Source organism: Dyella marensis (assembly GCF_900112865.1).
Classification (GTDB): domain Bacteria; phylum Pseudomonadota; class Gammaproteobacteria; order Xanthomonadales; family Rhodanobacteraceae; genus Dyella_D; species Dyella_D marensis_A.
The window spans coordinates 512,592-566,722 of record NZ_FONH01000001.1; the positions used below are offsets into that span (position 1 = coordinate 512,592).

A 54,131-nucleotide genomic window follows, 5' to 3' on the forward strand; every position below is an offset into this window, starting at 1 on the left:
CCGCCGACCCCTGGGCGCAGGAGCCAAAGGATGCAGTGTCGCCCTTCTCGCCGTGATGGCGGCGTTACATGGTGTGGGTGGGGCGTTCGGAGCCGCTCATGCCGGCCAGGATGGCCTCGATGCGGGAACGCGCGACCTCGCCGTCCGAGGAATCGTTGAACTGCACGCCGATGCCGGCCGTGCGGTTGCCCTGGGCGCCGACGGGGGTGACCCACACGACCTTGCCGGCGACCGACAGGCGCTCGCCTTCGTCGGCGAGGTTGACCAGCAGCACCACCTCGTCGCCGAGCGAATAGCCCTGGGCGGTGGGGGCGAACAGGCCGCCATGCTTGAGGAACGGCATGTACGCGTTGTAGAGCGCGGCCGTGTCCTTGATCTTCAGTGAAATGATGCCCTGGCGGGCCGCGATGGCCGGATTCATGCTGCGTCCCCGCGGGCCGTGGACGGTGGCGGCCCGATGCCGCGCATCGTAGCGAGCGGCACGCCCGGGCGTAAAGCGCAGGCCTTGCGCCATGGGAGGCGGTTCACACCAGCAGGCTACAGCTCGCACCAGCCCCAGCGGTCGAAGATCCACGGCGACGGCAGCTCCGCATGCAGCTTGACGAAGCGCGGCCCGGCGGCCGGTTCGAGCCGCAGGCGCCAGCGGCCCGAAGCGTCGCGCTCCAGCGGCGCCTTCGACCATGGCCAGCTGCGCGCGCCTTCGCGGTCGGCCAGGGTCAGCTTCAGCCACGGCCGCTGGGCGGCGGACGGCTGCCAGGGCAGCCAGCCTTCCCCGGCCATGGGCTCCACCGTGCGGAACACTTCGGGCCGGTCGGCCAGCCCGCGCATGCGTCCGCCGCTCAGCGCCACCTGGCTGCGGTGTTCGTCCAGCGCCGCCAGCTTGGTGGCGTGGATGTCGGCGCGGGACGGCAGCGCGACGGACTCGCCGCGTTCGCCGGCCCGGCCATGCACCAGGTAACTGAGCATCGGTGGCGGCGCGCCCTGCCCCGCGGCCACGGCCAGCCGCATCAGCACATGCGCGGCGCTGTGATCCGGATGACCGTCGCCCAGCGCCGGCAAGGCGATCAAGGTCGGCCGGATCCGTTCGAGCCAGCCGGCCCACTCGCGCACACGGCCGCGCAAGTCCTCGCGCAGACACGCGGTCAGGCCCATGTCCGGCATACCGAGCGGATGCAGCGATTCCAGCGCCAGCCCCAGGCGGGCGAGCGCGGCGGCCACTTCCTGCCGGCGGCGCTGGCCCCAGCGGCGGCGATCTTCCGCACCGATGCGCCAGCGGCGCTCCAGCCAGCGCTGCGGCCAGGGATTGTTGTCGCCGGCGGTCAGCAACAGGATCTCGACCGTGCCGCCGGCGGCGCGCACATGCTGGATCAGTTCGCCGGTGGCGATGGATTCGTCATCGGGATGCGGCGCGACGACCAGCAGGCGGGTGCGCGCATCGATCGTCACTGGCATGCGTCGGCCCCCGCTTCTTCCTCGGTCGGCGGCGGCAACGCCGCCGGACGCCAGCCGCGCTCCCAGGCGCGTCGCCATACCAGCACGAGGGCGCGATCCGTGGCTGCGTCGATGGAGTGTCGTCCCACGCCAAGTGTCCACTGTCTATCGCTTGCCGCGCCGTCGATCGAGGCCGGCACCAGGTTCCTGCCATCGCTCAATACATACTCGCCCGCCAAGGCGAGGTCGACGGAACGTGTGCGCTGCCCGGGCGGCAGGTACTGGCCGGCCATCCACACTTCCGCCTGCCCTGGCTGGTCCGACACGGGCAGGTAGTTGCGCTGCACGAACTCGTCGCTGGCCGGCGGCAGGCGCCGCCGCAGCACCAGCATGGTGCGCTCGCGCTGCATGCCTTCGGCGATGGTGTCGGCCATGTGGCCGCGGCGCAGGCGGATCATCGCCATGCTTTCGATCACCGGGAAATACGGCCGCGGCCGGAAGATCGCATCGCCCTTCGGATCCATCACCGTCTCGCCCGGATCGGTGTAATGCAGCACCGCGGCCAGCTCGGTGCGTTGCGGCGCGAGGCGGTCCAGCCATGGTGGCGCGGTCAGCAGCAGCGCGGCCAGCTCCAGGCCGATCACCGCCTTGCCGAGCGCGCGGCGGCGCATCGCGCTCTCGCGCAGCCACGGCAGCCGCGCGATGGCGCCGGCAAGCACCAGCACCAGCGGCGGGATCGCCGGCAGGAAATCCTGCGCGGTGATCAATGGCCACACGAACCACACCAGGAACAGGAACAGCCCCGCCTGCAGCGCGAGGAATACCGGCCAGTCGAATACCTCCCGCGCGACGCGCCGCACATGCCCATAGGCCAGTCGCACGCACACGCCCGACAGCAGCAGGAACACCGCCAGCTTCGGCAGCGCATACGCCTTGCGCGCGCCGCCGACGTTATAGCCGACCAAGCCGTACCAGGCCGGCCCGAGATCGCCGCGCCAGGCCAGCCACAAGGCGAACAGCGCGGGCACCAGCAGCAGGCCGGCGATGCCGCAGAGGATCGAGCGAGCGCGCGGCGCGCGCTTGCCCGGCGGCCGCGCCAGCGACACCACCAGACCGGCGAACGCGGCCACGCCGAGCAGCACCATGGTCTTCTGCGAGACCGACAAGGCCGCGCCCGTCAACAGACCGGCGACGAACCAGCGCCACGCGCGCGGCGGCGCGCCGACCACCATCGCCAGCGCCGCCAGCCACAGCGCCATCCACATGTCGTCGGTGCGGAACTGGCCGCTGACCAGGAAGAAGCGCGGCACGAAGGCGACGATCAGCATCGCGTAGAAAGCGAGGTTCGGCGTATACAGCCGGCGCCCCATCCGCCACACCGCAAACAGCGCCAGCGCGAACCAGGCCTGCATGGACAGGCGCAGCCAGGTCAGCGCATCGGCACGTTCGCCGATCAGGTTCAGCACCAGGGAGTGCAAGCCGCTGAACAGCGGACCGTGGTTGTCGAACACATCGCGGTAGAGCCGCAGCCCCTGCGTCCAGCCCCAGGCCACGTGCGCGTGCTGCGCTTCGTCGGAATTGAGCGGATAGGCGTTCAACCACGCCAGCCGCAGCACCGCCAGCAAGGCTAGCGCCAGCCATGGCCACCTGACCGTGAAGGTTTTTTCCTTGGCGAAACTCATCCGCCCAGCTTAGGAAAGCGGGCTGTCTGCGGGCTTTCCAGGCACACATCGCGCGTAGGTTGGGGTGAGCGCAGCGAACCCCAACGTTGCGAAGGTGTTGGGGTTCGCCTTCAGCTCACCCCAACCTACGATGCCGGGCAGGATCGCGGCTTAGCGCCAGCGCGACAGCAATTCCAGCAACAGCAGGTCGCCGCGCAACGGACCGCGCAATGCATCGCGCGCATGGTTGGCGGCGCGGTACCAGTCGTCGAGCGCCTCGGCATCGAGATGACTGGCTAGCGGACCGTTATTCGCGCCCGCACGCCCGCGCGCTTCGTCGGCCGCGGCCTGGGCGGCGAACCACAGGCGCTGCGCGGGTTCGTTGTCCAGCCAGCGACGCACCACTTCCATGGTCTCGCCGCGGCCGGCCGCCAGCGCGGCCAGGTCCTTGCGCACTTCCTGGCGGCGCGCCAGCGCGCCCTCTTCCGCCCAGGCCCTGGCCAGGCCGGGATTGCCGCCGGCTGCATCGAGCGCGGCGACAGGATCCTTCACCCCTTCGCCCTGCAGCCAGGCCAGCGCCTCTTCGCGCGCCGGCACCTGGAACTCGATGCGCTGGCAGCGGCTGCGGATGGTCTGCGGCATGCGCCACGGCGCGTCGGCGACCAGCAGCAGCAAGGTGTTCTGCGAAGGTTCTTCCAGTGTCTTCAGCAGCGCGTTCGCCGCCGCCGTATTCATCGCATCGGCCGGGTCGATGGTGGCGATCTGCCAGCCGCCGAACTGGCTGGCCATGGCCAGGCGCGAGGACAGCTCGCGGATCTGGTCGACCACGATGTCGCTGCGCTGCACGCCGTCCTTGCGCAGGCCGAAGCTCAGCGTGACCAGGTCCGGATGCGTGCCGGCGTCCAGCAGCAGGCAGCTGCGGCAGCGGCCGCAGGCCTCGCCGTCGACGGCCTGCTGGCACAACAGTCCGCGCGCGAAGCGGCGCATGAAGTCGCGCTTGCCCAGCCCGGCCGGCCCGCACAGCAGCAGCGCGTGCGGCATGGCATCGCGACGGCGGCGCGCCTGCAGCCGCTCCCACAGTTCCGCATGCCAGGGCATCGCGCTCATGGCGCGGCCTCGAACAAAGCTGCGATGGCCTGCTCGGCCGCGCGCAGCACGTCGTCGGGCGAATGGCTCGCATCGATCACGCGGAAGCGCTGCGGCTGCGCGGCGGCGCGCGCGCGATACGCGGCGCGCACGCGCTCGAAGAACGCATCCGCCTCCACTTCGATGCGGTCGGCCTCGCCACGGCCTGCGGCGCGTGCGCGACCGGTGGCGACCGGCAGATCCAGCAGCAAGGTGATATCGGGCGCCAGGCCGCCGGTGGCCCACTGCTCCAGCGCCTGGATGCGCTCGACCGGCTGCCCGCGCCCGCCGCCCTGGTAGGCATAGCTGGCATCGGTGAAGCGATCGCACAGCACCCAGCGGCCGGCGGCCAGCGCCGGCTCGATCAGTTCGCGCACCAGCTGCGCGCGCGAGGCGAACATCAGCAGCAGTTCGGTTTCCGCCGCCATGCCGCGCAGGGCGGGATCCAGCACGATGCCGCGCACCGCCTCGCCCAGCGCCGTGCCGCCCGGCTCGCGGGTCAGCAGCAGATCGACGCCGCGCGCCTCGATGCAGGCGCGCAGGCCGGCCAGCAAGGTGCTCTTGCCCGCGCCTTCGCCGCCTTCGAGGCTGATGAATTTTCCGCGTGTCTGGCTCATTGGCAGCGCTTCAGCTGGTAACAGGCGACGTTGCGATTGTGTTCTTCCAGCGTGCTGGAGAACACATGGCTGCCGTCGCCGCGCGCCACGAAGTACAGCTCGCTGCCGCCGGACGGATGCAGCGCCGCTTCCAGTGCGGGCTTGCCGGGCAGCGCGATCGGCGTCGGCGGCAGGCCGGCGCGGGTGTAGGTGTTGTACGGCGTGTCGGTGGTGAGATCGCTGCGATGGATATTGCCGGCATAGCTCTCGCCCATGCCGTAGATCACGGTGGGATCGGTCTGCAGCAGCATATGCGTACGCAGGCGGCGCACGAACACGCCGGCGATGCGCGGACGCTCGTCAGCGCGCCCGGTTTCCTTCTCCACGATGGAGGCGAGGATCAGCGCCTCGTACGGCGAGGCCAGCGGCAGGTCCTTGTCGCGCTGTGCCCACAGCGCGTCGAGCGTCTTGCTCATCGCGGCATGGGCGCGCTTGAGGATGTCCAGGTCGCTGTCGCCCTTCACGTAGGCGTAGGTCTCGGGCAGGAAGCGGCCTTCCGGCGCTTCGCCGGCCGCGCCGAGCTTGTCCATCAGCTGCGCCTCGTCCAGCGCGGCGCTGTCCTGGCGCAGCTTGTCGGCCTTGCCCAGGGCCTGGCGCAATTCGCGGAAGCTCCAGCCGTCGACGATGGTGAAGTTGCGCTGCATGACCTTGCCCGCGGCCATGTTGGACAGCAGGTCGCGCGGCGTCATGCCGGCGCTGAGCGCGTATTCGCCGGCATGCAGGCGGCCGGCCACGCGCAGTTGCTCGGCCAGCAGGCGCCAGTACAGCGGATGCGCGGCGGTGATGCCCTGCGCGCGCAGCTGGGCGACGATTTCCTTCAGGCTGCTGCCGCGGCCGACATCGATGCTCTGCCCTTGCGCCTGCACGTTCAGCGGCGCCTCGCTGAAGCTCGAGAACTCGCGCCAGCCGTAGGCGAGCGCGCCGGCGAGCGCCAGCAGCAGCAGGAGAACCAGGCCGCGCGCCAGCGCGCGGCCCTTGGTCTTGCGTCGACTCATATGTGCTCCGTCGGAAAGCCCAGCCCGCGCCAGTGCGACTGCAAGTCGCGGGTGACCGGTCCGGGAACATACACGGTCTCGGCCATGCTTCGCACCGGCACGATGCCGCGGACGCTGGAACTGAGGAACAGCTCGCTGGCGTGCGCCAGTTCGCCCAGGGCCAGGTCGCGCACTTCGGCATCCCGCGTGGCCAGCACTTGCGCGCGCGCCACGCCGGCGACGCCGCAGCGCTCCAGCGAGGGCGTCACCAGGCGGCCGCCGATCACCGCGAACAGGTTGGCCATGGTGGTGCAGACGACGCGGCCGGCGGCATCGAGCAGCACGCCGTCGGCGATGGACGGATCGTCCCACTCCGCGCGCGCCAGCACCTGCTCCAGCCGGTTGAGATGTTTCATGCCCGCCAGCAGCGGCTGCTCGGCGAGACGCAGCCGGCACAGGCGCAGGCGCACGCCCTCGCCGCTGTACGGCGCGGGCGCCGGGAAAGCGGCGACGATGCGCGTGGGCTGCGGCGACGCGGGCATGGCATAGCCGCGCTCGCCCACGCCGCGGGTCAGGGTGATGCGCACCACGGCATCCGCCAGGCCGCTCGATACGGCAGCGGCTTCGCGCGCGAGCAGCGCTTCGTCCGGCATCGGCAGGCGCAGGCGTACGCAGCTCTCGCGCAGGCGCTGCATGTGCCGCGGCCACAGCGGCGCGGCGGCGCCGACCAAGCGGATCGTTTCAAACAGGCCGTCGCCATAGGCCAGCCCGCGGTCCAGCGGCGACAGCGCACCCGCCGCCATGCCGTCGACCAGCAGGCGCGCCGGGGGCGGCATCAGTCCGCCACGCCCAGCGCGCGCAGCAGGCCGCGTGCCTTGGCGCGCGTCTCGTCCAGCTCCTTCTCCGCCACCGAGTCGGCCACGATGCCGGCGCCCGCGCGCAGGCTCACCTGCGTGCCGGCGAGGGTGAGCGTGCGGATCAGGATGTTGAGGTCCAGGTCGCCGTTGCGGTCCAGGTAACCCAGCGCGCCGGTGTAGGCGCCGCGCGGGGCGTCTTCCAGTGCATGGATGATCTCCATGCAGCGCACCTTGGGGCAGCCGGTGATGGTGCCGCCGGGGAAGGTCGCGGCGATCACCTGCCCCGGCGTCACGCCGGGCCGCAGCTTGCCGCGCACGTTGGACACGATGTGGTGCACGTGCGCATAGCTCTCCACCACCATCAGCTCGTCGACCTGCACGCTGCCCGGCACGCAGACGCGGCCGAGATCATTGCGCTCCAGGTCGATCAGCATCACGTGCTCGGCACGCTCCTTCGGATGCGTGCGCAATTCGCGGATGCGCGCCAGCTCGTCGTCCGCCGGCGTGCGTGGACGCGTGCCGGCGATCGGGCGCGTCTGCGCCACGCCGCCGCGCGCCTCGACCAGGCGCTCGGGCGAGGAACTCACCACCGCCCAGTCCGGCTGCTGCAGCAGGCCGGCGAATGGCGCCGGATTGGCCATGCGCAACGAGGCGTACAGCGAAGCCGGCGTCGGCGCGTCGGCGAAGCGCGCGCGCCAGGCGCGCGACAGGTTCACCTGGAAGATATCGCCCGCATGCAGATGCTCGTGGATGCGCGCCACGCCATCGCGGAAAAGTTGCGGATCGTCTTCGTCGCGTTCGAGCGGCGCCGGCAGCGGCGCGATCGGCGGCTGCGCCTCGAGGTCGGCCGCCATCTGCTCGAGCAGGTCTTCGCAGCCCGGTTCGGCGATCAACACGGTGCGCTCGCGTTCGTGATCGACGATCGCCGCCGCGGGGCAGCGCAGTGCGAGCGCCACCGGCAGCACCTCGTGCGGCGCCAGGCGCAGGCGCGGCTCGATCTCGCCGGCCAGTTCATAGGCCAGGAACAGCACCCAGCCGCCGTGGAACGGCAGGCCGTCGTCCGCGTCGCGCGGCAGGCGCTCGGCCTGCCAGGCGGCATCCAGCGCATGCAGGAAACCACCCGCGTGCTCGGCACCCTGCCCGTCCAGCACGCGGCCGTCGGCGTGCAGGGTCAGGCGGTCGCGCGGGAACGCGAACAACAGGTCGAAGCGCGCCTGCGGGGTGCCGCGCACCACGCTCTGCAGCAGGCAGGGATAGCGCTCGGGAAATGCAGCGGCCGGCGCGAGCAGGTCGCGCCGGCCGTGCAGGGTGCGGCGGATGGACGTCACGCGCCGGTCAGAGGCGGCGGAACGCCAGCGTGCCGTTGGTGCCGCCGAAGCCGAAGGAGTTGGACAGGACCACGTCGAGCTTCGCCTCGCGCGCGATGTTCGGCACGAAGTCGAGATCGCAGCCTTCGCCCGGCTCGTCCAGGTTGACGGTCGGCGGCAGCACCTGGTCGCGCAGCGCCAGGATCGAGAAGATCGCCTCCACGCCGCCCGCGGCGCCCAGCAGATGACCGGTGACCGACTTGGTCGAGCTCATCGCCAGCTTGTAGGCGTGCTCGCCGAACACCTTCTTCGCGGCCAGCACTTCGCCCAGGTCGCCCAGCGGCGTCGAGGTGCCGTGCGCGTTGACGTACTGCACGTCGCCCGGGTTGAGGCCGGCGTCCTTCAGCGTGTTGTCCATGCAGCGCGCCGCACCCTCGCCGCCCTCGCTGGGCGCGGTGATGTGGTAGGCGTCGCCGCTCATGCCGAAGCCGACCAGCTCGGCGTAGATCTTCGCGCCGCGCGCCTTGGCATGTTCGTACTCTTCCAGCACCAGCACGCCGGCACCGTCGGACAGCACGAAGCCGTCGCGGTCCTTGTCCCACGGACGGCTGGCCTTGGTCGGCTCGTCGTTGCGGGTGGACATGGCCTTGGCCGAGCAGAAGCCGGCCATCGCCGTGCCGGTGGTGGCGAACTCGGCGCCGCCGGCGATCATCGCGTCGGCATCGCCGTACTGGATCATGCGCGCGGCCAGGCCGATGTTGTGGGTGGCCGTGGTGCACGCGGTCACGCAGGCGATGTTCGGGCCCTTCAGGCCGTACATGATCGACAGGTGGCCGGAGACCATGTTGATGATCGAGCTGGGCACGAAGAACGGCGACACGCGGCGCGGGCCCTTCTCATGCAGCTCGATCGAGGTGTGCTCGATGGTATGCAGGCCGCCGATGCCGGCGGCGACCGCCACGCCGATGCGCGGCGCGTTGGCTTCCGTCACTTCCAGCCCGGAATCGCGCAGGGCCTGCGTGCCCGCGGCGATGCCGTAGTGGATGAAGGGATCCATCTTCTTGATGTCTTTCGGTGCGATCCACTGCGCCGGATCGAAGTCACGCACTTGGCCGGCGATGCGCGTGGCGTAGTTCGTGGCGTCGAAATGGGTCACCTCCCCGATGCCGCTCACGCCCTTGAGGACATTGTCCCAGGCCGTGGCGATATCGTTGCCGACCGGCGAAATGATGCCGAGGCCGGTAACCACCACACGTCGTTTGCTCATGCTGATCTTCCTTCATGGTTCCGTGTGCCTGCCGCAAGGGCAGCCATCCCGCGGAAGCCGCGTGGATGCCGTCCCTCGCCCTATGGTGCGCGAGACGCGAACCATACGGGTTAGGACGTTGCAAAATGCAGAAACGAAAACTGCGCCAATGTGGCGCAGCTTTCTGGTGTCGCGTCGTGAGGCGGGCAGCGCATGTGGCGCCGGCCGCCGCGCACGATCACTCCTTGGTGTGGGCCTTGATGTAGTCGACGGCCTGCTGCACCGTGGTGATCTTCTCGGCCTCTTCGTCCGGGATCTCGGTCTCGAACTCTTCCTCGAGCGCCATCACCAGTTCGACGGTGTCCAGCGAATCCGCGCCCAGATCGTCAACGAACGACGAGCTCGGCTGAACCTCATCTTCCTTCACGCCCAGCTGCTCAACAACGATCTTTTTGACGCGCTCTTCGATGGTGCTCATGTTGCCAATACCTCCCAAGGACAAAAATGCCGGCGGATTGTAGTGGCTAAGCCTTGCTCCCGCCACGGTCCACCAACGTTGGTAAGGCGCTGGCCCTGACGACCGGCGCGAAAGACCAATTGTCGCCTAAAAACGATCCGATGGCGACAACCCCGATGGCCCCCTTCCGGCAGGGTCGCCGCCCCGACCCTCCCGGACGAAACCGCGCCACGGGGCGGCCTGGCCGGCTGGACCGGGGCGCTTGCGGCGGCGGCCACGTGCGCTGCAACACATACCCCGGCGGATGTTCCTGCACGCCTGGCGCAAGCTTTCGCGCAGCGCTGCCGGGCGCGCCGGCCGGAAACGAGGAGAGCCGCCCTGAGGCGGCTCCCGTTGCAGCGCCGATGACGACCGACCGCCTTACGGCATGTACATGCCGCCGTTGACGTGCAGCGTCTCGCCGGTGATGTACGCAGCCGCCGGCGAGGCCAGGAAGGCCACCGCCTTGGCGATGTCCTGCGCTTCGCCGAGACGGCCGAGCGCGATCTGCCCCAGCAGCGCCTGCTTCGATTCCTCCGGCAGCGCGCGCGTCATGTCGGTGTCGATGAAACCAGGCGCGACCACATTCACCGTGATGCCGCGGCTGCCGATCTCGCGCGCCAGCGACTTGGAGAACGCGATGATGCCGGCCTTCGCCGCCGCGTAGTTGGACTGGCCCGGATTGCCGGTCAGGCCGATGACCGAGGCGATCGACACGATGCGGCCCTTGCGCGCCTTCATCATGCCGCGCATCACCGCCTTGGAGGCGCGGTAGACCGACGTGAGATTGGTGTCGAGGATGGCCTGCCAGTCCTCGTCGCGCATGCGCATCAGCAGTTGGTCGCGGGTGATGCCGGCGTTGTTGACCAGGATGGAGAGCGCGCCGACGTCCTTGCCAATCGCATCGACCAGCGCTTCGATCGCACCGGGCTCGGTGACGTTGAGCACGCGGCCCTGGCCGCCGTGCGGCGCCAGGCGTTCGCCGATCGCGGCGGCGCCGCTTTCGCTGGTGGCGGTGCCGATCACCGTGGCGCCCTGGGCGGCCAGTTCGTCGGCGATCGCCGCGCCGATGCCGCGGCTGGCGCCGGTGACGAGGGCGATTTCACCTTGCAGAGTCTTGCTCATCGTTGTGCTTCCTGAGGTCGATGTGATGAGTCGTGATGCGCTGTGTCGCGGCCGCTCAGGCCCACTCGGCGCGCACCGCGTCGAGCTCGGCCGGCGCACCGATGGCACGCGCGTCTAGGCTCTTGTCGATGCGCTTGATCAGGCCGGCCAGCACCTTGCCCGGGCCGCATTCGGCCACGCGGGTGGCGCCGCCGGCGGCCAGCGCCTGCACGCATTCGGTCCAGCGCACCGGCAGGTAGAGCTGGCGCTGCAGCGCGCCGCGGATGTCCTCGATCTTGGCGTAGGCGCGCGCCTCGGCGTTCTGGATCACCGGAATGGAAGGCTGCTGCCAGTTCAACGTGGCCATGCGCTCGCCGAGCCTGTCCGCCGCCTCGCTCATCAGCGCGCAATGCGAAGGCACCGATACGGCGAGCTTGATCGCCTTCTTCACGCCCAGTTCCGCCAGCCGCGCCAGCGCGCGGTCGACTGCCTCGGCATGGCCGGCGATCACCAGCTGGCCCGGCGAATTGAAGTTGGCCGGCGACACCACCTGGCCCTGCGCGACTTCCGCGCACACGGCGGCGATCTGCGCGTCGTCGCCGCCCAGGATGGCGGCCATCGCGCCCACGCCGGCGGGCACCGCGGCCTGCATCAGGCGGCCGCGCTCGGCGACCAGGGCGGCCGCATCGTGCAGCGACAGCGCGTCGGCGCAGACCAGCGCGCTGTACTCGCCCAGGCTATGGCCGGACAGCTGCGCCGGCAGCGCGCCGCCCAGCTTCCGCCACACGCGCCACGTCGCCACGCTGGCGGCCAGCAGCGCGGGCTGGGTGTTCTCGGTGCGGTTCAGCGCGTCTTCCGGCCCCTGCTGGCTGAGCGCCCACAGGTCGACGCCGGCACCCTGCGAGGCCTCGTCGAAAGCGGCCTGCACCTCGGCATGGGCGGCGGCCAGTTCCGCCAGCATGCCCACGGATTGCGAGCCCTGGCCGGGAAAGACGAATGCGAGCGAAGCGGCGTGCTGAGTCATGCAGGCGGGAATTCCATCGAGGAAAAGCGGAATGGTGCCAGCAACGCGGGCCATGCGCAGCCGTATTCGCGTCGACGGCACCTGCGCAAACGAACATGCCGCCCGAAGGCGGCATGGCGTTTGAAACGTCAGGCGAGGCTCAGTAGCGCAGCAGCGCCGAGGCCCAGGTGAAGCCGCCGCCGAACGCCTCCAGCAGCAGGTTCTGGCCACGCTGCACCTTGCCCGAGCGCACCGCGTAGTCCAGCGCCAGCGGCACCGAGCCGGCCGAGGTGTTGGCGTGCTTGTCGACCGTGACGATGACCTTGTCCATCGGCATGGACAGGCGCTTGGCGGTGGCTTCGATGATGCGCAGGTTGGCCTGGTGCGGGATCAGCCAGTCCAGCTGGTCGGCGTGCATGCCGGCGGCAGTGAGGGTTTCCTCGACCAGCGCGTCCAGCGTCTTCACCGCGACCTTGAACACTTCGCGGCCGGCCATGCGCACGAGCACGCCATGGTTCTTCTCGTTGTCCTTGAAGCCGACCGACACGCCGACCGGGTTGTACAGCAGTTCCTTGTGGCCGCCGTCGGCATGCAGGCAGGTGGCGTAGATGCCGGGCTCCGAGGAAGCCTCCAGCACCACGGCGCCGGCGCCGTCGCCGAACAGCACGCAGGTGGTGCGGTCGTCCCAGTCCAGCATGCGAGTCAGCGTCTCCGCGCCGATCACCAGCACTTTCTTGGACTGGCCGCTGCGGATGAACTTGTCGGCCACGCCCAGCGCGTAGACGAAGCCCGAGCAGGCCGCGTTGACGTCGAATGCCGCGCAGCCGTTGGCGCCCAGGCGGTGCTGCACCAGGCAGGCGGTGGACGGGAAGATGATGTCGGGCGTGGTGGTGCCCATCACGATCAGGTCGAGCTCGGAGGCCTTCACGCCGGCCGCTTCCAGCGCGCGCTGCGCCGCCTGGGTGGCCAGGTCGCCGGTGGTCTCGCCGTCGGCGGCGATATGGCGCTGGCGGATGCCGGTGCGCTCGCGGATCCATTCGTCGCTGGTATCGACGAACTTCTCCAGGTCGGCATTGGTGACGACGCGCTCCGGCAGCGCGCTGCCGGTGGCGATGATGCGGGAATAGATCTGGGCCATGGACTGTCCGTCGGCGGATACGGCGCGCGACGTCACCCAGGCCTGGGAGAACGTCCGCACCGAGACCGCAAAGTTACGTTCGTGAGCGCCTAAACGCAAAGCGGCGCGTCACCGCGCCGCTTCGTGGAAGCGAATCCTCGCGAGGGGCAAACCCTCGCGCGAACGCTCAGTCCTCTTCGACCACCGAGGTGTTGGTGTCGATGACCTTCTTGCCGCGGTAGTAGCCATCCTTGGTGACGTGGTGGCGGCGATGCACTTCGCCACTGGTCGGATCGGTGGCCAGCTGCACGGTCTTCAGCGCATCGTGCGAACGACGCATGCCGCGGGTGGACGGGGTTTTGCGGCTCTTGGCAACGGCCATGGCGAGTCTCCAGCTAAGCGTTATTTCTTGAGTTCGCGCAGGATCGCGAACGGGTTGTCGGAACGTCCCTCGCCCGAATCCGCTTCGGGCGATGGGGGCACTACATCGTCGGGCAGCGTGCTGTCCGGATTGACCGGGACCAGCGGCAGCGCCAACAGCAATTCGTCTTCGATCACGTCCGCGAGGGCCAGCTTGCCGTCCTCGGCGACCAGGAGCGGCTCGCTGCCCGGGGGCAAGGCTGCTTCTTCGCGCTCGAAACGGATCAGGCCGAGCCGGGTGTCGACGTGCACGGGGAGCACGAACGGCTCCAGCGAACGTTGACAGATCACCGTGAGCGGCGCTTCGACGCGTACGTCGAGGTACGCGTTGTCGAACCCGTCACGACCGAAATCCAGCTCGAACCGGACCTCGCCTTCGGTACCGGCGAGGGCTTCGCTCAGGCGCCGCATGGCGGCGATGGGCAAGGCTCCCTGGAACGAACGCCGCGCCGAGACCATGCGCCAAGCGTCCACGGACTCTGGCAGTGTCACGGACATAATCGAGAAATCATAGGTTTGCGCCGGGCCCAAGTCAACATCTTGTTTACCTGGCCGGATCCGGCAGCCACATATGCTATCCGGCTTCATCCATGCCGTCTCGATCTATCCCCGTCCAGGAACGTGACTCGCGTCGATCCGGGCCTTTTGCCTGAACGGCCCCCATGCGGCAGACTGCGCCCTCCTCGTTGCCGAGCCGCTCCGTCTCACGTGAACGACCTCCTGACGTACGGCCTGGCCACCTTTTGCGTTTTCGCGGTCATCGTCGCGGCCGGCGGCGTCTGGCTGCGCCGCAAAGGCAATCAACGCTCGAACAGCCTGCACCAGCTGCTGGAGCTGGCCGACCGGCTGGAAGCGGACCTCAAGACTTGCCGCGCCGGCCTGCAGCAGGCCCATGCGGTGATGTCGCTCAATCCCGACAAGCCCGCCGCCAGCGAACAGGAAGCCCGCCAGGCGATCGAGGCCGGCCTGCGCTCCCTGCTGCAGCAGCGCATCTGGATCCGCGACCAGGCACCGCACGCCAGCCAGGACCAGCTCGACCAGGCCGTCACCGCGATGGCCGAGACGCGCAGCCGCCTGGCCCCCCTGCTGGAAGCGCTGAACGACGCCCAGCACGCGCTGGACGACGCCATGCGCGAGCACATCCAGCGCGACTCCAACGCATGAGTCCGCCCCGCCTGGTGCTGGGCTCCACCTCCCGCTACCGCGCCGAGCTGCTGCGCCGGCTCTGTCCCGAGTTCGAACAGCGCGCCCCCGGCACCGACGAAACCGCCCTGCCCGGCGAAGCTCCGGCCGCGCGGGCGCTGCGCCTGGCCGTGGCCAAGGCCGAGGCGGCCGCGCAGGGACTGGACGATGCATTGGTGATCGGCTCCGACCAGGTCGCCGAACTCGACGGGCGAATGCTGGACAAGCCCGGCACGCCCGGGCTCGCCCGCGAGCAGCTGGCCGCCAGCTCCGGCCGCGTGGTGCATTTCCACACCGCGCTGTGCCTGTTCGATACGCGCAGCGGCCAGGGGCAGGTGCATATGGATCACACCCGCGTGCAGTTCCGCGCGCTGGACGCGGCGGAAATAGCCCGCTACGTGGAACGCGAACAGCCGCTGGACTGCGCCGGCAGCTTCAAGTGCGAAGGCCTGGGGATCAGCCTGTTCGAACGCATCGACAACGAAGACCCTTCCGCGCTGATCGGCCTGCCGCTGATCGCGCTGGCCCGCCTGCTGCGCGCGGCGGGCGTGGCGCTGCCCTAGCGGAACGCCGCGGCGCCTTCGCGCCAGATTACGCACTGCGCCGGCGCGATCGCCGGCTGGCCGGCCATCGGCACGCGCCCCTCGTAGAACGCGATGCGCTTGCGGCCGTCGAACAGATCCAGCCGGCGCAGCGCCTGCGCAGCGGCGATCCGGTCGCACAGCGAACCCAGCCAGTCGGAGCGCTCGCGGATGCGCAGCGATGTCTCGTCCACCGCCAGCAGCATCGGCGCGCCGGCATGCGCCTGGCGCAAGGCGGCTTCGTCGCGCTGCCACACGGCCAGCTGCGGCGCGCGGCCGTGCTTGGTGTTGAGCGGACTGTCCAGCGCGTAGACGGGCACGGCGCCATCGAGCTGGAAATCGATCTCCGCGGCGAGCATGAAATTGTCGGCCACCAGCGCGCCCGGATGGGCCGCCAGCAACTCGCGCGCGGCGGCGCCGCTTTCGCGCCAGCCCACGAAGCGCGCCGGAAAGGCCTTCCATCCCGCCAGCGCGTCCGCGCCGGCGGGGCTCGCGGCCAGGCCCAGGTACGCCAGCCCGCACAGATGCCCGAAGAAGGCCATGCCCACGGCGGCGATGATGGTCCGCCGGATCCAGCGCCGTCCCCACAACGGACGCAACAGCACCGGCAATGCGCCAAGCAAGGGCAGATACCCCGGCAGCGGCCAGTGCGCGCGGAAACGCACGTCATCGGCGAACAGCCCAAGCACGAAATACAACACGACGAAGCACAGCGAAGCGATCGCAATCAGATCCCACGGCGCGCCTTCGCCGCGCCGCCGCCAGCTGCGCCACGCGGCCCACAGCAGCAGGCCGTACAACAGCGGCGTGCATGCCGCCGCCTGCTCCAGCGGCTGCACCAGCGCATCCGCATGGAAGCTCCACGGATTGCGTTCGACCAGCTGGAACGCCACGCCCGCACCGCGCTGCTGCCAGTTGGCAATCAGCAGCGGAACCAGGCCCGCCAGCGAGACAGCCAGCGCCATCCAGAATCCCGGCCGGCGCCATTGCACGCGCCCGCGCGGCGTCAGCACGAACAGCAGCAGGCCGGCCAGCATCGGCATCACCGCGCGGTAATGCGTGAGCCAGCACACCGCCAGCGCGACGCCGAGCAGCAGCCAGTCGAGCAGGCGGTCGTCCTGCATCGCGCGCAGCAGCGCATACAGCGCGAGCATGCTCGCCACCGTCAGCGGCACATCCGGCACCGCCATCACGCCGAGCGTGCCGGCCAGCGGCAGCGCCAGGCACAGCAGCCCGGCCTGCCAGCCGGCGCGCGCATCGAAGGCGCGGCGGGCGAACGCGACCACCAGCCACGGCAGCGCGCTGCCGAGCAGCAGGAACGGCCAGCGCATGCCGAGCACGCCGTGGCCGGCCAGCACTTCGCCGAGGCGGATCATCCACGCGGTCAGCGGCGGCAGGTCGCTGTAGCCCCAGGCCGGATGCCGGCTCTCCTGCCAGTAGAAGGCCTCGTCGCCGAACGGCGCCAGCTGCGCGGCGACCGCCACGCGCGCCGCCAGCAGCACGAGAAAGGCAATGAGAAACGCGCCTCGCCAGCGTGCGAGGCCGGGGGCTACACTGCCGCGATCACGCATGGTCATGCCCTTGCCCTTCTTCACTCCACGTTTCCTTCTCCCACGCGAGCCCATGTCCGCGATCACTCCGCTCCACGATGACGCCCTGCACTCCCGCCTCGACGCCGCCATGGCGCAGGTCAACCAGGTCCTGCTGGGCAAGCCGCGCCAGGTGAAACTCGCCTTCACCTGCCTGATCGCCGGCGGGCACCTGCTGCTGGAGGACGTGCCCGGCGTGGGCAAGACCACGCTGGCGCATGCGCTCGCCGCGAGCTTTGCGCTGGAGTTCCAGCGCGTGCAGTTCACCAGCGACCTGTTGCCGTCGGACATTATCGGGGTGAGCGTCTACGAGCGCGAGACCGGGCAGTTCCGCTTCCATCCCGGCCCGATCTTCACCGGCCTGCTGCTGGCGGACGAGATCAACCGCGCCACGCCGAAGACGCAGAGCGCGCTGCTGGAGGCGATGGCCGAGGGCCAGGTCACCGTGGACGGGCAGACGCATGCGCTGCCGCAGCCGTTCTTCGTGGTCGCCACGCAGAATCCGCTGGACCTGGCCGGCACCTTCCCGCTGCCGGATTCGCAGCTGGACCGCTTCATGCTGCGCGTTTCGCTGGACTATCCGGACGCCGCCGCGGAACGCGCCCTGCTCACCGGCAGCGACCGCCGCGACCTGCTCGCGCAGATGAGCCCGCAGCTGGACGGCCCCGCGTTGTCGATGCTGCATCGGCAGGCGCAGGCGATCACCGCCAGCCCGGCCCTGCTCGATTACCTGCAGGCCCTGCTCGCCGGCAGCCGCCGCCATGCGGACATCCGCGTCGGCCTGTCGCCGCGCGCCGGCCTGGCCCTGCTCAATGCCGCGCGCACCTGGGCCATGCTGTCCGGCCGCGGGCATGTGCTGCCGGAAGATATCCAGGCGCTGTTCGTGCCGCTGGCCGGGCATCGCCTGGTGCCGGCGCGCGGCGCCAACGGGGACGCGCTCGCGCGCCAGCTGCTCGCCGAGGTGGCGGTGGATTGATGGCCATGGCCGTGGCCGAGACCTACCGTCGCGTGCAGCAATGGGCCGAGCGGCGCCTGCCCGCGCTCACCCGCTACCGGCGACTGGAAAGCCTGCCGATCGAACTGCACCGGCGCCGCATTTACATCGTGCCCAGCGGCTTCGGCGCGGCGTTCGGCGTGCTGCTGCTGATCATGCTGGCCGGCGCGCTCAACTACGCCAACAACGCGGCGCTGCTGCTCACCTGCCTGCTGGCGGCAGCTTGTGTGTCGAGCATGCTGGTGGCGTTCCGCACGCTGGACGGACTGCGCCTGAGCGCGATCCAGGCCGGCCATGCGATCGCCGGCGAACCGCTCGCGCTGCAGCTGCACGTGGAAGCGGGCGTGCGCCTGCGGCAGGCGATCCGCGTCGAGCTGGACGGCCAGACCCATGCCTTCGCCATCCCCGTGCACGAAACGCTGGCGGTGGAAGTGCCGCTGCCGACCGAGCACCGCGGCTGGCAGCCGCTGCCGCGCATCCAGCTGTGGACCAGCTGGCCGCTCGGGCTGTTCCGCGCCTGGAGCTGGCTGTATCCGGAGATGTCGGTGCTGGTGTGGCCACGGCCGGAAGCCGCCGGGCCGCCGCCGCGCTCGCCCACCGACGATCCGATCCACCAGCGCCTGCATCACGGCGACGACCTGGCGGCGCTGCGCGATTACCGCGCGGGCGATCCGCAGCGGCGCATCGCGTGGAAGGCCAGCGCGCGGCATGAAGGCCTGCTGGTGAAGGATTTCGAGCAGCCGCGCCCGCGCCTGGAATGGCGCCTGGACTGGCGCGACCTGCGTCATCTGGACAGCGAATCGCGCATCGCCCGCCTGGCCCGCTGGCTGGGCGAGGCCGAGGCCCGCGGCGTGCCGTCGAGCCTGTGGCTGCCGGGCGAGGAGATCGCCCATGGCGCCGGTCCCGCGCATTACGCGCGCTGCATGAACGCGCTGGCGAAACTGCCGTGAGCTCGATCGTGAGCCGCCTGCGGCGCAAGCGCGAAGAGGCGCCGCTGGAGGCGCGCCCGTTCGACCTGCTCTGCCTCACCGCCGCGGTGGTGCTGGTGCTGCACGCCATGCAGCTGCCGCCGTGGCTGGACGCGCCGCTGGCTGTCGTGCTCGCGCTGCGCTGGTGGCAGCGCCGGCGCAAGCCGGGGCGCGCGCCGGTCTATCTGAAGCTGCCGCTGGTGGTGCTGCTGGCCGCCACGGTGATCTTCCACTACGGCAACATTTTCGGCCGCGAGCCCGGCTCCGCGCTGGCGGTGGGCCTGCTGGTGCTGAAGCTGCTGGAAACCGAGACGCCGCGCGATGCCAAGGTCGCGGTGGCGTTCGCCTGCTTCACCCTGATGGCCGCGCTGCTCTCGGACCAGGGCATGGTCGCCACCTTCGTGGTGAGCCTCGGCCTGCTCCCGGCGGTCGCCAGCATGCGCGCGCTGCAGCCGGCGCGGCTGCCCACCAGCCTGCGGCGCGAACTGCTGCCGGCGTTCGGCCTGCTGCTTGCCGCCTTGCCGCTGTCGCTGCTGGCCTTCGTGCTGGTGCCGCGGCTCGATTCGCCGCTGTGGGGCGCACCGCCGTCGGGACAGGCGCGCACTGGACTGAGCGAGGGAATGTCCCCGGGCGATTTCGTCGACCTGCTCACCGACAACCACCCTGCCCTGCGCGCCAGCTTCGACAGCGAACCGCCGGCGCCGGCGCAGCGCTATTTCCGCGCCTACGTGATGTGGCATTACGACGGCCGCCGCTGGAGCACGCTGCCGACCGGACGCCAGCCGGTGCCGGTGGAATACCGGGACAGCATCGGCTACCGGATCTCGCTGGAGCCGACCAACCAGCGCATCCTGCCGGCGCTCGACGTGCCGCTGTCGGCACCGGGCAACGCGATCCTCGGCACCGATCGCGCGATCACCAGCACCAAGCCCGTGCAGGATCCGCTGACCTACGAGCTGCGTTCGGCCCTGAGCTACCGCCTGCAGCCGGAGCTCGACGAAAGTTCGCGCCGGCGCGCCCTGCAATTGCCGGCCGAGTTCAATCCGCGCACGCTGGAACTGGCCGGGCAATGGCGGCGCACCTTCGCCGGGCGCGACGACCTCATCGTCAAGGCGGCGCTGGCGCTGTTCCACGAAGGCGGCTTCAGCTACACGCTGGCCCCCGCGCCGCTGGGCCGCGACGCGGTGGACGATTTCCTGTTCTCCACCCACGAAGGCTTCTGCGAACACTACGCCTCGGCCTTCACCGTGCTGATGCGCGCCGCCGGCGTGCCGGCCCGCGTGGTCACCGGCTACCAGGGCGGCTACTGGAACAAGCTCGGCCAGTACCTGCTGGTGCGCCAGTCCGATGCCCACGCCTGGAGCGAGGTATGGCTGGACGGGCGCGGCTGGATCCGCGTCGATCCCACCGCCGCGGTGCGCCCGGAACGGGTCAGCCTGGGCGCCGCGGCGGCCGCGGCGGCCGGCCAGTCCGAATGGCAGGGCATCGCCTGGCTGCGCGAGATGCGCAACCGCTGGGACGTGGTCAACCGTTGGTGGAACGAAGGCGTTATCGGCTTCGATGCACTCAGGCAACGCGGGCTCCTCACGCCATTCGGCGTCCGCAACACGGATACGACCACCCTGAGCGTGCTGCTGGCGGCCAGCAGCGTGGCGTTCGCGGTCATCGGCCTGATCTGGGCCCTGTGGCGGCGACGCGACGAAGACCCCCTGCGGGCCGCGCTGCGCACGCTGGAACGCAGGCTGGCCAAGGCCGGCGTGGCGCGCAGGAGCAGCGAGGGCCCGCAGCATTACCTGCAGCGCGCGGCCAGGGCCCTGCCCGGGCAGCGCGAGCAGCTGGACCAACTGATGAGGAGCTACCTGGACCTGCGCTACGCCCACCAGACCCCGCCGCCTGAACCCCTGCGACGGTTCCGCCGGGCGGTGCGGGATTTCAGACCTCGACACGTGGTCAAATGAACCGAACGAATTGAACTCTTCGGATAAAGGAATATCCGCCCGATCATGGAGAAAGCGGTCATGTCCATTCGCAAACACCTCGCCATCGCGGCCGTGACGGCCACCCTGGCGGCCTGCGCCACGGTTCCCCAGCCGTTGCAGGGCACCTATACCGAGATCAGCACGGCCCAGGCGCAGCAAGGCGGCGCCGGCGGCAGCAAGGTCCGCTGGGGCGGCGAGATCATCAAGACCGAACCCGGTCCGCAGGAAACCTGCTTCTTCCTGCTGTCGCGCCCGCTGGACAGCGAGGCGCGCCCGAAGATGGCCACCGACAACGACAGCCAGGGCCGCTTCGTGGCCTGCCGCGCCGGCTTCTACGATCCGGAAGTGTTCGCGCGCGGCCGCGAGCTGACCGTCACCGGCACCCTGCACGGCACCGTGTCGCAGAAGGTCGGCGAATACGACTACGCCTATCCGCGGGTCGAGGCCGACGTGGTCTACCTGTGGCCCAAGCGCGTCGCCGTGCGCTACCCGCCGGGCTACTACGACCCGTTCTGGGGTCCGGGCTTCGGTCCGTACTGGGGCCCGGGCTGGGGTCCGTGGGGCGACCCGTTCTGGTACCAGCCGCGGGTGATCGTGGTGCCGCGGCCGGTGCATAAGTAAGCCGCTTGCACGGACAAAAAAACGCCGGCCTGAGGCCGGCGTTTTTTTGTCCTGACGTAGGTTGGGGTGAGCACAGCGAACCCCAACGAACCTCCCAGCGCCACCGCCACGTTGGGGTTCGCTGCGCTCACCCCAACCTACGCCGTGGCAAGGCTCAGCCCGGCGGCCAATGCATCCGACGCCCGGCCAGCAGATGCACATGCAGGTGAAACACCGTCTGGCCACCGTGCTCGTTGCAATTGATCACCGTGCGATAACCATCTTTCGCCAGACCCTGCTCGCGTGCATACGCCGCCGTGGCCAGCAGCAGCTTACCCAGCAGCTCGGCATCCCCGGGCCCGGCTTCGTCCAGCGTGGCGATCGCGCGCTTGGGCACGAACAGCACATGCACCGGCGCCTGCGGGTTGAGGTCGCGGAAGGCCAGCACGTCGTCGTCCTCGTAGACGATGTCGGCGGGAATCTCGCGGCGGATGATCTTTCCGAAAATGGTGTCGGCCATGCGTCGGCTTCCTTCGGTCTATGACTCAACCCAGCGGCTGGCGGCTGCCGAAGGCGTGCGCCAGCGTGCTGCGGTCGACGTATTCCAGCTCGCCGCCCAGCGGCACGCCATGCGCGAGCCGGGTCGGCTTCACCTTGGCCGCGCGCGCCAACTGCGCGAGATAGTGCGCGGTGGCCTCGCCTTCCACGGTGGGATTAGTGGCGATCACCATTTCCTCGATCTCGCCCTCGGCCAGGCGCTCGGTGAGCAGGTCCAGGCCCAGCTCTTCCGGCCCCAGTCCGTCCAGCGGCGACAGGCGTCCCAGCAGCACGAAGTACTGCCCGCGATAGCCGGTGGCCTGCTCGATCGCCGCCAGCTCGGTCGGCGACTCCACCACGCACAGCACCTGCCGGTCGCGGCTGCTGCTGGCGCAGATCGGGCACACCGGTTCCTCGCTGAAATTGCGGCAGCGCGTGCAGTTGCCGATGCGCTGCATGGCCTGCTCCAGCACTTGGGCCAGGCGCAGGCCGCGCTCGCGTTCGCGCTCCAGCAGATGGAAGGCCATGCGCTGCGCGCTCTTGCCACCCACGCCGGGCAGGCAGCGCAGGGCTTCGATCAGGTCGGTGAGAAGCTTGCTCACGCGCTTAGAACGGCATCTTGAAGCCGGGCGGCAGGTTCATGCCGGAGGTCACGCCGCCGAGTTTGTTCTTGCTGGCCTCGCCGACCTTGTTGACCGCGTCGTTGATCGCCGCGGCGACCAGGTCCTCGGCCATCTCCGGATCGTCCGCGAACAGCTTGCGGTCGATCTGCACGCGGCGCACTTCGTGGGCGCCGCTCATCACCACCGTGACCAGGCCGCCGCCGGACGTGCCGGTGACTTCCAGCTTGGCGATCTCTTCCTGCGCGCGCTTCATTTCTTCCTGCATGCGCTGCGCCTGCTGCATCAGCTGGCCGATCTGTCCTCTCATGACGCGTACTCCGAAGGCTTGAGGTTTTCAGGGTTCAAACGGCTTGACCGACTGCGGCAGCACGCGCGCGCCGAATTCGCGACGCAGCGACTGCACCAGCGGGTCTTCCTCGATCGATTGCTCGGCGGCCGACTGCGCGACCGAACGCGCATTGGCCGCGCGCGCGGCGGGCGTCTCGCCGCCGCCGGAGCGGTCGTCCACGAAACGCAGGCGGATGCGCTCGCCCAGCGCCTGGCTGATGCGCTCTTCCATCTGCCCGACCATCGGTTCCACCGCCAGGTGCATGTACATCGGCTGCAACGCCAGCACCAGGGTCGAACCCTCGCGCTCGCGCAGCACGGCGTTCTGCGCCAGCTGGCCCATCGGTCCGCGCAGGCTGGCCTGTTCGATCAGGCTGTCCCAGTGCGGCAGGCCGCGCGAGTCGAGCGCCGGCGCGGCGCGCGGCGCCGGCACCGGGGCAGGTTCCATGCGCGGCGGCAGCGTTTCCGCCTGGCGCGGCGCCGGGCGTTCCATCGCAGGAGCGGGAGCAGATGCCGGCATCGGCGGCGCGCTGCGTGCCGGTGCCGGCGCGGGCGCAGCCGCCGGGCGCGGCGCGGCAGCAGGGCGCTCGGCACGCGTCGGCTCGCCCTCGCCCGCCGGGCGGAACGCCAGCATGCGCAGCAGCGCCATCTCGAAACCGGTGCGCGCATCGGGCGCCAGCGCGAGGTCGCGGCGGCCACCGATGGCGATCTGGTAATACAGCTGCACGTCTTCCGGGCCGAGCCGCTCGGCCAGCGCGGCGAGCGCTGCCTCGTCGCCGCCGTCGCCTTCGGGGCGATAGCCCGGCACCAGCTGGAACAGCTGCAGGCGATGCAGCACGGCGGCCAGGTCGTCCAGCACGCCGCCGAAGTCCGGCGAGAACGAGGCGATCCGCGCGCACTCAGCCATCAGCTGGTCGCCGTCGCCGGCGGCCAGCGCATCGAGCACGCCCAGCACCTGGCCGCGCGCGACGCTGCCCAGCATGGCGCGCACGTCGTCGACCTTGAGCGCGCCGCCGCCGTAGGCGATCGCCTGGTCCAGCAGCGACAGGCCGTCGCGCAGCGAGCCGTCGGCGGCGCGCGCCAGCTCGACGATGGCGCCGTCCTCGTAGGCGATGCTCTCGGCGCCCAGGATGTGGCGCATCTGCCCGGAGATCTGCTCCGGCAGCAGGCGCTTGAGATTGAACTTGAGGCAGCGCGACAGCACCGTCACCGGCAGCTTCTGCGGGTCGGTGGTGGCGAGCAGGAATTTCACGTGCGGCGGCGGCTCTTCCAGCGTCTTCAGCAGCGCATTGAAGGCCGGCTTGGACAGCATGTGCACCTCGTCGACCAGGTACACCTTGAAGCGGCCGCGCGCCGGCGCGTACTGCGCGTTCTCGATCACTTCGCGCACGTCGTCCACGCCGGTGTTGCTGGCCGCGTCGATCTCCAGCAGGTCGACGAAGCGGCCGGCATCCACCGCCGTGCAGACCGCGCACTCGCCACAGGGATCGGCCGACTCGCCGCGCTCGCAGTTGAGCGACTTGGCGAAGATGCGCGCGATGGTGGTCTTGCCCACGCCGCGCGTGCCCGTGAACAGGTAGGCATGGTGCATGCGGCCGGTGTCGAGCGCATTGGTGAGCGCGCGCACCACATGCTCCTGCCCGACCAGTTCGGCGAACTTGCGGGGGCGCCATTTGCGCGCGAGTACCTGATAGGACATGCGTTGAAAGCCTGCTGGACGCCGGAGCCGCCGATGCCGTTCCGGCAACGCGGCGAGGACGGGAATGAAGTGGCGGGATACTAACTTGGGGCGACGCCCGATTGTGCCAAGTCGGCTGCGGCAAGTCAGTACGAACGGCGGCGCGAGCGCGCGGTGGCGAGGCTTGAAAATGCAGGCCCGAAAAGGCGGCGACCCCGCCAGCCACACCCCGGCACCCGAATCGTTCGCTACCGTTGCTCCCTTCCGGGCCTGGCGGAATTTACGAACTATCGTCGCGGGGGGACCGACGGGGTCACCATAGACGTCGGGCTTCAAGCCCTTGGCGACGTTCCGCCGGGCGGAACGTCATGCGATTTCACTGGCGGAGAGGGCGGGATTCGAACCCGCGATACGGGTATAAGCCGTATACACACTTTCCAGGCGTGCTCCTTCAACCACTCGGACACCTCTCCGCGATGGTGAAATCGCCCTGTCGGGCCATCGGGCCCGGCAAAGAGGGGGAATCATAGCGGCAGCCCGGAGCCCAAACAAGCCGGCTCAGCCGGCATCCGGCCGCGGCGGCGTGGGCGACGGCAGTGCGATCCGCTCGCCGGTCGAGGCCATGACGTAGCCGCGAGCCGCCAGGGCCGCGCCGTCGTCCGCGCTGCCGTAGTGGTACAGGCGCAGGCGCTGGCGCAACGGGTGCGGATATTCGCGCTCGATATCGTCGATGCCGGTATGCGAGGGATTGCCCACCAGGCCGCAATCGTGCGCGATCAACTCGGTGCCGGCCGCGTAGCGCGCCAGCATCTCCGGCACCGGCCGGGTGTCGCCGGTGTAGGCGAAGCTGCCGCCCAGGGCCAGGCCGAACGAGGTCTGCGGCAGATGGTGCCGGGTGGGAAATACGTCGAACCACAGCCCGTCCAGCCAGAAGCCGCGGTGGCAGGGCACCAGTTGGAATGCCTCCCAGAAGTTCACCCCGCCTTCGGCCAGCACGCCGGGATAATCCGCCACCCGCGCCTGCAGCCAGCTCATCAGCGCCGCGTGCACGAACAGCCTGGTGCGCCCGCGCCGCGCCTCGTCGAACCACAGCCGGAAGAACAGCCGCTCCATGCCGCCGACGTGGTCCATGTGGGTGTGCGTGATGAACAGCGCGGGCGGCACATCGCCGTAGGCGGCGACGTAGCGGTCCAGCGTGTCGGGCCCGCAGTCGATCAGCAGCAGCGGCTTGCCGTCGCGCTCCAGCACCGCGGCCGAAGAGCCGAGCTCCACCGCATGCGCGGCGCCGACGCCGAGGAAATGCAGGCTCCAGGTCATGCGGCCGCTCCCATACGTGTGCGCTGCCTGCTCATGGCTCGTCGCCGCCGACGCCGAAGGTCGCGGTGTAGCCCTGTTCCAGCGGTTGCCACAAGGTCTTCTCGAATACCGCCTCGCTCTCGGCCATCGCGCCCAGTTTCACCAGCGAGCGGCGCAGGCGCTGCAGGTTGGCGGTGCGCCAGGCTTCGGCGGGCGGGCGGCGTTCGCCGCGGTCGAAATCGATCAGGTACAGCTGCGACTCCGCCACCAGGATGTTGTGCGCATTGAGATCGGCATGCCACACGCCGGCGCGGTGGAAGCGCGCGACCAGCTCGCCGGTGCGCTGCGCCAGTTCGGCGTCCAGGCGGCCCCAGGCCAGGCATTCGGCCAGGGTGCGTGCCGAGGCGACGTGCCGGGTGATCAGGTCGGCGGTATAGAACGGCCCCTGCCGCCGATAACGCGCGGCGATCGGCGCCGGCACCGGCAGGCCTTCGCGCGCCATCGAGGCGAGCAGGCGGAATTCGGCGAAGCTGCGCGTGCGCTCGGCGCCGGTCCACAGGTAACGGTCGCCCATCAAGCGCGCCACCATGCCGCCGCGGCGATAGTGGCGCAGCACGCCCTCGCCGGCCGGCGTGCCGACCAGCGCGACGCCGCCGCGCCCGCCGGTCTGCATGCGCAAGGCGCCCAGTTCGCGCCAGTGGCTGGGCATGAACCAGTCGTCGTCGACTTGTGACGAAGCGGCGGAGTCGAACAGAATCGCCCCGCCCGCATTCGTCCGGACCTGCTCTTGCGCCATCATGTCCGACCCGGCACCCCATCCAGTGATCCACTGGATTCTAGCCCAGCGCGTACTACCGACCCCAAGCCCTCATGCCCGCTCCCTCATCGATCTGCCTCCTGCGCACCTCCGCCATCGGCGACGTCACCCACGTGGTGCCGCTGGTGCACACCTTGCGCGCGGCCTGGCCGCAGGCCGAGCTGACCTGGATCGTCGGCAAGCTCGAACGCAAGCTGGTCGGCGACCTGCCCGGCGTCGAGTTCGTCACCTTCGACAAGGGCGCCGGCTGGGCCGGCATGCGCGCGGTGCGCGATGCGCTGCGCGGGCGGCGCTTCGATGCGCTGCTGCAGATGCAGGTGGCGCTGCGCTCCAACCTGCTCAGCCTGGGCGTCAAGGCACGGCGGCGCATCGGCTACGACCAGGCGCGCTCCAAGGATTTGCATGGCCTGGTGATCGGCGAGCGCATTCCCGCCCGCACCGGCGAGCACGTGCTGGATGCGATCGGCAGCTTCTGCGAGCCGCTGGGCCTCAAGCAGACCGAGGTGCGCTGGGATATCCCGCTGCCCGATGAGGCGCAGGCCTGGGCCGCCGGACAGCTGCCGCCGGGTGCGCCGGTGCTGCTGGTCAGCCCTACCTCAAGCCACAGCCTGCGCAACTGGCGTCCGGAGCGCTATGCGGCGGTGATGGACCATGCCGCGCAGCGTGGCTGGCGCGTGCTGCTGGTCGGCGGCCCTTCGCCGGGCGAGCGCAGCATGGCCGATGCGGTGCTGGCGGCCTGCCGCCTGCCGCACACCGACCTCACCGGCAAGGACACGCTCAAGCGCCTGCTGGCGATGCTGTCGCGCGCCTCGCTGCTGCTCACGCCGGATTCCGGCCCGATGCACATGGCCAACGCGGTGGGCTGCAAGGTGCTGGGCCTGCACGCGGCAAGCAATCCGGACCGCTCGGGCCCCTACTCCGACCGCCGCTGGTGCGTGAACAAGTACGACGAGGCGGCGCGCAGGTATCTCGGCAAGCCGGCCAGCGAGATTGCGTGGGGCAGCAAGATCGAGCGCGAGGGTGTGATGGATCTGATCGGAGTCGACGATGTGGTCGAGCGCTTCGAGGCCTTTGCGGCGACGCTATGACGTAGGTTGGGGTGAGCCGCAGGCGAACCCCAACATCGGCAGCACCATGCGCCTCGCATCGTTGGGGTTCGCCTGCGGCTCACCCCAACCTACGCCGATGCCATGCAGTTTCAGACAGCCTTGTAGTCCTGGTACGACTTCTCTTCCACCAGCTGCGAACCCAGCTTGAGGTTGATCTCGCGCTTCACCGCCGCGCGCTCGTCGTTGCGGAAATACACCGCGCGCGCCAGCTCGATGAACTCCTGGTCGAAGGCCTGGGCCTTCTCCTTCAGGCGGATGCGGTCCTCGATGTCCCACAGCGTCTCGTTCACCCCCAGCAGGCGGGCGCGCTCGTCGGCGATGTCGGTGGCGGCGGCCGGATGGGCGGCCCAGGTAGCGTTGAGCTGATCCAGCTCGTTGCGCACATTGGCCAGCTTGGCCGGGTCGGTCATCTGCTTGGACTTGATCTCCAGGATGGTGATCTTGTCGATCAGCTCACCGTAGGACACCGGAACTTGGATCAGGCTCATGGAAACTCCCTTCGAAAACGGGTGGAGCGGACGGGCGGCTCCGGCAGGCGCACATGATAAAGACATTGCGCCGATGGTTCAGCTGATCCGAATAGACTGTGCACGCCTCACTACACCGGGAGAATCCATGAACACCAAGCAGTTCCTCGTCCTGCCCCTGGCAGCGGCGCTCGCCTTCGCCTCCATGGCCGCCACCGCGCAGTCCTCCGCCCCCCGCCGCCCGGCGGTCGATGCCGGCGGCACGCTCAACGGCAACGTGCTGATCCGCCGCGACGGCATCTTCCTGCGCTGCACCCAGTGCGGCACGGTGGAATCGATCGAGCGCAACGTGACCCAGGGCGCCGACCACGGCACCGCCGGCGCGATCATCGGCGCGGTCGCCGGCGGCGTGCTGGGCAACCAGGTCGGCAAGGGCAACGGCCGCAAGGCGGCGACCGTGCTGGGCGCGGTGGGCGGCGGCTTCGCCGGCAACCGCATCGGCCGCGGCGGCACCAACGAAAGCTTCCTGTTGCGCCTGCGCATGGGCGACGGCAGCTACAGCAACGTCACCGTGCCGGATGCCAGCGCGATCCGCGAGGGCGATATCGTGCAGGTGGATCCGGACGGTAACGTCGTGCGCATTCAGTAAGCCTGAAAGCATGGTTTGAATGGCGCGGCCGGTGGCGACACCGGCCGCGCTTTTTTGTGTCCATGGTGTCGAAGGCCCGCCTGCGCACCGGCCGTCATCCTGGCGCAGGCCGGGATTCAGTAGCGACACGGCCGCGATTCTGGCGTGGAACTCAAAGGGTGTTGCTGTTGAGCCTTTTCGCAAAAACCGATCAATGACGCTACTGGATCCCGGCCTGCGCCGGGATGACGCTGGGTGCGAGGACGCAGCAACCGTCGTTTCGTTCGCGTCACTCAGGACGCGCGGCGTGCCTGCACCAGCTTCGCGGCCACGGCGTCGAAGAAAGCCTCCGGCAATACCGCGCGCACCGGCACGGCCCAGGCCTGTGGCGGCGCGAAGGCGGCGCATTTCACGGCGTCCTTCTCGGTCATCAGCACCGGCAGGCTGTCGCCGAAATCCAGTTCGCCGGGCGCATAGGCATGGTGATCGGGAAATGGATGCGCCAGCACTTCGATGCCGCGCGCGCGCAGGTCGTCGAAGAAGCGCTCCGGGTGGCCGATGCCGGCCAGCGCGTGCACGGGCTGGCCGCGAAACGCGTCGAGCGTCTGCACGGTGGCGCCGTGCAGTGCGCGCGCCATGCCGCCCTCGAGACGCATCGGCACTTCATCCGCTGTTGCATCGCCGCCGTTGCAGACACGGAAATCCACTTCGTCAAGGCGCGCCAGCGGCTCGCGCAATGGGCCAGCCGGGAGCAGCCGGCCGTTGCCGAAACGCCGTGCGCCGTCGATCACGCAGATCTCCACGTCGCGGCGCAGGCGGTAGTGCTGCAGGCCATCGTCGGCCAGGATCACATCGCAGCCGGCCTCGATCAGCAGGCGCGCGGCCGCAGGACGGTCGCGCCCTACCGCCACCGGCGTGCCGGCGGCATGGATCAGGCAGGGCTCGTCGCCGAAACGCGCGGGATCGGGGCGCTCGCCGAGCAGCGCGGGGCTCGTTTCCGTGCCGCCATAGCCGCGACTCACGACGCCGGGCCGGAAGCCGCGCGCGCGCAGGGCCTCGACCAGAGCGATGGTCAGCGGCGTCTTGCCGGTGCCGCCCACGCTGACGTTGCCGACCACCACCACGGGCACCGGCAGGCGCACGCTGGACAACCAACCCATGCGGTACTGGCGGCGGCGTAGCCGCGTCACCCCGCCGTACAGCGCCGCCAGCGGCGCGGTCCACCAGGGCGCCGCGCGCTTGCCGTACCAGGCCTCCGCCAGCGTGTCGGCCAGCGCCATGGCGGCTTCAGTCGCTCGCCGCGTCGTGGAACTGCATGCGGTGCAGCGCGGCGTAGTGGCCGCCCTCGGCGAGCAGTTCCGCGTGCGTGCCGCGCTCGACGATGCGGCCCTGGTCCATCACCGCGATCTGGTCGGCATGCTCGATGGTGGACAGGCGATGCGCGATCACCAGGGTGGTGCGGTCGCGCATCAGGCGCTGCAGCGCCTGCTGGATCAGGCGCTCGGATTCGGTATCCAGCGCGCTGGTCGCTTCGTCCAGCACCAGGATCGGCGCGTTCTTGAGGATGGCGCGCGCGATCGCGATGCGCTGGCGCTGGCCGCCGGACAGCATGTTGCCGCCCTGGCCGATCTGGCTGTGGATGCCCTTGGGCAGGCGCTGGATGAATTCCATCGCATTGGCCGCTTCGGCCGCCGCGACGATGTCCTTCTCGCTGGCGCCTTCCAGCTCGCCATAGGCGATGTTTTCCGCCACCGTGCCGTCGAACAGCACCACGCTCTGCCCCACCCAGGCGATCTGCCTGCGCAGCGAGGCCAGGGTGTAGCCGGCGTAGTCGAGGCCGTCCAGCGCGATGGCGCCCGCGGTGGGTTCGTAGAAGCGCGGCAGCAGGCTGACCAGGCTGCTCTTGCCGCTGCCGGAGCGGCCCACCAGGGCGGTGACCGTGCCCGGGCGGCAATACAGATCGACCCCGCGCAGCGCCTCGAAATCGTTGCGCGGATAGGTCAGGCGCACGTCCTCGAACACGATGTCGCCGCGGGTGCGCTCGAGCACGCGGGTACCGGTGTCGACTTCCGGCGGCATGTCGATGATGCCGAACAGGTCCTCGCAGGCGGCCACGCCGCGCTGCACGCTGGCCTGCACGCCGGTGAGGCGCTTGAGCGAAGGCAGCATGCCGCCCATCGAGGTGAGCACGGTGATGAACACGCCGGGCGAGATGCTGTCGATCACGTCCGGCCGCGTGCCCAGGTACACCAGCAGGGCCAGCGCGAACGCGGCCGCGGTCTGGATGGTGGCGCTGGAGAACGCGCTGGTCACCGACACTTTCAGGTTCAGCCGCTTGGAATGCTCGGTGACCTGCTCGAAGCGTTCCGCCTCGCGCTTCTGGCCGCCATAGATGCGCACCTCGCGATTGGCACCGACCGATTCCTCGACCGCGCCGGTCACCGAACCCATGGTGCCCTGGATGCGCTTGCTGATGGTGCGGTAGCGCCGGCTGACCACGGTGACGATCAGCACCACTGCCGGCACCATGATCAGCAAGGCCATGGTGAGGTAGGCGCTGGTCGAGAGCATCACGTACATCATGCCCACGATCATCAGGCCCTCGGTGACCGCCACCTTCAGCGCGTCGGTGGAGGCCTGCGCGACCTGTTCGCTGGTGTAGGTGATGCGCGACACCTGCTGGCCGGAATGCTCGCTGCCGAAGAACGCCGCGGGCAGGCGCAAGTAGGCGTCGAATACGTCGCGGCGGATGTTCTGCACCACGTTGCGCCCGATATAGGCGATGCCGTAGTCGTTGAGCACGATGGCGATGCCGCGCAGCACGAACAGCCCGATGATCCAGATCGGCATCCAGAAGATCAGGTAGGCGTCCTTGTGCGCGAACAGCTCGTCGATCATCGGCCGCAGCAGCTTGGTGAACGCCGCCAGGCAGCCGCTCTCCAGCGCCATGCCGAGGATCGAGACCATGCCCACCACCCAGTAGCGGCGGGTATAGCCGAGCAGGCGCTTGTAGGTCCGCCAGGTCGCGGCGTCCCATACGGAGGCTTTCTTGGCGCTCACTTGCCTACGCTCACTTACCTGGGCCCGCCTGGGTCGGCGTGGTGGCGATGGAGAGCTTGGTGAAACCGAGCTGGCCCAGTGCATCCATCGCGGTGACCACGTTCTGGTGCGGGGTCATGGCGTCGGCGCGGATGGTCACCTGGCGCTCGCGGTCGTCGCCGGCGATGTTGGCGATGGCCTGCTTCAGCGGCTCGATGCCCTGCCCCAGCACCTCGTCGGTGCCGACGTAGTAGTGGCCGTCGCGATCGACCACGATGGTCAGCGCGGGGGCCTGCATATCGCGCTCATCGGCGCTTGCCTTGGGCAGGGTCACCTGCATCCGCGTGTGCTGGACGAAGGTGGTGGTGAGCACGAAGAACATCAGCAGGGTGAGCAGGACGTCGATCAGGGAGATCACGTTGATCTCGAAGTCGTCCTGCCGGCGGTCGTTGCCGATACGCATGCCGGATCAGCCCGCGGTCGACTCGGCGGCGCGGCGCGGACGCGACGGCGCCGGTGCGGCGACGGTCAGCTCGTCCAGCAGCGCGGTGGCCTGCTTTTCCATTTCCACGCAGTAGCCGGCGACCCTGGAACGGAAATAGCGGTGCAGCACGTAGGCGGGAATCGCCACCACCAGGCCGGTGGCGGTGCAGATCAGTGCCTCGCCGATGCCGCCGGCCATTTTCAGCGGATCGCCCACGCCGCCCTTCATCACGTCCAGGAACATGCGGATCAGGCCGACCACGGTGCCCAGCAGGCCGAGCAGCGGGCCGATCAGCGCGATGGTGCCGAGCGTGTTGAGGTAGCGCTCCATGTTGTGCACCACGTGGCGACCGGTGTCCTCGATGCGCTCCTTGATCAGCTCGCGCGGACGGTTGCGCACGGCCAGCGCGGCGGCCAGCAGTTCGCCCAGCGGCGAGCCGTTGGCCAGGGTGGCCAGATGACCCGGATCGAGCTGGCCCGAGCGCGCCCAGTTGCGCACTTCGTCGCCCAGGCCGGGCGGCAGGACCGACTTGCGGCGCAGGGTCCAGCAGCGCTCCAGCACGATCGCCAGCGCGATCGCCGAACAGATCAGGATGGGCAGCATTGCCCAACCGCCAGCCATCAGGATATCCAGCACGATTAACCCACCCATGCGATCGAATTGCAGGCGCGCATCATAGCAGTCCCTTTCCGCGGTTCCGCGGCGCCCGTGGTAATTACGCGACGCGTCGCACATGGCGCGAGAACGGCGCCGCGGCGGACCTATTCACGCCAGTAGCGGAACCGGTGCCGGCGCCATGCACGGACCATGTGCGGCGGCGCATCGGCCGGAAAATCCACCTCGATCGCGCCCTGCTCCGCCGTGTTCAGCATCGGCACCCGGAATGCCGCATAGCGCTGTGCCACCAGCGGATGCGGATGACCGAAGCGGTTGCGCCAGCCGGACGAGACCAGGGCGAGGACCGGCGCGAGCCCGCGGACCAGGTCGGGGCCTGACGAGGTGCGGCTGCCGTGGTGCGGCACCTGCAGCACCAGCGGAGGCCCGGTGCCCACGGCGGCGGGCAGGCCACGCTCCGCCGGCAGGCCGATGTCGCCGGTCAGCAGCACGCGTCCGCCCGTGCCTTCCGCCAGCAACACACAGGAACGGTCGTTGCCGCGCGCCGCCGCTGCGCGCGCCGCCGGGCCGAGCATGCGGAAGCGCACGCCGTCCCAGTTCCAGGACTGCCCCGCCGCGCAGGGGACCGTGGCGATCGGCATGCGCTCCGGTTCGCCGCCCAGCCGCGCCGCCGCCGGATGAGCTTGCGCGACGGCGGGCGCGCCGCCGGCGTGGTCGTTGTCGGCGTGGCTCACCACCAGCAGGTCCAGTCGCGCGATGCCCAGCGCGCGCAGCGACGGCAGCACCGCCGCCTCGCCGAGGTCGAAATCGGAAGGAAAGCGCGCGCCGGCATCGAACACCAGAGCGTGCTCGCGTGTGCGCAGCACCACCGCCAGGCCTTGCCCGACGTCCAGCATCCACAGCCGGAACGCGCCGGGTTGCGGGCGTTGCACCGGTGGCCAGGCCAGGGGCAGGAACAGCAGCGCGCCCAGCCAGCGCATCGGCGTGCCACGCGGAAGCAGCATCCAGCCGGCGCCGAGCAGGGCCAGGCCCAGTGCCCACGGCCTTGCCGCCGGCACGTAGACCTGCGCGCCGGGCCACCCGGCCATCCGTTCGAACAGCCACCACAGTCCCGCGCACAACCAGCCGGCCGCGACCAGCACCGGCCCGGCCAGCGGTGGCGCCATCAGCAGCAGCGCCGTGCCGAACAGGGTCAGCGGCACCACCAGGAAGCTCACCAGGGGTACCGCGAGCAGGTTGGACAGGGCGCCGACCAGGCAAGCCCCGCCGAAGAACCACAGGCTCAACGGCAACAGCGCCACCGCCATCACCGCCTGCGCCAGCGTCAGTTCGCGCAGTGCGCCGCGCCAGCCCTGCGCGCGTGGCGACAGGCTGTAGATCAGGAAGGCCACGCCCGCGAAGGACAGCCAGAAACCGGCGCTCAGCACGGCCAGCGGGTCGGCGGCGAGCATGGCCAGCAAGGCCAGCGCCAAGGCCTGTGCGGACGACACATGGCGCCGCGAACAGCGCGCGAGCGCGACCACCGCGATCATCAGCAGCGTGCGCACGGTGGGCAGGCCGAAACCGGCCAGCGCGCTGTACAGCGCGGCGCACAGCAGCGCCGCCAGGGCCTGGACCTGCCGCCGCGGCACGCGCAGGCCGAACCCGGGCCAGCACGCATACGCCAGCCGCGCCAGCCAGACGCCCGCCACCGCCGCCACGCCGACATGGAAGCCGGAGATGGCGATGAGATGCGAGGCGCCATTGGCGCGCGCCAGCTCCCAGTCGCGCTGGGTCAGGCCACGCGTATCGCCTATCGCGAAGGCGCGCAGCAAGGCGGCCGAACGCACATCGGCGACGCGGCGCTCGATACCGTCGGCGATCGCCGCGCGCCAGCCGTCGACGCAGAACATCCGTACGCCCGTGCTGCGATTGGACGCATCGTCACGCACATAACCCGTGGCGACGATGCCCCGCTCCAGCGCGCTGCGCTCGCCATCGCCGCCGCCGGGATTGACCAGGCCGCGCGGCCGCTTGAGGCGCAGCGTCAGATGCCAGCGTGCGCACGGAACGATCGCGGGAACGGCCTTGCCGCCGGCGGCGTACCAGGCCAGGCGCAGGCGGCCGTCCAGCGCGACGGGTTCATCGCCCACGGCGGCCCGCTCGACGGTGAGCACGAAGCGCGTCGCTTCGGCGCGCACCTGCGGCAGGCCGCTCACCGTGCCCGTCACGCTCAGATCGCGTCCTTCCAGTTCGCGCGGCAGGCGCGATTCCATCGCCCGCACGCCGCACCAGGCGGCCCAGGCCGCGCCAAGCAGCAGGAAGGCCACGCCGCGCGCTTGCGCCGACGACCACGCAAGCCATGCCGACAGGACGAGCACCGGCAGCAGCCATCCCTGCGTCGGCAGTACCGGCATCCATTGCACCGCCAGTACGCCGGCAAGAAACGCGGGCGCCAGCCAGATCGCTGCTTGTTCGCGCACCGTCGCCGTCCATCCGTGGGGATGGCTCAAGTTAACCGGGCGAAGTACGAAGCGAATCCGAAAACGATGTAGGCATCGACCGATGCAGCGCGTCGGCCGATGCCCGGATCAGACAGCCCCGATCAATGCGCGGGACGTTCCCGCAGCACGCCGTTATGCAGCTCCAGCGTGCGATCCATGCGCGCGGCCAGGCGGGTGTCGTGGGTGACCAGCACGAAGCTGGTGCCGATCTCGCGATTGAGCTCCAGCATCAGCTCGTACACGTGATCCGCATTGCCTTCGTCGAGATTGCCGGTGGGCTCGTCGCCCAGCACGCAGGCCGGCCGCGTCACCAGCGCGCGCGCCACCGCGCAGCGCTGGCGTTCGCCGCCGGACAGCTCCGCCGGCTTGTGCGCCAGGCGCTGGCCCAGGCCCACGCGGCCGAGCAGGTCGGAGGCCTGCTTCTGCGCCTGCGGAATCGGCGTGCCGCGGATCAGCAGCGGCATGCACACGTTCTCCAGCGCGGTGAACTCGGGCAGCAGGTGGTGGAACTGGTAGATGAAACCCAGCGAGCGGTTGCGCACACGCCCGCGCTCGGCGTCGGACAGCGCGGACAGCAGCTGCCCTTCCACTTCCACCTCGCCCTTGGTCAGCGTGTCCAGCCCGCCCAGGATGTGCAGCAGCGTGCTCTTGCCGGAGCCGGAGGCGCCGACGATGGCCAGCGTCTCGCCGCGCTTCAGCGCGAAGCTCACGTCGCTGAGCACGTCGGTGTGCAGGCCGCCTTCCTCGTAGGTCTTGGCGATGTGGCTGGCGCGCAGCACGATGTTGTCAGTCATGGATTTACTCATAGCGCAAGGCCTGCGCAGGCTGCGTGCGCGAGGCCCGCCACGCCGGATAGAGCGTGGCAAGCAGCGAGAACAGGAAGGTCACCAGCGCGACCTTGGCCACGTCGTCCATCTGCAGCTTGCTGGGCAGCTCGCTGATGTAATAGACGTCCGGCGACAGGAACGTGGTGTGGAAAGTGCGCTCGATCCACTTGACGATCTGCGGCAGCCGCCACGACAGCAGCGAACCGAGCGTCACGCCGAAGCCGATGCCGACGAAGCCCACCAGCACGCCCTGCACCATGAACATGCCCATGATGCTGCGCGGCGTGGAGCCGAGCGTGCGCAGGATGGCGATGTCGGCCTGCTTGTCGGTGACCAGCATCATCAGCATCGAGATCAGGTTGATCACCGCGACCAGGATGATCAGCGAGAGGATGATGAACATCACCTTCTTCTCCATCGAGATGGCGGAGAAGAAATTCGCGTGGCTGTCCATCCAGGTATCCATGCGGTAGACCTGGCCCAGGTGATTGGCCAACTCTTTCGCCACGGGCCGCGCGTTGAACATGTCGTCCAGGCGCAGGCGGATGCCGGTGGGGCCGTCGATGCTGTTGAGGCGCGCGGCGTCCTGCATGCTGACCAGGGCCAGGTTCGAATCGAACTCCTGCATGCCCAGCTCGAAGATGCCCGCCACGGTGAAGCTGCGCAGGCGCGGCACGCTGCCCATCGGCGTGGCGCGGAATTCGGGCACCGCCATGGTCACGTGGTCGCCCATCGCCACGCCCAGCGACATGGCCAGCTCGCGGCCCAGCACAATGTTCCACTTGCCCGGCTGCAGCGCGTCGAGCTTGCCGTCGATCATGTGCTTGTCGATGTCGGAGACTTTCGGCTCCTGCGCCGGATCGATGCCGCGCACCAGCGCACCGCTGGAACGGCGCGCCTGCAGGAAGGCCTGCGCCTCGACGTAGGGCGCCGCGCCACGCACGTGCGGGTTGGCTTCGGCGATCTGGATCGCGCGCTGCCAGTCCTGCACGCTCTCGCCGGCCAGGCCCGACACCGTGGCATGCGAGATGGCGCCGAGGATGCGCGTGCGCAGTTCGTTGTCGAAGCCGTTCATCACCGACATCACGGTGATCAGCGCGGTGACGCTGATCGCGATGCACACGATGGAGACGGTCGAGATGAACGAGATGAACTGGTTGCGTCGCTTGGCGCGCGTGTAGCGCAGGCCGATGAAAAGCTCTAGCGGTCGGAACATGGACGGGTCGCTCGTGGGATTCGTTGGGCTGGCCGCCCAGGCATCGCGGAGGGCGCGATCGATAGTGCCGTAGTCGGCTGGATCAGACCGCGACGCCGCGGCAGAGTGCCCCAAGCCCTGCGGTTCGGCAAGCTGGCACTCAGCACGCGGCGGCCAGGCGCATGCGCAGGCGGCGGCGCAGGTCGGCGTCGCTGTTGTCCGGCGCCAGCAGCAGGTTCACCGCAGCGCCCGATGTGGGCTGCAGGCGCAGCCACAGGCAGTCGCCGAGCGCGCGGGAGGACAGCAGCGTGGCCGGCGTGTCGGCGCAATGGGCGTCCCGCAGCGTCCAGCCGCCATCCGCGGCCCATCCGGCCGAGCGGATCGGCGGTTGCCGCCAAGCGCGCCATGTCGGCGGCAGGGCCACCGCCAGCGCGGCGGTCAGCGCAAGCGCGCACCACCACGGCAGGGCCGACAGCCAGCCGGCCGCCGCGGCCAGCAGCGTCATCCCGGCGCAGGCCCTGCCCCAGCCGCGCGATGGCGCGTATTCAAAGCCGATGGCGGGCGCGGATGTCATCGATGATCGCCTGCCAGTCCTCGCGCGGGGCCGTGGCATGGCCCATCACCCAGTCCCACAGGTCCGGGTCCTGCACGTCGAGCAGTTCGTCGAAGGCGGTGCGCGTGGCTTCGTCGGCCTGGGCGAAGCGCTCGTCCAGCCAGCCGCCGAACAGGGCGTCGAGCTCGCGCGTGCCGCGGCGGGTGCGCCAGCGCAGGCGCTTGATGCGGGCTTCGTCCATGGCGGTCATCGCAGCAGGGGTCGAAAACGACATGGCCCGCGGCGAGCCGCGGGCCATGTGGACGGGACGGAACTCGCCGTCAGGGCGAGCGGCGCTCCACGATCAGCTTCTTGATCTCCGCGATCGCCTTGGCCGGGTTCAGACCCTTCGGGCAGGTGCGCGCGCAGTTCATGATGGTGTGGCAGCGGTACAGCTTGAACGGGTCTTCCAGGTCGTCCAGGCGGGCGCCGGTGTCTTCGTCGCGCGAGTCGACGATCCAGCGGTAGGCCTGCAGCAGGATGGCCGGACCCAGGTACTTGTCGCCGTTCCACCAGTAGCTCGGGCAGCTGGTCGAGCAGCAGGCGCACAGGATGCACTCGTACAGGCCGTCGAGCTTCTTGCGGTCCTCCGGCGACTGCAGGCGCTCCTTGTCGGCCGGGGCCGGGCTCTGCGTGCGCAGCCAGGGCTTGATCGAGGCGAACTGCGCGTAGAAGTGCGTGAGATCCGGCACCAGGTCCTTCACCACCGGCATGTGCGGCAGCGGGTAGATCTTGACGTCGCCGGAGGCGCAGTCGGAGATCGCCTTGGTGCAGGCCAGCGTATTGGTGCCGTCGATGTTCATCGCGCAGGAACCGCAGATGCCTTCGCGGCACGAACGGCGCAGCGTGAGCGTCGGATCGATCTCGTTCTTGATCTTCAGCAGGGCGTCCAGAACCATCGGGCCGCACGCGGCCAGGTCGACCTCGTAGGTATCGATGCGCGGGTTCTGCCCGTCTTCCGGCGTCCAGCGATAGATGCGGAAGGTGCGGGACTTCTTCGCGTCCTTGGCCGGATAGTGCTTGCCCGGCTGGACCTTGGAATTTTTAGGTAGCGAAAATTCTGCCACGATCTTGTCTCCAGTCCGGTATCAGTAAACGCGCTTCTTCGGCGGCACCACTTCGACGTCCGAGGTCATGGTGTACATGTGCACCGGACGGAAATCGAAGTTCGCCTTGCCGTGGTCGTCCACCGACACCAGCGTGTGCTTCTGCCAGTTGGCGTCGTCGCGCTCCGGGAAGTCCTCGCGGGCATGCGCGCCGCGGCTCTCGGGGCGCTGCTCGGCCGAGTACATGGTGGCCACCGCCTGGCCCAGCAGGTTGGACAGTTCCAGGGTTTCGATCAGGTCGGAGTTCCACACCAGCGAGCGGTCGCTGACGCCGACATCCTTGAACGAGTCGTAGACCTTGGAGATCTTGTCGCAGCCTTCCTTCAGCGATTCGCCGGTGCGGAACACCGCCGCGTCGCTCTGCATGGTGCGCTGCATTTCGGCGCGGATCTTTGCGGTCGGCAGGCTGCCCTTGGCGTAGCGCAGGCTGTCGAAGCGGCCCAGCGCCTGGTCCAGCGCGCTGGCCGGCAGATCCTTGTGCGGCGCGCCCGGCTTGACGATCTCGGCGCAGCGATGCGCCACCGCGCGGCCGAACACCACCAGGTCGAGCAGCGAGTTGGAGCCCAGGCGGTTGGCGCCGTGCACCGACACGCAGGCCGCCTCGCCGATGGCGAACAGGCCCGGCACCACCGCGTCGACGTTGTCGCCGCGCTTCTGCACCACTTCGCCGTGGTAGTTGGTGGGGATGCCGCCCATGTTGTAGTGCACGGTCGGGATGACCGGGATCGGTTCCTTGGTCACGTCCACGCCGGCGAAGATGCGCGCCGACTCGGCGATCCCCGGCAGACGCTCGTGGATCACGCCGGCACCCAGGTGCATCAGGTTGATGTGGATGTGGTCCTTGTGCTCGCCGACGCCGCGGCCTTCGCGGATTTCCATGGTCATGGCGCGGCTGACCACGTCGCGCGAGGCCAGGTCCTTGGCGTTGGGCGCATAGCGCTCCATGAAGCGCTCGCCGTTGGAGTTGGTGAGATAGCCGCCCTCGCCACGCACGCCCTCGGTGATCAGGCAGCCGGAGCCGTAGATGCCGGTCGGGTGGAACTGCACGAACTCCATGTCCTGCAGGGCCAGGCCGGCGCGCAGCACCATGCCGCCGCCGTCGCCGGTGCAGGTATGCGCCGAGGTGGCGCTGAAGTAGGCGCGGCCGTAGCCGCCGGTGGCCAGCACGACCGCGTGGCCGCGGAACACGTGCAGGGTGCCTTCGTTCATGTCCAGCGCGAGCACGCCGCGGCACACGCCTTCTTCGTCGAAGATCAGGTCGGTGGCGAAGTACTCGATGAAGAACGTGGCGTCATGCGCCAACGCCTGCTGGTACAGCGTATGCAGGATGGCGTGGCCGGTACGGTCGGCCGCGGCGCAGGTGCGCTGCGCGGTGCCCTTGCCGTAGTGCGTGGTCATGCCGCCGAACGGACGCTGGTAGATCTTGCCTTCCTCGGTACGCGAGAACGGCACGCCGTAGTGTTCCAGCTCGATGATCGAGGGGATGGCCTCGCGGCACATGTACTCGATCGCATCCTGGTCGCCGAGCCAGTCGGAACCCTTGATGGTGTCGTAGAAGTGGAAGCGCCAGTCGTCCTCGCCCATGTTGCCGAGCGCGGCCGAGATGCCGCCCTGGGCAGCCACGGTGTGCGAGCGGGTCGGGAACACCTTGGTGATGCAGGCGGCCTTGAGCCCCTTCTCGGCCAGGCCGAACGTGGCACGCAGGCCCGCGCCGCCGGCGCCGACCACGATCACGTCGTACTTATGCTGTTGAACCTTGTAGGCTTCCATCGAACTCACACTCCCAGAGCCACGCGCACCACGGCCAGCACGCAGGCCAGCGCGCCCAGCACGGCGACGAACTTGATCAACACCAGCGACACCACTTCGAGCCAGCGGGTGTGCACGTAGTCCTCGATCACCACCTGCAGGCCGAGCACGGCATGCCAGAACGCGGTGACGGTGAAGGCGATCAGCAGCAAGGCGTTCCACGGCCTGGCCACGGCCGCCTTGGCGGTGGCGTAATCGGCGTGCAGCGAGCACAGCACGAAGGCCACGAACCAGATGCCGAGGAAGACCAGGCCGGCGGCGGTGAGGCGCTGGGTCCACCAGTGGCCCACGCCCGACTGGGCCGAGCCCAGGCCGCGTGCGCGCTTGAGCGGATTGCGCAGATCCTTGGGGTCGGCGCTCATGCGGCACCTCCGACCAGCACGTAGGCCCAGACCAGCACCGTAAGCAGCAGGCTGCCGATCACCGACAGCCAGCTGGAACGCACGAACTGGGCGATGGCATAGCCGGCGCCGGCGTCCTGCACCAGGTGGCGGATGCCGTTGCACAGGTGGAAGAACAGCGCCCAGCTCCAGCCGAACATCAGCACCAGCCCGATCGGGCTGCCGATGCAGGTCTTGAATTGGTTAAAGCTGCTCTCGCCGCCGGCGAGGGCGAGCAGGCCCCACATGATCAGCAAGGTGCCGACCGCCAGGGCGATGCCGGTGGCGCGATGCAGGATGGAGGTCACCATCTGCACTTGCCACTTATATATCTGCAGGTGGGGAGAGAGCGGTCGTCGCGTGTCTGCCATGGCGGCTATCCTGTGTGGAATCGCTTATGTCCGTCGCCGTCCCATGGCCACCATGCCGACGCGTCACGCGCCGGCGCGGCGGTCAGAAGTCGATGCAGCGCCCGTTCTTTTCCCAGTCGCCGTAGCGGGTGGGGTCGGGCGCCGGCGGCTCCGCCGGAACCTTGCCTGGTTCCTTGCCCGCAGGCATGGACGTGTCCTCCGCCGGAGCGGAAGCAGGCTTGGATTCGGACTGGGGCGAGGTATCGGACATGGTTTCAGTAAGCCGGCGAAGGTTAATACTTGCGTTAAAACGGCACAACCTTGACGACCGCCGCTCCTGCTGACCCAGGACCTCGCCCTGCCCTCCTTGCGGATGCTCCGGCCCGCCCCCATTCGTTCCGCCATGCCTGCGACCTTCCAAGCCGAAACCCTGCTGCTCGAAGGCGACGACGCCATCGCTTTCGCGCAAGCCCAATTCAGCGGCAATGCCGCCGAGCTCGCCGTCGGGCGCTGGCAGTTCAGCGCCTGGCTGGATGCCCAGGGGCGCGTGCGCGCGCTGTTCCATCTGGCCAGGTTGAGCGAGAAGAGCCTGCTGCTGGTGCTGCGTGGCGGACGCGCCGAACCGTTCGCCGATGCGCTGCGCCGGTTCGTGTTTCGCTCCAAGGTGAAGCTGCAGGCATTGCCTGCGCGCGCGCTCGGCACGGTGGAAGCGATGGAGTCGCATACGGTCGAACAACGCGACGATGCGATCGTGCTTGGCGGCGGCACGCACGGCTGGTCGATCGGTGCGCGCGAAGACGACACATGGCGTGCCGAACAGATTCATCTCGGCTGGCCGTGGCTGCCCGACGATGCGCTCGACGCGCTGCTGCCGCCGGCGCTGTCGCTCGAACGATTGCAGGCGGTCGCCTTCGACAAAGGCTGTTATCCAGGCCAGGAAATCGCCGCGCGCCTGCACTTCCGCGGTGGTCACAAGCGGCATATGCATTGCGTCGTATTGTCGCAAGCCCTGCCGCCGGGCAGCGTATTGCGCGACGAACAAGGCGATGTCGCGCTGGTGCTCGACAACGTGTCGGCGAACAACGTCCATACCGGACTGGCGATCGTCAACGATGCGCTCGCCGAACAAGGAAAATCTCACGCACTGAGATGGAACGACGACATCATCGACATCGAATTGCGCGAACGCTGGCCCGCATGATGCGGACAACATCGCTGCTGCATCAGCGACGTTCTTGCGATTGTGAGCACAACGTGAACCCGACAGGCGCGGCACTTGCCACGAACCAGACCTGCCACTAGGCTCCGCCGGTCACATTCGACGGACGTCCGCTTGACGGATGTCCATACGCGACGAACCGGAGGGGTCCGGATCCAGGCGCGACCCGGCTGATAACGCCGGAGGAACAACCGCCCACCGGGCGGCACAAGTTGCAGGCCACCGAGTCCCCAGGGAGATTCGGACAAGCGCCACGCAGCAGTATCGAGCGGCATCGGAACAGCCGCTCAACGCCACATTCCGTGGCAAACCGCAACGACCACAAGTTTCGGTCGACGCGTGTTCAATCCAGGTGGAACGGCCTGCCCGCCCGTCCATCGCAACGGCGTACCTGTCCAGCAGCACCGGATCGGCGCGTACAGCACGTTGGAGGCAGAATGAAACTTTCCATGCTGTTGTGGCTTGCGTCCGTGCTGCCCCAACCCCTCGCCGACCAGACCTGCCTGGCGACGACGGTGTATCTCGAAGCCCGCAGCGAGTCGACCATCGGCCAGTTCGCCGTGGCCGAAGTAGCGCTCCGCCGCCGCGATCGCGGCACCTGGGGCAAGAACGTGTGCGAAGTGGTCACCGCGCCACGGCAGTTCGCCACCACCACCACCGCCAGCACGTTCGAAGTAACCGACCTCGCCGCCTGGAGCAAGGCGTGGAAGGTTGCCGGCGACTCCATCGTCAACTGGAGCCTGCCGATGAACGAGCGCATGGTCTATGTGCCGCACGCCGATCATTTCGCCACCACCTCCGTGGCGCCGGCATGGAGCACCAGCCGTGTCGTGCGCACCATCGGCGAGCATGCGTTCTACGCCGTCAACTGATCCGACAGAACCAGGCAATAAAAAAAGGCCCTCGCTAGCGAGGGCCTTTTCGTTTGGACGTCCAGACGTCTATACGTCAACGGCGATACACGCGGTTGTTGCGGATCTCCACGTAGTCGCCCTGGCGGATCTGCGGATCGTCCGCCTGGGTCACCGTCGCATAGCGGCCGTCGTCGAGGCGGACCGAGATCTGGAAGGCCTGGTCCGGCTGACCGTTGCGCTTGCCCACCTCGTTGCCGACGGCGCCGCCGGCCACCGCACCGACCACGGTCGCCGCGGTGCGGCCGTTGCCCTTGCCGACCTGGTTGCCGAGCAGGCCACCGGCGACGGCGCCGATCACCATGCCCAGCGGCGAAGCGCTCTTGTCCACGTTCACCACGCGCACGTCCTCGACGGTGCCGCACTGCACACAACGGCTGGAGCGGTAGCCCCCGTCGTTGTAGCCGCCACCGCCACCGTAGTAACCGCCCGAACGCGGCGGCGGCGAGGCGCAGGCCGCCAGCAGGGCGAAGCAACCGGCAAGGGCCGCCGTGGCCAGACGTTTGCTGAGCGTAGTGTTCATGGTGCGGTCCTCCTCAAGAAGAAAGGTCAATGGGCGGCGTCGGAGACGGCAACCACACCTTCCTGCACCTGCACGCGATCGCCCGGATCGTGATCCATGCGGATCGTGCGGGTCACGCCGTTGTACTCGTAGGCCACGTCGTAGCCGACGATCTTGTCGCCGCCCTTGCCGGCCACCGTGGTGCAGCGGCGCTGGGTGCTCGAGACGGTGTTGTTCTCCTGGCGGTTCTTCTGGATCTCGTGACCCGCGTAACCGCCACCGATCGCGCCGGCCACCGTCGCCAGCGTGCGGCCCTTGCCGCCACCGACCTGGTTGCCGAGCAGACCGCCCGCCACCGCACCGATGGCGGTACCGGCGATCTGATGCTGATCCTTCACCGGTGCGCGCTGCGTGACCACTTCGTCGTGGCAGACCTGCTGCGGCGCGCTGGCCTGGTCGCGCACCGGCGTGACGCTGACCACGCGGGCGTACTTGGGACCTGCGGCCGCGGACTGCGACTGCGCGGCCATGCCACCCACGCCGCCATCGGCATTCGCGTCGCGGTTACAGGCCGTGAGGCCCACCGCAAGCACGGCGCCGAGCCCCAAGTTAAGCGCGGAAATGACGAACCTGCTCATAATGCTCTCCTGGATGGATCACTGGCGCACCCCGCGCCATTCGAAGGCGATCCGTAGTGAAATCATTGAACCCTCGGTCAACTGAATGTTGGCTAGACCGAGCCGCCCTATCCTAGCCCTGTTAGCCGCCCATTCCTGTGATCGATCTAACCGATAGCCACGCCCACCTGGATGACAGCAGTTTCGACCCGGACCGTGCGCAGGTCCTGCGCCGGGCGGCCGAGGCCGGTGTGCGCCGCATCGTCGTGCCCGCCATCCATCGGAACTCCTGGGCCGGCATCGAACGGCTATGTGCCGAGCACCCGCAGGCCCTGCCTGCCTATGGCCTGCACCCCATCTTTCTGGAACAGCATCGGCCGGAACATGTCGCCGAGCTGACGCAGTGGCTGAAGGATCACTCCGCCGTAGCCGTCGGTGAGATCGGCCTGGATTATTTCCTCGAAGACCTCGACCGCGAACAGCAGCGCGCCTACTTCGAACAGCAGCTGCACGTAGCGCGCGAATTCGACCTGCCGGTGATCGTGCACGCGCGCCGCGCGGTGGACGAAGTGACCGCCACGCTACGCCGCATCGGCGGGCTGCGTGGCGTCGTGCACAGTTTCTCCGGCAGCGAACAGCAGGCCGAGCAACTGTGGCGCCTGGGCTTCCATCTCGGCATCGGCGGCCCGGTGACCTACGAGCGTGCGCAGCGCCTGCGCCGCATCGTCGCCGGCATGCCGCTCGAATACCTGCTGCTGGAAACCGATGCGCCGGACCAGCCCGGCGCCGGCCAGCGCGGGCAGCGCAATGAGCCTGCGCACATCGCCGAAGTGCTGCGCGTCGTCGCCGGACTGCGCGGCGACAGCGAAGCCAATATCGCCGCGGCGACCACCGCCAACGCCGCGCACCTGTTCCGGCACGCCTGAGCTCACTTGCAACCCGTCGCGGGCGGCTGCTAGCCTAATAGTTCATTGAAGAAATATTTCCTGGTGAAATGTTCGGACTGATCGACCGCATCGAGCGCATGAACGCCGGCATCCACCATGCCAGCGAGAACGTGCCCGGCCTGCCGGTGCAGGAGGCCGTGCTGCTGCGCATGCTGCTGATGACCGGCAATGCGGTGGTGGAGGAAATCGAGCGCATCCTCAAGCCGCATGGCCTCAGCGACAGCGATTTCCGCACCCTGATGATGGTCTACACCGCTCCCGGCGGCCGCACCTCGCCAAGCGAGCTGTGCGGCTATGCGCAGCAGAGCCCGACCAATATGACGCGCATCACCAATGTGCTGGTGAAGCAGGGTTTCGTCACGCGCGCATCCAGCGACGAGGACCGCCGCCGCGTCGAGCTGAGCATCACCCCGGTCGGCCGGCGCTTCGTGCGCAAGCTGCTGCCCACGCTTTTTCCCCGCATTCACGGCGCTTTCGCGAGCCTCAGCGCCGCCGAACAGAAGACCCTCGAACACCTTCTGCGCAAGGTGGCCGCCAATATCGATCAACTCATCGGATCGGACCCCCATCCATGATCGCTTCTCCTCTCAAGCGCCCCTTCGGCCGACGCGCCGCGCTGGTCGTCGCCGTCGCCGTGGCCCTCGCCGGCTGCGCGATTCCCGCCAAGGTGCAGCATCCGACGCTGCGCGACGAAGTCCCGCTGGCCGGCCTCGAAGCCCCCGCCCGCGCCGGCTGGCCGGCCGCCGACTGGTGGCGCCAGTACCAGGACCCGCAGCTGGACGACCTGATCGAGCGCGCCATGAAGGGCTCGCCCGACCTGGCCCAGGCGCAGTCGCGCCTGGAATCGGCGCAGCAGTCGATCCGCATCGCCGCCGCCCAGGCGGGGCTCAGCATCAACGGCAGTGCGCAGGTACAGCGCCAGCGCATGAGCGAGAACGGGCTGATCCCGTCCAAGTTCCTGGGCTTCACCTGGTACAACCAGGGCGACCTCGGCGTGCAGGCGCAGTACGACTTCGACTGGTGGGGCAAGCGGCGCGCGCAGATCGACTCCGCCGTCGACCAGGCCCGCGCGGCCGAGGCGCAGCGCAGCGCCGCCGCGCTGGCGATCCAGAATGCGGTAGCGGATACCTACTTCGGTTGGCTGGCCGATGAAGCGCGCATCGACGTCGCGCGCAAGCAGGTCGACACGCAGAACCAGTACGTCCGCGTCGAGGACCTGCGCGTACGCCAGGGCGTGGACCTGCCCGACGATGCGCAGAAGGCGCGCATCCAGCAGGCCTCCGCGCGCGAGCTGCTGGTCGCGCTGGAAAGCTCGGCGAAGATCCGCCAGAGCGCGCTGGCCAGCCTGCTCGGTGTCGCGCCCGCCGAACTGCCCACGCTGACGCCGCGCGCGCTGCCGTCGATCGACGGCGGCCTGCCCGCCAACATCGGCACGGACCTGATCGCGCGCCGCCCCGACATCGCCGCCAGCCGCTGGCAGGTCGAAGCCGCGCTGAAGCAGACCGATGCGGCGCGCGCCGAGTTCTTCCCCGACATCAGCCTGTCGGCGATGGCGGGCCTCTCGAGCATCGATCTCGACAAGATGTTCAACGCCTCCAGCCGCGTGTTCGCGCTGACGCCTGCGCTGCACCTGCCGATCTTCAACAGCGGCCTGCTGCAGGCGAACTTCCGCGCCAGCAAGGCGCAGCTCGACGCCGCGGTGGCGCAGTACAACGGCACCGTGCTGTCCGCCGCGCGCGATGTCTCGCTGCAGAGCCTCACCGCCCAGCAGCTCGCCGCCCGCCGCCAGGAACAGGCCGCGCAGATCGCCGCCAACCAGAGCCTGCTGGCCAGCGCGCAGGCACGTGCACGCCAGGGCGTGCGCGACATCCGCGAGTCGCTCGGCGCGCAGGGCCAGCTGCTGCAGGCGAACGACGATGCGCTGAGCCTGCAGGCGCAGGCGCTGTCCACCGACCTGTCGCTGATCAAGGCGCTGGGCGGCGGTTACCGCGTCGCCGGCGATGCGCAGCCCGCCTCCTCTTCTTCTTCGAACTCCACCTCGACCGCCATTTCCGGAGACGCCGCTCATGAGCGCCACTGATTCCGCCACGCAGCAGGACGACAACGACAGCGGCCTGGCCGCGAAGAACCCGGGCAAGCGGCGCCGTGCGCTGCTGATCGTGGTGCTGGTCTTCGTGGTGCTGGGACTGGGCTGGTTCCTGCTGTGGCTGCTGGTGTTCTCCAAGCGCGAGACCACCGACAACGCCTATGTGGGCGGCAACCAGGTGGCGATCTCCGCCCAGGTGCCCGGCACCGTGGTGGCGATCCTCGCCGACGACACCCAGCGCGTCGACGCCGGCCAGGTGCTGGTGCGCCTGGACAGCACCGACGCCGACGTGCGCCTGCGCCAGGCCAGCAGCGCGCTGGCTCAGGCCGTGCGCCAGGTGCGCCAGCAGACCGATTCGGCCAGCAGCGCCGACGCCGCCGTGGCCGCCCGCCGGGTCGACCTGAAGAAGGCCCAGGCCGACCTGCAGCGCCACCTGCCGCTGCTGGCCGAACACGCCGAGGCGCCGGAAGTGGTGCAGCACCTGCGCGACGGCGTCGAGCAGGCGCAGACCGCGCTCGACGCCGCCGTCGCCCAAGCCAGCGCCTCGCACGCCGCCATCGAAGGCACCGAGATCGCGCAGAACCCGGCGGTCGAGCAGGCGCGCGCCAACTTCCGCGCCGCCTGGGTCGCCGCGCAGCGCAATGCGATTTTCGCGCCGGTGTCCGGCTATGTCGCCCAGCGCAGCGTGCAGGTCGGCAACAGCGTGCAGCCGGGCCAGCAGCTGATGACCGTGGTGCCGCTGCACGACCTGTGGATCGACGCCAACTTCAAGGAAAGCCAGCTGCGCCACATCCATATCGGCCAGCCGGCGAAGATCGAAGCCGACGTCTATGGCGGCGGCGTCGAATATCACGGCAAGGTGGTCGGCGTGGGCGCCGGTACCGGCAGCGTGTTCTCCCTGCTGCCGGCGCAGAACGCCACCGGCAACTGGATCAAGGTGGTGCAGCGCGTGCCGGTGCGCATCGCCATCGACAACCAGGACCTGGACAAGCATCCGTTGCGCGTCGGCCTGTCCACCGACGTGACCGTCGACATCACCGACGACCGCGGCCCGGTGCTGGCGCCGTCGCCGGCGCAGACGCCTACCGCGGAAACCAAGGTGTACGACCAGATGGCCGCCAAGGCCGACGCGGAAGCCGAGAAGATCATCGACGCCAACCTCAGCCGCGGCGAGAGCCGCTGAGCCTGACGCCCCATGGCCGCCACGCCCAATGACGCCGCTCCGCTGAAACCCCTGCAGGGCGGCGCGCTCGTCCTGCTGACCATCGCCGTCGCCTTCAGCACCTTCATGGAGGTGCTGGACATGACCATCGTCAACGTCGCGGTGCCGCATATCGCCGGCAGCCTCGGCGTGAGCTCCAGCGAAGGCACCTGGACGATCAGCTCCTACGCCCTGGCCAGCGCGATCATGCAGCCGCTCACCGGCTGGCTGGCGCGCCGTTTCGGCGAAGTGAAGACCTTCATCGCCTCGGTCGGCCTGTTCGTGGTGTTCTCGATGCTGTGCGGCCTGGCCACCAGCATGCCGATGCTGGTGATCGCGCGCCTGCTGCAGGGCGCCGGCTCCGGCCCGATGGTGGCGCTGTCGCTGACCCTGCTGCTGTCGAGCTATCCGAAGGCCAAGCAAGGCATCGCGCTGGCGATGTGGGCGATGACGGTGGTGGTGGCGCCGATCTTCGGTCCCATTCTCGGCGGCTGGCTTACCGACAACTTCTCCTGGCCGTGGATCTTCTACATCAACGTGCCGGTGGGCGCGCTGGCGGCGGTGATCACCTGGGCGCTGCTGCACAAGCGCGAGACCAAGACCTTCAACACGCCGATCGACATCGTCGGCCTGGTCCTGCTGGTGGTCGGCGTGGGCTGCCTGCAGTTCATGCTGGACAACGGCAACGACAACGACTGGTTCTCCTCCACCCTGATCACCGTACTGGGCATCACCGCGCTGGTGTGCATCGTGTTTCTCATCGTGTGGGAGATGCACGCCAAGCATCCGGTGGTGGACCTGTCCCTGTTCAAGCGGCGCAACTTCACCGTGGGCGTCACCGCCCTGTCGCTGGGCATGATGGCGTTCTTCGGCATCAACGTGGTGTTTCCGCTGTGGCTGCAGACCACGCTGGGCTACACCGCGACCTGGGCCGGCCTGGCCACCGCGCCGGTGGGCATCCTGGCCTTCCTGATGTCGCCGGTGATCGGCGCCAACATCAACCGCATGGACCTGCGCATGGTGGTGACGGCGGCGTTCCTGGTCTTCGCCGGCACCTCGCTGTGGTTCTCCAGCTTCGACAGCTCCGCCTCGTTCGCCACCCTGGTGCTGCCGCGCTTCGTGATGGGCGCTGGTATCGCCTGCTTCTTCATCCCGCTGAACCAGATCTACCTGGCGGGGCTGCCGGGCGACCAGATCGCCAGCGCCTCGGGCCTGGCCAATTTCTGCCGCACCATGGGCTCGAGCGTGTCCACCGCGGTGACGGTGACGATCTGGCAGCACCGCGGCGAGTTCCACCACGCCATCCTCACCGAGAGCGTGTCGCCGGCCCATCCGGCCGCCACCCACTACCTGCAGGGGCTGGCCCAGGGCGGCCTGTCCGGCGCGCGCGGGCTGGGCGTGGTCGACCAGGTCCTCACCCGCGAGGCGCTGACCCTGGCGGTGAACGACGTGTTCTGGCTGTGCGCGGTGCTGTTCGTGGCGCTGATCCCGATGATCTGGTTCGCCAGACCGCCGTTCGGCAGCGCGGGCGGTGCAGCAGGCCACTAGCAGACCATTGATTGAGCACTAGCAGACCATTGATCCGGCTGGTTTCTGCAAGATCGATCCAAATTTTTGCTGCGCCCGAAGGTGCAGCAAAACTGTGCCCATCGCGACTGGTGCGGCGCAATACGTTCTGTTAGTTTCCGCCGCATGGCACAAACGATCCGCATCATTAAGAAGTATCCGAACCGTCGCTTGTACGACACGGAGATCTCCAGCTACATCACGCTGGAAGAGGTCCGACAGCTCGTGATCGACGGCGAAACCTTCGAAGTCCGCGACGCCAAGTCCGGCGATGACCTGACCCGCTCCGTGCTGCTGCAGATCATTTCCGAGCACGAGGAGAAGGGGCAGCCGATGCTGTCGCCGCAGTTGCTGAGCCACATCATCCGGTTCTACGGCGATTCGCTGCAGGGCTTCATGGGTCCCTACCTGGAGCGCAGCCTGCAGGTCTTCCTCGACCAGCAGCAGCAGTTCCGCAACCAGCTGAACAGCCTGCTCGGCCAGACGCCGTGGTCGATGCTCAACGACCTGACCCAGCGCAACATGGACGCGTGGAAGTCCATGCAGAGCGGCCTGATCGACGCCGCCACCCAGGCTTCCAGCGCGACCAAGCCCGGCGGCGCCAAGAAGTAAGCCTTCCGATCTTCCGCGCCGGCGCCCCGCTGGCGCCGGCGTTTCCTTGTGCAACAGCCGCTGCGGCACAACATGTGCTGCCGTGCGGCATGATCGAGTGAGCGCCCCATGACTCGTATCGCCATCGTTACAGGCGGCATCGGCGGCCTGGGCACGGAAATCTGCCGCCAGCTCGCCCTGGCCGGCCGCCAGGTGATCGCCGCCGACCTGCCCGCCCGCGCCGACCGCGTGGCGGCATTCCAGGCCGAGCTTGCCGACCTCGACGGCGCCGTCCGCTTCGAGCCGGTCGATGTCAGCGACTTCGCCAGCTGCAGCGAGCTGATCGCGCGCGTGGAAGCCGCCCACGGCCGCGTCGACGTGCTGGTCAACGCCGCCGGCATCACCCGCGACACCACCCTGCGCAAGATGGATCCGCAGCATTGGCAAGAGCTGATGCGGGTGAACCTCGACGGCGTCTTCAACATGTGCCGCCACGTGGTCGAAGGCATGAGCGCGCGCGGCTTCGGCCGCATCGTCAATCTCAGTTCCGTGAACGGCCAGACCGGCCAGTTCGGCCAGACCAACTACGCCGCCGCCAAGGCCGGCGTGCACGGCTTCGGCATGGCGCTGGCACGCGAGACCGCGCGCAAGGGCGTCACCGTCAACACCGTGTCGCCGGGCTATTGCGATACGCCGCTGGTGGCCAGGGTGCCGGCAGAGATCCGCGCGCAGATCCTCGAGGACATCCCCGTGGGCCGGCTCGGCTCGCCGGCCGACATCGCCCGCGCCGTGTGCTTCCTGGCCGCGGACGACGCCGGCTACATCACGGGCGCGAACCTGCCGGTCAATGGCGGGTACTTCATGAGCTTCTGAAGCCGGCGCAGCGTGCGCGCCGGCTGGCGCACGCCTGATAAAGTCTCGCGATCCGACCGACGGAACACCCCATGGCGTCGACGCAGCAGCCTTCCATCACCCTTATCGGCGGCGGCCTGGTCGGCGCCCTGCTCGCCCAGCAGCTGGCGCGCCGCGGCTTTCCGGTCGAGGTCTACGAGAAACGCGCCGATCCGCGCCGCGCAGGCTTCACCGGCGGCCGCTCGATCAACCTGGCGCTGGCCGAGCGCGGCCTGCAGGCCCTGCGCACCGCCGGCCTCGCCGACGACGTGCTGACCCGCGCCGTGATGATGCGCGGACGCATGGTGCACACGCGCGACGGCCGCTCCGGCCTGCAGCGCTACGGCGTGGACGACAGCGAGGTGATCTGGTCGGTCTCGCGCGGCGCCTTGAACATGCTGCTGCTGGATGCGGCCGAAGCCGCCGGCGTGCGCTTCCATTTCGGGCAGTCGCTGGTCGCCGCGGATTTCGACGCGCGCCGCGTGCGCCTGGCCGACGAACAGGGCGTCGAGCGCAGCATCGATGCCGGCGTGCTGATCGGCGCCGACGGCGCCGGCTCCGCGCTGCGCGCGGCCATGCATGCGTACCGGCCGCTGGGCGAACGCATCGAACCGCTGGGCCACGCCTACAAGGAACTGGAAATCCCGCCCGCCGGCCAGCTGCCGGCCGGCCTGCTGGGCGACAGCGGCGGCCACGACCAGTTCGCGATCGAGCCGCATGCGCTGCATATCTGGCCGCGCGGCGGCTACATGTGCATCGCCCTGCCCAATACCGAAGGCAGCTTCACCGTCACGCTGTTCCTGCCGGCGCAGGGTGCGCATCCGAGCTTCGCGACCCTGCCGGATGCAGCCGCCGCCGAGACGTTCTTCCGCGACGACTTCCCCGACCTGCTGCCGCTGATCCCCGATTTCGCCGACGACTATGGCAGCCACCCGGTCGGCACGCTGTCCACGCTGTACCTGGAGCGCTGGCATATCGACGGCCGCGCCTTGCTGATCGGCGACGCCGCGCATGCCATCGTGCCGTTCCACGGCCAAGGCATGAACTGCGGTTTCGAAGACACCGTGGCGCTCGCCGCGCTGCTGGCCGAGGCGCCGCAGGATGTCGCCGATGCCTTCGCCGAATTCCAGCGCGTGCGCCAGCCCAACGCCAACGCGATCGCGGCGATGGCGCTGGAGAACTACATCGAGATGCGCGATTCGGTGGCCGACCCGCACTACCTCGCCAAGCGCGAACTCGGCGTGCTGCTAGCCGAGCGGGCGCCGCAGCATTTCATGGCGCGCTATCGCATGGTGACCTTCACCCACCTGCCGTATGCGTATGCCTACGACCGCGGCCGCGCGCAGGACCAGCTGCTGCAGCAATTGCTGCGCGGCTCGACCGATCCGCGCAGCGTGGATCTCGATGCGGCGACCACCGCGCTGCAGGCCACCCTGCCCCCGCTGCCCAGCCTGCGGCATGGATGAGCGGCTGCTCGCCGCCTACCTCGCCACCGACTACCGGGTGCGGCTTGCGCGCGGCGGATGGGCGTCGATCCGGATCGGCGCCCCGCTGCCGGCGGCGCTGGCCGCGCTGACCGGCGCGCGGCCGTGGGGATTTCTCACGGCGTGGAATCCCGGCTCGTCGCCGTGCCCCCGTCAACACAACCGCCAGGCGCAGCGCGCGCTGCTCGCCGCGTTGCGCGAGCTGCCCGGCACGGTCGCGATCCGGGCCGGTATCGGCGTCGGCCCGGACATCGACGGGAGCTGGCGCGAAGCGAGCCTGTTCGTCACAGGCCCGGCCGTCCCGGCGCTGGACGCGCTGGCGCGACGCTTCGGCCAGAACGCCTACGTGCACGGCCGCGACGCGAGCGCTCCAGCGCTGTTGCGCCGCATGGACAACCTTATCGACGTTTCTGGACAATCACCCGGATGACCGCCTCGCCCGCCCGGCCCGCGCTCCTGGAAGC

59 protein-coding genes, 1 tRNA gene and 1 other RNA gene (1 of these 61 only partly in view) are annotated in these 54,131 nt (G+C 69.3%); 20 read left to right on the plus strand and 41 right to left on the minus strand.

Features of this window, described 5'->3' with window-relative positions:
* Positions 1 to 64: 64 nt before the first annotated feature.
* The 15 genes from BM172_RS02115 to BM172_RS02185 all read right to left on the minus strand — a co-directional run bounded on the left by BM172_RS02115 (position 65) and on the right by BM172_RS02185 (position 13,895).
* A complete protein-coding gene (locus BM172_RS02115; protein WP_035322846.1) occupies positions 65 to 421 on the minus strand; it encodes a PilZ domain-containing protein in 357 nt (118 codons plus the stop codon).
* A gap of 116 nt (positions 422 to 537) precedes the next feature.
* Positions 538 to 1,452, minus strand: coding sequence for a PIG-L deacetylase family protein (locus BM172_RS02120; protein ID WP_051548468.1), 915 nt, complete (start codon positions 1,450 to 1,452; stop codon positions 538 to 540).
* Entirely contained in the window at positions 1,443 to 3,113 is a 1,671-nt protein-coding gene (locus BM172_RS02125; protein WP_026634443.1) for an ArnT family glycosyltransferase, read from the minus strand. Before BM172_RS02125 ends, BM172_RS02120 begins: the two co-directional genes overlap by 10 nt.
* Positions 3,114 to 3,263: 150 nt before the next feature.
* On the minus strand, positions 3,264 to 4,199 hold the full coding sequence (holB, locus tag BM172_RS02130) for a DNA polymerase III subunit delta' (protein WP_026634444.1): 936 nt from the start codon (positions 4,197 to 4,199) through the stop codon (positions 3,264 to 3,266).
* Positions 4,196 to 4,834 (minus strand): dTMP kinase, encoded by a 639-nt coding sequence (gene tmk / locus BM172_RS02135; RefSeq protein WP_026634445.1) that lies wholly within the window; start codon positions 4,832 to 4,834, stop codon positions 4,196 to 4,198. The genes holB and tmk overlap by 4 nt, the downstream gene beginning before the upstream one ends.
* Entirely contained in the window at positions 4,831 to 5,868 is a 1,038-nt protein-coding gene (gene mltG / locus BM172_RS02140; RefSeq protein ID WP_026634446.1) for an endolytic transglycosylase MltG, read from the minus strand. The genes tmk and mltG overlap by 4 nt, the downstream gene beginning before the upstream one ends.
* A complete protein-coding gene (gene pabC, locus BM172_RS02145; RefSeq protein ID WP_035322849.1) occupies positions 5,865 to 6,683 on the minus strand; it encodes an aminodeoxychorismate lyase in 819 nt (272 codons plus the stop codon). The genes mltG and pabC overlap by 4 nt, the downstream gene beginning before the upstream one ends.
* Positions 6,683 to 8,032 (minus strand): aminodeoxychorismate synthase component I, encoded by a 1,350-nt coding sequence (locus tag BM172_RS02150; RefSeq protein WP_026634448.1) that lies wholly within the window; start codon positions 8,030 to 8,032, stop codon positions 6,683 to 6,685. Before BM172_RS02150 ends, pabC begins: the two co-directional genes overlap by 1 nt.
* Before the next feature lie 7 nt (positions 8,033 to 8,039).
* Positions 8,040 to 9,278 (minus strand): beta-ketoacyl-ACP synthase II, encoded by a 1,239-nt coding sequence (gene fabF, locus BM172_RS02155; RefSeq protein ID WP_026634449.1) that lies wholly within the window; start codon positions 9,276 to 9,278, stop codon positions 8,040 to 8,042.
* A 217-nt stretch (positions 9,279 to 9,495) separates the two neighbouring features.
* On the minus strand, positions 9,496 to 9,735 hold the full coding sequence (acpP, locus tag BM172_RS02160) for an acyl carrier protein (RefSeq protein WP_026634450.1): 240 nt from the start codon (positions 9,733 to 9,735) through the stop codon (positions 9,496 to 9,498).
* A 399-nt stretch (positions 9,736 to 10,134) separates the two neighbouring features.
* Positions 10,135 to 10,878 carry a 3-oxoacyl-ACP reductase FabG gene (fabG, locus tag BM172_RS02165; protein WP_026634451.1) on the minus strand — a complete coding sequence of 248 codons (744 nt, stop codon included), beginning with the start codon at positions 10,876 to 10,878 and terminating at the stop codon, positions 10,135 to 10,137.
* A 55-nt stretch (positions 10,879 to 10,933) separates the two neighbouring features.
* Positions 10,934 to 11,881 (minus strand): ACP S-malonyltransferase, encoded by a 948-nt coding sequence (fabD, locus tag BM172_RS02170; RefSeq protein WP_026634452.1) that lies wholly within the window; start codon positions 11,879 to 11,881, stop codon positions 10,934 to 10,936.
* A gap of 139 nt (positions 11,882 to 12,020) precedes the next feature.
* A complete protein-coding gene (locus BM172_RS02175; protein WP_026634453.1) occupies positions 12,021 to 12,998 on the minus strand; it encodes a beta-ketoacyl-ACP synthase III in 978 nt (325 codons plus the stop codon).
* A gap of 166 nt (positions 12,999 to 13,164) precedes the next feature.
* On the minus strand, positions 13,165 to 13,359 hold the full coding sequence (gene rpmF / locus BM172_RS02180) for a 50S ribosomal protein L32 (protein WP_026634454.1): 195 nt from the start codon (positions 13,357 to 13,359) through the stop codon (positions 13,165 to 13,167).
* A gap of 20 nt (positions 13,360 to 13,379) precedes the next feature.
* Positions 13,380 to 13,895 (minus strand): YceD family protein, encoded by a 516-nt coding sequence (locus tag BM172_RS02185; RefSeq protein WP_081805101.1) that lies wholly within the window; start codon positions 13,893 to 13,895, stop codon positions 13,380 to 13,382.
* A gap of 210 nt (positions 13,896 to 14,105) precedes the next feature.
* On the opposite strand from BM172_RS02185, the gene BM172_RS02190 reads away from it, so the two are divergent.
* Positions 14,106 to 14,561 carry a hypothetical protein gene (locus BM172_RS02190; RefSeq protein WP_051548469.1) on the plus strand — a complete coding sequence of 152 codons (456 nt, stop codon included), beginning with the start codon at positions 14,106 to 14,108 and terminating at the stop codon, positions 14,559 to 14,561.
* Positions 14,558 to 15,142: a Maf family protein gene (locus tag BM172_RS02195; protein WP_026634457.1), complete on the plus strand. Its 585-nt coding sequence runs from the start codon at positions 14,558 to 14,560 to the stop codon at positions 15,140 to 15,142. Before BM172_RS02190 ends, BM172_RS02195 begins: the two co-directional genes overlap by 4 nt.
* On the opposite strand, the gene BM172_RS02200 is transcribed toward BM172_RS02195, so the two are convergent.
* Positions 15,139 to 16,755 (minus strand): glycosyltransferase family 39 protein, encoded by a 1,617-nt coding sequence (locus tag BM172_RS02200; RefSeq protein ID WP_231504155.1) that lies wholly within the window; start codon positions 16,753 to 16,755, stop codon positions 15,139 to 15,141. The genes BM172_RS02195 and BM172_RS02200 overlap by 4 nt on opposite strands.
* Positions 16,756 to 16,783: 28 nt before the next feature.
* On the opposite strand from BM172_RS02200, the gene BM172_RS02205 reads away from it, so the two are divergent.
* Genes BM172_RS02205 through BM172_RS02220 form a run of 4 tightly spaced genes read left to right on the plus strand, consistent with a single transcriptional unit; the run spans position 16,784 to position 21,311 of the window.
* Positions 16,784 to 17,725, plus strand: coding sequence for an AAA family ATPase (locus BM172_RS02205; RefSeq protein ID WP_026634459.1), 942 nt, complete (start codon positions 16,784 to 16,786; stop codon positions 17,723 to 17,725).
* A 5-nt stretch (positions 17,726 to 17,730) separates the two neighbouring features.
* Positions 17,731 to 18,693 carry a DUF58 domain-containing protein gene (locus BM172_RS02210; protein WP_428844751.1) on the plus strand — a complete coding sequence of 321 codons (963 nt, stop codon included), beginning with the start codon at positions 17,731 to 17,733 and terminating at the stop codon, positions 18,691 to 18,693.
* The gene (locus BM172_RS02215) at positions 18,690 to 20,669 is read left to right on the plus strand and encodes a transglutaminase TgpA family protein (RefSeq protein ID WP_331279768.1); all 1,980 of its coding nucleotides are present in this window, start codon (positions 18,690 to 18,692) and stop codon (positions 20,667 to 20,669) included. Before BM172_RS02210 ends, BM172_RS02215 begins: the two co-directional genes overlap by 4 nt.
* A gap of 60 nt (positions 20,670 to 20,729) precedes the next feature.
* The gene (locus tag BM172_RS02220) at positions 20,730 to 21,311 is read left to right on the plus strand and encodes a Slp family lipoprotein (RefSeq protein WP_026634462.1); all 582 of its coding nucleotides are present in this window, start codon (positions 20,730 to 20,732) and stop codon (positions 21,309 to 21,311) included.
* Positions 21,312 to 21,465: 154 nt separating this feature from the next.
* Here the strand turns inward: BM172_RS02220 and BM172_RS02225 are convergent, their stop codons facing one another.
* The 8 genes from BM172_RS02225 to BM172_RS02260 all read right to left on the minus strand — a co-directional run bounded on the left by BM172_RS02225 (position 21,466) and on the right by BM172_RS02260 (position 26,550).
* Positions 21,466 to 21,810 carry a histidine triad nucleotide-binding protein gene (locus BM172_RS02225; protein WP_026634463.1) on the minus strand — a complete coding sequence of 115 codons (345 nt, stop codon included), beginning with the start codon at positions 21,808 to 21,810 and terminating at the stop codon, positions 21,466 to 21,468.
* A gap of 25 nt (positions 21,811 to 21,835) precedes the next feature.
* Positions 21,836 to 22,429: a recombination mediator RecR gene (gene recR / locus BM172_RS02230; protein WP_026634464.1), complete on the minus strand. Its 594-nt coding sequence runs from the start codon at positions 22,427 to 22,429 to the stop codon at positions 21,836 to 21,838.
* 4 nt (positions 22,430 to 22,433) lie between these two features.
* Positions 22,434 to 22,757: a YbaB/EbfC family nucleoid-associated protein gene (locus BM172_RS02235; RefSeq protein ID WP_026634465.1), complete on the minus strand. Its 324-nt coding sequence runs from the start codon at positions 22,755 to 22,757 to the stop codon at positions 22,434 to 22,436.
* A 27-nt stretch (positions 22,758 to 22,784) separates the two neighbouring features.
* Positions 22,785 to 24,476 (minus strand): DNA polymerase III subunit gamma/tau, encoded by a 1,692-nt coding sequence (gene dnaX / locus BM172_RS02240; protein ID WP_026634466.1) that lies wholly within the window; start codon positions 24,474 to 24,476, stop codon positions 22,785 to 22,787.
* Between the two features lie 192 nt (positions 24,477 to 24,668).
* Positions 24,669 to 24,765: signal recognition particle sRNA small type (gene ffs / locus BM172_RS02245), an RNA gene on the minus strand.
* A 70-nt stretch (positions 24,766 to 24,835) separates the two neighbouring features.
* Positions 24,836 to 24,928, minus strand: a tRNA-Ser gene (locus BM172_RS02250).
* Positions 24,929 to 25,013: 85 nt separating this feature from the next.
* Positions 25,014 to 25,772 (minus strand): MBL fold metallo-hydrolase, encoded by a 759-nt coding sequence (locus BM172_RS02255; RefSeq protein WP_026634467.1) that lies wholly within the window; start codon positions 25,770 to 25,772, stop codon positions 25,014 to 25,016.
* A 31-nt stretch (positions 25,773 to 25,803) separates the two neighbouring features.
* Positions 25,804 to 26,550, minus strand: a complete 747-nt coding sequence (locus tag BM172_RS02260; RefSeq protein WP_026634468.1) for a 3-deoxy-D-manno-octulosonic acid kinase — start codon at positions 26,548 to 26,550, stop codon at positions 25,804 to 25,806.
* A 71-nt stretch (positions 26,551 to 26,621) separates the two neighbouring features.
* On the opposite strand from BM172_RS02260, the gene BM172_RS02265 reads away from it, so the two are divergent.
* Positions 26,622 to 27,656: a glycosyltransferase family 9 protein gene (locus BM172_RS02265; RefSeq protein WP_026634469.1), complete on the plus strand. Its 1,035-nt coding sequence runs from the start codon at positions 26,622 to 26,624 to the stop codon at positions 27,654 to 27,656.
* Positions 27,657 to 27,766: 110 nt separating this feature from the next.
* On the opposite strand, the gene BM172_RS02270 is transcribed toward BM172_RS02265, so the two are convergent.
* The gene (locus BM172_RS02270; RefSeq protein ID WP_026634470.1) at positions 27,767 to 28,165 is read right to left on the minus strand and encodes a DUF6165 family protein; all 399 of its coding nucleotides are present in this window, start codon (positions 28,163 to 28,165) and stop codon (positions 27,767 to 27,769) included.
* Between the two features lie 127 nt (positions 28,166 to 28,292).
* Between BM172_RS02270 and BM172_RS22850 the strand changes: the two genes are divergently transcribed.
* Positions 28,293 to 28,793 carry an outer membrane lipoprotein gene (locus BM172_RS22850; protein WP_051548470.1) on the plus strand — a complete coding sequence of 167 codons (501 nt, stop codon included), beginning with the start codon at positions 28,293 to 28,295 and terminating at the stop codon, positions 28,791 to 28,793.
* A 272-nt stretch (positions 28,794 to 29,065) separates the two neighbouring features.
* Here the strand turns inward: BM172_RS22850 and lpxK are convergent, their stop codons facing one another.
* From lpxK to BM172_RS22725, 14 genes are all read right to left on the minus strand, one after another.
* On the minus strand, positions 29,066 to 30,052 hold the full coding sequence (lpxK, locus tag BM172_RS02280) for a tetraacyldisaccharide 4'-kinase (RefSeq protein WP_026634471.1): 987 nt from the start codon (positions 30,050 to 30,052) through the stop codon (positions 29,066 to 29,068).
* A 7-nt stretch (positions 30,053 to 30,059) separates the two neighbouring features.
* Positions 30,060 to 31,832: a lipid A export permease/ATP-binding protein MsbA gene (msbA, locus tag BM172_RS02285; RefSeq protein WP_035322851.1), complete on the minus strand. Its 1,773-nt coding sequence runs from the start codon at positions 31,830 to 31,832 to the stop codon at positions 30,060 to 30,062.
* 10 nt (positions 31,833 to 31,842) lie between these two features.
* Positions 31,843 to 32,274: an ExbD/TolR family protein gene (locus BM172_RS02290; protein WP_026634473.1), complete on the minus strand. Its 432-nt coding sequence runs from the start codon at positions 32,272 to 32,274 to the stop codon at positions 31,843 to 31,845.
* 6 nt (positions 32,275 to 32,280) lie between these two features.
* Positions 32,281 to 32,916 (minus strand): MotA/TolQ/ExbB proton channel family protein, encoded by a 636-nt coding sequence (locus BM172_RS02295; protein WP_026634474.1) that lies wholly within the window; start codon positions 32,914 to 32,916, stop codon positions 32,281 to 32,283.
* Between the two features lie 140 nt (positions 32,917 to 33,056).
* Positions 33,057 to 35,372 carry a DNA internalization-related competence protein ComEC/Rec2 gene (locus tag BM172_RS02300; protein ID WP_035322854.1) on the minus strand — a complete coding sequence of 772 codons (2,316 nt, stop codon included), beginning with the start codon at positions 35,370 to 35,372 and terminating at the stop codon, positions 33,057 to 33,059.
* A gap of 122 nt (positions 35,373 to 35,494) precedes the next feature.
* Positions 35,495 to 36,187: a lipoprotein-releasing ABC transporter ATP-binding protein LolD gene (gene lolD, locus BM172_RS02305; protein ID WP_231504156.1), complete on the minus strand. Its 693-nt coding sequence runs from the start codon at positions 36,185 to 36,187 to the stop codon at positions 35,495 to 35,497.
* A 4-nt stretch (positions 36,188 to 36,191) separates the two neighbouring features.
* A complete protein-coding gene (locus BM172_RS02310) occupies positions 36,192 to 37,436 on the minus strand; it encodes a lipoprotein-releasing ABC transporter permease subunit (RefSeq protein WP_026634477.1) in 1,245 nt (414 codons plus the stop codon).
* Positions 37,437 to 37,575: 139 nt separating this feature from the next.
* A complete protein-coding gene (locus BM172_RS02315) occupies positions 37,576 to 37,989 on the minus strand; it encodes a hypothetical protein (RefSeq protein ID WP_026634478.1) in 414 nt (137 codons plus the stop codon).
* Positions 37,961 to 38,209, minus strand: coding sequence for an FAD assembly factor SdhE (locus BM172_RS02320; RefSeq protein WP_026634479.1), 249 nt, complete (start codon positions 38,207 to 38,209; stop codon positions 37,961 to 37,963). Before BM172_RS02320 ends, BM172_RS02315 begins: the two co-directional genes overlap by 29 nt.
* A gap of 79 nt (positions 38,210 to 38,288) precedes the next feature.
* Positions 38,289 to 39,074, minus strand: a complete 786-nt coding sequence (locus tag BM172_RS02325; protein ID WP_026634480.1) for a succinate dehydrogenase iron-sulfur subunit — start codon at positions 39,072 to 39,074, stop codon at positions 38,289 to 38,291.
* A 21-nt stretch (positions 39,075 to 39,095) separates the two neighbouring features.
* Positions 39,096 to 40,883 carry a succinate dehydrogenase flavoprotein subunit gene (gene sdhA, locus BM172_RS02330; protein ID WP_026634481.1) on the minus strand — a complete coding sequence of 596 codons (1,788 nt, stop codon included), beginning with the start codon at positions 40,881 to 40,883 and terminating at the stop codon, positions 39,096 to 39,098.
* 5 nt (positions 40,884 to 40,888) lie between these two features.
* Positions 40,889 to 41,284, minus strand: coding sequence for a succinate dehydrogenase, hydrophobic membrane anchor protein (sdhD, locus tag BM172_RS02335; protein WP_026634482.1), 396 nt, complete (start codon positions 41,282 to 41,284; stop codon positions 40,889 to 40,891).
* Positions 41,281 to 41,673 (minus strand): succinate dehydrogenase, cytochrome b556 subunit, encoded by a 393-nt coding sequence (sdhC, locus tag BM172_RS02340; RefSeq protein WP_026634483.1) that lies wholly within the window; start codon positions 41,671 to 41,673, stop codon positions 41,281 to 41,283. Before sdhC ends, sdhD begins: the two co-directional genes overlap by 4 nt.
* 82 nt (positions 41,674 to 41,755) lie before the next feature.
* Positions 41,756 to 41,860 carry a DUF1674 domain-containing protein gene (locus tag BM172_RS22725; RefSeq protein WP_231504157.1) on the minus strand — a complete coding sequence of 35 codons (105 nt, stop codon included), beginning with the start codon at positions 41,858 to 41,860 and terminating at the stop codon, positions 41,756 to 41,758.
* A gap of 195 nt (positions 41,861 to 42,055) precedes the next feature.
* Between BM172_RS22725 and BM172_RS02350 the strand changes: the two genes are divergently transcribed.
* Together BM172_RS02350 and BM172_RS02355 are read left to right on the plus strand one after the other, a co-directional pair.
* Positions 42,056 to 42,853, plus strand: a complete 798-nt coding sequence (locus tag BM172_RS02350) for a CAF17-like 4Fe-4S cluster assembly/insertion protein YgfZ (RefSeq protein ID WP_026634484.1) — start codon at positions 42,056 to 42,058, stop codon at positions 42,851 to 42,853.
* Between the two features lie 455 nt (positions 42,854 to 43,308).
* On the plus strand, positions 43,309 to 43,743 hold the full coding sequence (locus tag BM172_RS02355; RefSeq protein WP_026634485.1) for a cell wall hydrolase: 435 nt from the start codon (positions 43,309 to 43,311) through the stop codon (positions 43,741 to 43,743).
* Positions 43,744 to 43,819: 76 nt separating this feature from the next.
* Here the strand turns inward: BM172_RS02355 and BM172_RS02360 are convergent, their stop codons facing one another.
* Entirely contained in the window at positions 43,820 to 44,305 is a 486-nt protein-coding gene (locus BM172_RS02360; protein WP_026634486.1) for an outer membrane lipoprotein, read from the minus strand.
* A 26-nt stretch (positions 44,306 to 44,331) separates the two neighbouring features.
* Entirely contained in the window at positions 44,332 to 44,922 is a 591-nt protein-coding gene (locus BM172_RS02365) for a glycine zipper 2TM domain-containing protein (protein ID WP_026634487.1), read from the minus strand.
* 137 nt (positions 44,923 to 45,059) lie between these two features.
* Between BM172_RS02365 and BM172_RS02370 the strand changes: the two genes are divergently transcribed.
* The 10 genes from BM172_RS02370 to ccmA all read left to right on the plus strand — a co-directional run.
* The gene (locus BM172_RS02370) at positions 45,060 to 45,827 is read left to right on the plus strand and encodes a TatD family hydrolase (RefSeq protein ID WP_026634488.1); all 768 of its coding nucleotides are present in this window, start codon (positions 45,060 to 45,062) and stop codon (positions 45,825 to 45,827) included.
* A gap of 68 nt (positions 45,828 to 45,895) precedes the next feature.
* A complete protein-coding gene (locus BM172_RS02375) occupies positions 45,896 to 46,423 on the plus strand; it encodes a MarR family winged helix-turn-helix transcriptional regulator (protein WP_026634489.1) in 528 nt (175 codons plus the stop codon).
* Complete coding sequence (locus BM172_RS02380) at positions 46,420 to 47,928, plus strand: efflux transporter outer membrane subunit (protein WP_026634490.1); 1,509 nt, start codon at positions 46,420 to 46,422, stop codon at positions 47,926 to 47,928. The genes BM172_RS02375 and BM172_RS02380 overlap by 4 nt, the downstream gene beginning before the upstream one ends.
* Entirely contained in the window at positions 47,915 to 49,117 is a 1,203-nt protein-coding gene (locus BM172_RS02385; protein WP_026634491.1) for an HlyD/EmrA/EmrK family protein, read from the plus strand. Before BM172_RS02380 ends, BM172_RS02385 begins: the two co-directional genes overlap by 14 nt.
* Positions 49,118 to 49,129: 12 nt before the next feature.
* The gene (locus BM172_RS02390; RefSeq protein ID WP_026634492.1) at positions 49,130 to 50,683 is read left to right on the plus strand and encodes a DHA2 family efflux MFS transporter permease subunit; all 1,554 of its coding nucleotides are present in this window, start codon (positions 49,130 to 49,132) and stop codon (positions 50,681 to 50,683) included.
* A 144-nt stretch (positions 50,684 to 50,827) separates the two neighbouring features.
* Entirely contained in the window at positions 50,828 to 51,313 is a 486-nt protein-coding gene (gene phaR, locus BM172_RS02395) for a polyhydroxyalkanoate synthesis repressor PhaR (RefSeq protein ID WP_026634493.1), read from the plus strand.
* Between the two features lie 108 nt (positions 51,314 to 51,421).
* Complete coding sequence (gene phbB, locus BM172_RS02400; protein WP_026634494.1) at positions 51,422 to 52,165, plus strand: acetoacetyl-CoA reductase; 744 nt, start codon at positions 51,422 to 51,424, stop codon at positions 52,163 to 52,165.
* 71 nt (positions 52,166 to 52,236) lie between these two features.
* Positions 52,237 to 53,649, plus strand: coding sequence for an FAD-dependent oxidoreductase (locus BM172_RS02405; RefSeq protein WP_026634495.1), 1,413 nt, complete (start codon positions 52,237 to 52,239; stop codon positions 53,647 to 53,649).
* A complete protein-coding gene (locus BM172_RS02410) occupies positions 53,642 to 54,097 on the plus strand; it encodes a DUF3293 domain-containing protein (RefSeq protein WP_026634496.1) in 456 nt (151 codons plus the stop codon). Before BM172_RS02405 ends, BM172_RS02410 begins: the two co-directional genes overlap by 8 nt.
* Positions 54,094 to 54,131 carry the start of a cytochrome c biogenesis heme-transporting ATPase CcmA gene (ccmA, locus tag BM172_RS02415; protein ID WP_026634497.1) on the plus strand. Its footprint extends 598 nt past the window's final position, so the window shows 38 of its 636 coding nt (coding positions 1-38); its start codon is at positions 54,094 to 54,096; the stop codon falls past the right edge of the window. The genes BM172_RS02410 and ccmA overlap by 4 nt, the downstream gene beginning before the upstream one ends.

Excerpts from the sequence above, each read along its gene's own strand:
- BM172_RS22725 (WP_231504157.1), bottom strand. The coding sequence starts at position 41,860 with ATGCCTGCGGGCAAGGAACCAGGCAAGGTTCCGGCGGAGCCGCCGGCG.
- BM172_RS02210 (WP_428844751.1), top strand. The coding sequence starts at position 17,731 with ATGGCCGTGGCCGAGACCTACCGTCGCGTGCAGCAATGGGCCGAGCGG.
- BM172_RS22850 (WP_051548470.1), top strand. The coding sequence starts at position 28,293 with ATGAACACCAAGCAGTTCCTCGTCCTGCCCCTGGCAGCGGCGCTCGCC.
- BM172_RS02225 (WP_026634463.1), bottom strand. The coding sequence starts at position 21,810 with ATGGCCGACACCATTTTCGGAAAGATCATCCGCCGCGAGATTCCCGCC.
- fabG (WP_026634451.1), bottom strand. The coding sequence starts at position 10,878 with ATGAGCAAGACTCTGCAAGGTGAAATCGCCCTCGTCACCGGCGCCAGC.
- BM172_RS02120 (WP_051548468.1), bottom strand. The coding sequence starts at position 1,452 with ATGCCAGTGACGATCGATGCGCGCACCCGCCTGCTGGTCGTCGCGCCG.
- phbB (WP_026634494.1), top strand. The coding sequence starts at position 51,422 with ATGACTCGTATCGCCATCGTTACAGGCGGCATCGGCGGCCTGGGCACG.
- tmk (WP_026634445.1), bottom strand. The coding sequence starts at position 4,834 with ATGAGCCAGACACGCGGAAAATTCATCAGCCTCGAAGGCGGCGAAGGC.
- holB (WP_026634444.1), bottom strand. The coding sequence starts at position 4,199 with ATGAGCGCGATGCCCTGGCATGCGGAACTGTGGGAGCGGCTGCAGGCG.
- BM172_RS02175 (WP_026634453.1), bottom strand. The coding sequence starts at position 12,998 with ATGGCCCAGATCTATTCCCGCATCATCGCCACCGGCAGCGCGCTGCCG.
- BM172_RS02385 (WP_026634491.1), top strand. The coding sequence starts at position 47,915 with ATGAGCGCCACTGATTCCGCCACGCAGCAGGACGACAACGACAGCGGC.
- fabD (WP_026634452.1), bottom strand. The coding sequence starts at position 11,881 with ATGACTCAGCACGCCGCTTCGCTCGCATTCGTCTTTCCCGGCCAGGGC.
- BM172_RS02235 (WP_026634465.1), bottom strand. The coding sequence starts at position 22,757 with ATGAGAGGACAGATCGGCCAGCTGATGCAGCAGGCGCAGCGCATGCAG.
- BM172_RS02360 (WP_026634486.1), bottom strand. The coding sequence starts at position 44,305 with ATGAACACTACGCTCAGCAAACGTCTGGCCACGGCGGCCCTTGCCGGT.
- BM172_RS02390 (WP_026634492.1), top strand. The coding sequence starts at position 49,130 with ATGGCCGCCACGCCCAATGACGCCGCTCCGCTGAAACCCCTGCAGGGC.
- BM172_RS02125 (WP_026634443.1), bottom strand. The coding sequence starts at position 3,113 with ATGAGTTTCGCCAAGGAAAAAACCTTCACGGTCAGGTGGCCATGGCTG.
- fabF (WP_026634449.1), bottom strand. The coding sequence starts at position 9,278 with ATGAGCAAACGACGTGTGGTGGTTACCGGCCTCGGCATCATTTCGCCG.
- BM172_RS02220 (WP_026634462.1), top strand. The coding sequence starts at position 20,730 with ATGTCCATTCGCAAACACCTCGCCATCGCGGCCGTGACGGCCACCCTG.
- lolD (WP_231504156.1), bottom strand. The coding sequence starts at position 36,187 with ATGACTGACAACATCGTGCTGCGCGCCAGCCACATCGCCAAGACCTAC.
- pabC (WP_035322849.1), bottom strand. The coding sequence starts at position 6,683 with ATGCCGCCCCCGGCGCGCCTGCTGGTCGACGGCATGGCGGCGGGTGCG.
- BM172_RS02295 (WP_026634474.1), bottom strand. The coding sequence starts at position 32,916 with ATGGCTGGCGGTTGGGCAATGCTGCCCATCCTGATCTGTTCGGCGATC.
- BM172_RS02355 (WP_026634485.1), top strand. The coding sequence starts at position 43,309 with ATGAAACTTTCCATGCTGTTGTGGCTTGCGTCCGTGCTGCCCCAACCC.
- BM172_RS02310 (WP_026634477.1), bottom strand. The coding sequence starts at position 37,436 with ATGTTCCGACCGCTAGAGCTTTTCATCGGCCTGCGCTACACGCGCGCC.
- BM172_RS02375 (WP_026634489.1), top strand. The coding sequence starts at position 45,896 with ATGTTCGGACTGATCGACCGCATCGAGCGCATGAACGCCGGCATCCAC.
- dnaX (WP_026634466.1), bottom strand. The coding sequence starts at position 24,476 with ATGTCCTATCAGGTACTCGCGCGCAAATGGCGCCCCCGCAAGTTCGCC.
- BM172_RS02255 (WP_026634467.1), bottom strand. The coding sequence starts at position 25,772 with ATGACCTGGAGCCTGCATTTCCTCGGCGTCGGCGCCGCGCATGCGGTG.
- BM172_RS02290 (WP_026634473.1), bottom strand. The coding sequence starts at position 32,274 with ATGCGTATCGGCAACGACCGCCGGCAGGACGACTTCGAGATCAACGTG.
- BM172_RS02315 (WP_026634478.1), bottom strand. The coding sequence starts at position 37,989 with ATGACATCCGCGCCCGCCATCGGCTTTGAATACGCGCCATCGCGCGGC.
- lpxK (WP_026634471.1), bottom strand. The coding sequence starts at position 30,052 with ATGGCGCTGGCCGACACGCTGGCGGAGGCCTGGTACGGCAAGCGCGCG.
- BM172_RS02380 (WP_026634490.1), top strand. The coding sequence starts at position 46,420 with ATGATCGCTTCTCCTCTCAAGCGCCCCTTCGGCCGACGCGCCGCGCTG.
- BM172_RS02350 (WP_026634484.1), top strand. The coding sequence starts at position 42,056 with ATGCCTGCGACCTTCCAAGCCGAAACCCTGCTGCTCGAAGGCGACGAC.
- BM172_RS02115 (WP_035322846.1), bottom strand. The coding sequence starts at position 421 with ATGAATCCGGCCATCGCGGCCCGCCAGGGCATCATTTCACTGAAGATC.
- BM172_RS02260 (WP_026634468.1), bottom strand. The coding sequence starts at position 26,550 with ATGATGGCGCAAGAGCAGGTCCGGACGAATGCGGGCGGGGCGATTCTG.
- BM172_RS02265 (WP_026634469.1), top strand. The coding sequence starts at position 26,622 with ATGCCCGCTCCCTCATCGATCTGCCTCCTGCGCACCTCCGCCATCGGC.
- BM172_RS02405 (WP_026634495.1), top strand. The coding sequence starts at position 52,237 with ATGGCGTCGACGCAGCAGCCTTCCATCACCCTTATCGGCGGCGGCCTG.
- BM172_RS02320 (WP_026634479.1), bottom strand. The coding sequence starts at position 38,209 with ATGGACGAAGCCCGCATCAAGCGCCTGCGCTGGCGCACCCGCCGCGGC.
- BM172_RS02185 (WP_081805101.1), bottom strand. The coding sequence starts at position 13,895 with ATGTCCGTGACACTGCCAGAGTCCGTGGACGCTTGGCGCATGGTCTCG.
- BM172_RS02410 (WP_026634496.1), top strand. The coding sequence starts at position 53,642 with ATGGATGAGCGGCTGCTCGCCGCCTACCTCGCCACCGACTACCGGGTG.
- BM172_RS02365 (WP_026634487.1), bottom strand. The coding sequence starts at position 44,922 with ATGAGCAGGTTCGTCATTTCCGCGCTTAACTTGGGGCTCGGCGCCGTG.
- sdhA (WP_026634481.1), bottom strand. The coding sequence starts at position 40,883 with ATGGAAGCCTACAAGGTTCAACAGCATAAGTACGACGTGATCGTGGTC.
- mltG (WP_026634446.1), bottom strand. The coding sequence starts at position 5,868 with ATGAGTCGACGCAAGACCAAGGGCCGCGCGCTGGCGCGCGGCCTGGTT.
- BM172_RS02195 (WP_026634457.1), top strand. The coding sequence starts at position 14,558 with ATGAGTCCGCCCCGCCTGGTGCTGGGCTCCACCTCCCGCTACCGCGCC.
- rpmF (WP_026634454.1), bottom strand. The coding sequence starts at position 13,359 with ATGGCCGTTGCCAAGAGCCGCAAAACCCCGTCCACCCGCGGCATGCGT.
- BM172_RS02270 (WP_026634470.1), bottom strand. The coding sequence starts at position 28,165 with ATGAGCCTGATCCAAGTTCCGGTGTCCTACGGTGAGCTGATCGACAAG.
- sdhD (WP_026634482.1), bottom strand. The coding sequence starts at position 41,284 with ATGAGCGCCGACCCCAAGGATCTGCGCAATCCGCTCAAGCGCGCACGC.
- phaR (WP_026634493.1), top strand. The coding sequence starts at position 50,828 with ATGGCACAAACGATCCGCATCATTAAGAAGTATCCGAACCGTCGCTTG.
- acpP (WP_026634450.1), bottom strand. The coding sequence starts at position 9,735 with ATGAGCACCATCGAAGAGCGCGTCAAAAAGATCGTTGTTGAGCAGCTG.
- sdhC (WP_026634483.1), bottom strand. The coding sequence starts at position 41,673 with ATGGCAGACACGCGACGACCGCTCTCTCCCCACCTGCAGATATATAAG.
- BM172_RS02205 (WP_026634459.1), top strand. The coding sequence starts at position 16,784 with ATGTCCGCGATCACTCCGCTCCACGATGACGCCCTGCACTCCCGCCTC.